A 56,865-nucleotide genomic window follows, 5' to 3' on the forward strand; every position below is an offset into this window, starting at 1 on the left:
GGGCTAGGGCTTGAGGGTGCCAGCCGGAGCTTGAGTTTTCAGCGTCGGCCAGCACCACCCAGCCCGTCCGGCGTTTGAGGACGAGCGCGTTCAGCGCGAGCTTTCCCACCCACGCACCACTCACCCAGCCTGTCCGGCGATTGAGGACGAGGCCGTTCAGGCCGACAAGCGGGGGTCTGGGGGCGCAGCCCCCAGGGATGGGTACGGGTAGGGGCGGCGGGGGCGAAAAAACGCCCCTACTCAGCCGCTGTCGTAGCCGAATACCAGTTCACCCCGTCAGCCGACCGCCGACACCTCGCCCGCCCCCTCGCCACCAGCACATCCAAATGCGCCGCCGTCTCGTTCACCGCGAGCATCTGGTTGAAGGGGTTCAGCTCGGTGAACGGGAGTTTTCTGCGGGTCCAGCCCAGTTCGCTCGCCACCTCGTATGCGTTGCGCGTCCTCTCCCCCAGCACCGACAGCGTTTCCCCCAGCCTCTCGTCGTGGTGGGACAGGAGTTCCTCCGTGCGTGCGTGCACGCTTGCGCCCACCGGGCCGTGCGCCGGGAGGAGTTGGGCGTCCGACAGTGTCGTCATTCGGTGCAGGGAGTTCAGGTAGTCGCCCAACGGGAGTGCCGTGCCGCCCAGTTCGAAGCCGATCGACGGGGTGATGTGCGGCAGGACATGGTCCCCGGAGAACAGCAGGCCCCGGGCCCGGTCCAGGTAGACCACGTGGCCCCTGGTATGCCCGGGTGTCGGGACCACCGTCAACGTCGCGTCGCCGAAGTGGAGTTCCTCCTCCTCCAACCAGCGGTCCGGCGCCTCCCACAGGCTCGGGTCGAAGCCGCCGTGGTCCAACGCCTCGATGCGCTCGGCGAGTTCGTGGGCCCCGGCCAGCCGCAGGGTCCGGAGCGAACCGGCCGGCTGGTCCGAGCGCAGTTCGCCCAGGAGTTCCAGGCCGCGCCGTTCGCCCGCGCCCAGGTAGACCCTGGAGCCGAGCAGTCTGCGCAGTTCGACCGCCTGGGTGTAGTGGTCGCGGTGGATGTGGGTGACCAGGATGTGGCTGATCTCGCCCAGGTCGTGGCCCAGGCCGCTCAGGGCGTCCTCCAACGCCTTGCGGGACTCCGGGATCGACCAGCCTCCGTCGATCAGGACCAGACCCTCCGTCAGCCCCTCCAGGGCGTATACGTTGACCGCCCGCAGCCCGTCGTCCGGGAGCGGGAGCGGGATGCGGTGGACCCCGGGGAGTACCGTCTCGGGTCCGCCTTCCGCCCAGCGTCCACGGTCGAAGCGGGGGGTGGGGGTCGTGGGGGTGGTCATGCGTCTCCTTGTCGGGGACTGCCGCGCCGGTCGTCGGGTTCGGGTCCAGCCTCGGTTTCGGGCTCGGGGAGGCGGGCGTGCAGTTCGCGGGCCAGGCCCCTGGCTCCCGAGCGGTCGAGCTTGCCCACCGTGGTCTGGGGCAACTCGCTCACGGTGAAGGCGAATTCGGGCCACTTGGCCTTGGACAGGCCGGTGCGGGCCAGGTGTTCGCGGAGTTCGTCGAGGTTCAGTGGCTCGCTGCCGTCCTCCGGTACCAGGAGGACCGCGGCGCGTTCGCCGAGGAGTGGGTCCGGTACCGGGGTCACGCAGACTCGGGCCACCGCCGGGTGGGTCGCCACGGCGCGCTCGATCTCCGTGATGTCGAGGTTGCGTCCGCCCCGGATGATGACGTCCTTCTCCCGGCCCATCACCGTGACCGTACCGTCCTCGCCGGTCGTCAGGAGATCGCCGGTCGGGAAGAAGCCGTCCGGGGTGAGGCCGGGCGGTTCGGTCTTGCCGTCGCGGGCGTAGCCGAGGAAGAGGGACGGGCCTCGGACCTGGGCTCGGCCGGTCGCGCCCGGTGCGAGGACGGTGCCGTCGGGCGCGACCGCGCGCAGCTCCGTACCGGGGAAGGGTCTGCCGTCCCGGCCGAGGCGGATCTCCTCGGGGTCGTCGGGGCGGGGCGAGGTGTGTCCCAGGCACTCGGACATGCCGAAGACGCGCAGGATCTTCGTCCCGAGGGAGAGTTCGGCCCGGGCGAGCGCGCCTCGGTCCATGGGACCGCCGCCAACAGTGATCGAGCGGACCCCGCCGAGGACCTTCGAGCCGGCCGCCGCGGAGCCCATCTGCAGCGCCATGGTCGGTACGCACATGGTCCACCGGACGTCATGCTCGGCCATGCGTACAAGCGCCTCCTCGCGGTCCCAACGGCCGGTCAGGACCAGAGGGCCGCCCAGCATGAGGGCCAGACAGACGCCGAAGCAGTAGGCGGCGGTCGAGGAGAGCGGGACCACGGCGGCCACCGCGTCCCCGTCGCGCAGTCCGTTGACGTCGATCGTGCAGGAGCAGGCGTACCGCAGGGCGTCCTCGGACTGGACGACGCCCTTGGGCCGGCCCGTGGAGCCGGACGTGAGCCCGATGACAGTGCCACCGGACCAACGGGAGACGTCCCTCGGGCCACGGGAGGACCGTACCGTCCAGCCGTCGAGGGCCTCGGCCGTCCGCGCGTCCGGCAGGGCACCGGCGGCGCCCCACTCCGTCATCGCGGACGGTTCGGCGATCACGACGTCCGGCCGGATGTCCTCCATGGCGGCGGCGAACTCCGCAGGCGTCGTATGCCGGTTGACCAGCGCGAGGACGCCGTTGGTGAGGCCGACGGCGAGGGTCGCGGCGACCGTGCGCCAGGAGTTGTCGGCCTGGAGGAGCACCGTCCCGCCCGGCGCCCACTCCGGGCTCATCGCCTCGGCCAGGTCGGCCGCACGCTGGAGCAGGTCGCGGGCGCCGTGTGGGCCATGGTCGTCGACGACCGCTGTGAAGTCGGCCCGCTGGGACCGGTCGTAGAACTCCCGAACTGTCTGTCGCATCCGCTTCCTCGCCTTGTCGCGAAGGGTTGTCCGGGGCGCCCCGGGGTGGTTGGGCCCTCAGTGGGAGGGGCGGGCCGAGGAGGCCAGGGGAGCTGTCGGGCGGTTCGGGCCCGAGAGGCGGGGGCCGGAGCGCCCGTACCGTCCCTGACTCCCTCGTCCCCTGACTCTCTCGCCCCGGGCTCTCTCGTCCCGGGCTCTCTCGTCCCGGGCTCTCTCGTCCCGGGCTCTCTCGTCCCGGGCTCTCCCCTTCCGGCTCCTCACGCTCAGCCCGCGTGCATCTCCAACTCGCCGCCCATGACCGCGATCCGGCGTCCGCGCATGTCGCCGACCTGGGCGACGGCCTCCGCCCACTCCGGGCTCCGTAGCGCCTTGCGCAGATCGTCGGCGGTGTCGAAGCTCAGGACGGAGAGGCCGTCCCAGCACTCCGAGCGCGGTTCGAAGGCCGCGTCGATGTCCGTGTGCCGCCAGGCCCGCAGGCCGGGCAGCCGACGGGTGAGTTCGGCGTGGTCGCCGCGCCACCAGTCGATGAACCGCTCATGCGTCCACTCGGGCGGCCGGGCCGCCAGCAGTACGAGGTTGTACATCCGCCCTCCTCGGTCGATCGGGCAAACAGGGGATCAGGTGAACAGGACCGCGGGCGAGCGCCCGATCAGCAGCCGCCGCACCCTGCCCTCGTCGTCGAGCCGGGCCGAGGCCACGAAGGTCGCCTCCGGTACGCCGGACCGCCGCACCTCACCGAGGAACAGCTCGTCCTGGCCGACCGTGCTCGCGGTGAGCCGGTGATGGGTGCGGACACCCACCGAACGCTGGGCGAGGTAGCCCTCCAGCTCGGGTCGGCCGCCGTGGAAGTCGGTCGCGCCGTCGTCACCGGTGGAGAACAGGATGGAGAAGGAGAAGTCGTCGCTGATCAGATCGAGGATCCGGTCGGCGTCGTCGCTGTCGAGGATCGCGAACCAGTTGCCGAGGAAGGAGGCCGTGTGTGTGGTCATGTCCGGTCCACCAGGTCGAAGTCGGTGGTGAAGTACGACTGGTAGCGGGCCATCAGCCCGGCGGACGAGACCTGGGCGGCCGACAGGAACGCGCCGGTGGGCACGCCCCCCTCGATCACGAAGCCGTACGCCGTCTCGACATCGCCGTCGACGGCGTACCGCACTATCTCGTGCGTGCGCTCCACCGCGTTGCGCCCGGCGATGTACGCGGCGAAGTCCTCGCGGGACCGGCCGGATCGCTGACCGCCGGGGAGGGCGATATGGAATCGGAAGGCGGATTCCAGAAGCTCCAGAGCCTTGTCCGGGTCCTGGCCGTCCATTCTGGCCATGTATTCGCGAAGCACCATTGCCGATCGCTCTCCCCTCAGCGCCATGTAACAACCGTCATGAAGCACCCTCACGAAACAACTGCCATCAAACAACCTGAGTTCAGTTCAGTTTGACTGTAAGCCAGCGGCCCCGCCCCCGACAAGGGGCGGGCCGGGCGGCTATTCCGCGATCATCCGCACCACACACCCTTCGATCATCTCGCTGATCTCGGGCAGCGCGATCGCGCCGGTCGGCCGGTACCAGCGCCAGACGCTCACGATCATGCCGAGGACACCGAGGCCGAGGGTGTGCGCGTCCCGGACCGGGAAGGCGCCCTTCGCCATGCCGCGCATGAGCAGGCTCGTCCAGTCCCGCTCGACCATCTGGACCAGCTGGCGGGCCGCGACGCGCTCGGTCTCCTCGCGCTTGGACTTCCGCGGGTTGGCCAGCAGGGACATGTTGGCCTGGAGGATGCGCATCTGGCGGATCTCCTGGTCGCTCACCGCGAAGGCCGCCCGGACCGCCACTCGCAGCTCCTCCACGGGTTCCGTCTCGCCGGCCGTGGCCTCGACGAACATGTCGTGGGAGCGCTGCAGCTCCAGGCGCATGATGGTGAGCAGGCAGTGGGCCTTCGACTCGAAGTAGTGGTAGAGGGCCGTCTGCCCGATGCCGACCCGGTCGGCCACCTCCGACCACTTCGTGTTCTCGTAGCCGTCCTCCCCGAACCGCTCCACGGCGGCCACGAGGATCGCGCCGCGCTTCGACCTGGGCCCCTCCTCCGGATCCACGATCCGCGCCCTTGCCATCGTCTCTCCCTCTGCTTCACGGGCGGCGTCGAGTCACCGTCCGGTCGTCCGAGAGTAGACCCAAGTTCAACTCGGTTTCGAGTCGAAGATCGACCGGGTCCGCTGCGGGTCCTCCTGCGGTACGGGGTCACGCCGGGCGAAATCGGGCGGGCGCCCGGCGAGGAACGCCGCCACGCCTTCCCTGCCCTCCGTGGACACCGCGGCGGCGGCCAGCTGGCGGGCCTCCGCGTCGAGGTGTTCGTCGAGCCCGGCCGACAGCGCGCCGTCGACCAGCCGCCGGGTGGCGCCGTACGCCCCCGCGGCCCCGCGCGCCAGCGTTCCCGCCGCCTCGACGGCCTCCTCGTACAGCCGCTCGGGCGCGACGACCCGGCTCACCAGTCCCATGGCCAGCGCCTCCGGGGCCGGGACCCGCCGGTTGGTGAGCAGCAGGTCCAGGGCCCGGCGGGGTCCGACGAGCCGGGGCAGTGACCAGCTGGTGCCGGCGTCCGGCGTGTAGCCGATCGCGGTGTAAGCGGCCGTGAAGCGGGCGTCGCTCGCCGCGAGGCACACGTCGGCCGCCGTCGCGAGCCCCAGTCCCGCGCCCGCGACGGCACCCTGGACGGCGACCACCAGCGGGGCGTCCAGCGCGGCCAGGACGCGCAGGGCCTCGTGGAGTGCGTCGGTGACGTCGGTGAGATGCCCGGCCAGGCGCTCCCCGGGCAGCGCGGCGAACTCCTTGAGATCGCCGCCGACGCAGAAGGATCGCCCCCGTCCGGTGAGCAGCACCGCCCGTGCCCGCGCCTTCTCGCACTCCCGGGCCGCCTCCAGCAGTCCGCGCGCCATCGCCAGGTCGATCGCGTTGCCCGCGTCCCGGCACAGCTCGACCCGGGCCAGCCCGTCGCCGTCGACCTCGACCGTGACCCTCATCGCGCCGTCCACCCGCCGTCCACGGTGAGTACCTGGCCGGTGCAGTACGAGGACGCGTCCGAGGCCAGGAAGAGCAACGCCCCGTCCAGTTCCCCCTGTTCACCGCCGCGCCCCAGCATCGTGCCGCGTTCGACCCACCGCCGGGAGCGTGCGTCGGCGAACAGTTCCTCGGTCATCTCCGAGTGGAACCAGCCGGGGGCAAGGGAGTTGACCCGTACTCCCGACTCGCCCCACTGCCCGGCCAGTTCACGGGTCAGCCCGATGAGCCCGGCCTTGGAGGCGGCGTACGCGGCACCTCCCAGCGGGGCGCCGGACACCAGCCCGAGCACGGAGGAGACGTTCACGACCGATCTCGTACGCACAGACACCTGCGCCGGTGTCTCGGCCAGCAGCCGGGCCAGGTGAAAGGGCGCGACCAGGTTCACCGCCAGTACGTCGGCGAAGTCGCCGGCGCTCTCGTCCTCGGCGCGTACGGCTCCGGGGGCGCCGGCGTTGTTGACGAGGACGTCGGCGCGGCCGGTCTCGTCGAGTGCCGTCGTGATCAGGCGTACCCGGTCCTCCTCGCGCGAGACGTCGCAGACGACGGGGTGGATACGGGGGTCGGTGTCGGCGAGTTCCTTCAGTTTCTCCAGCCGCCGTGCCGCCGCGAACACGGTGGCACCGGCCGACGCGAGGACGACGGCGAAGCGGGCGCCCAGGCCTGAGGACGCCCCCGTGACCACGGCCGTCCGGCCCCGCAGTGAGAACAGTTCCGTGAGCGGCTCGGCGACGGCGGTCATCCCTCCACCCCGATCGGCAGCACGGTCGCGCCGCCGTCCAGGACCAGCGTCTGGCCCGTCATCCAGGAGGAGGCGTCGGAGGCCAGGAAGAGGGCCGCCTGTGCCACGTCCTCCACGGTGCCGAGTCTGCGCAGGGGCAGCTTGGCGGTCAGGATCGGTTCCCGTGGCTCCCAGACGGCGCGGGCCAATTCGGTCTTGATCAGGCCGGGGGCGATCGCGTTGACGCGGGCCATCGGGCCCAGTTCGTAGGCGAGTTGGCGGGTCAGATGGAGCATGGCCGCCTTGGTGGCGTTGTACCAGCCGATGTGCGGGTCGACGATCAGCCCGCCGACGGAGGCGATGTTGACGACCGCTCCCCCGTGCTCGGCCATCCAGGCCCGCCAGGCGCTCCGCGTCCAGGCGAGCATGCCGTACTGGTTGACCCGTACCGTCTTCTCCGCGCGGGGCAGGTCGAGGTCGATGAGGTCACCCATGTACGGGTTGGTGGCCGCGTTGTTGACCATGATGTCGAGGCGTCCGAGGCGGGCCATGGTCTCCTCGACGCACCGTTCGGCATCGTCCGGCTCACCCGCGTTGGCGACGACCTCGTGGACCTCGCCGTCACCCTTGACGTGCAGCAACTCCGCGCGGGCGGCGGCGAGTCCGTCGGGTTTGCGGGCGGCGATCACCACATGGGCGCCCGCTTCCCGGTACGCCTTGGCGATGCCGAGGCCGATACCCCGGGAGCCGCCGGTGATGACGGCGACCCGCCCGCTCAGCACCTGCGCACTCGACACCCGCCCGCTCAATTCCTCCCCGCTCGACTCTTGCCTGCTCAATTCCTGCCCGCTCGGTCCCTGTCCGCTCAGTCCCTGTGTGCTCACGCCGACTCCTCCGGATACTTGGCCAGTTCGCGCCGCGCGACCGTCCGCAGGTGCACCTCGTCGGGCCCGTCGGCGATCCGCAGTGCCCGGGTGATGGCGTACAGCCGGGCCAGTACGGTGTCGTCGCTGACGCCGGCCGCGCCGTGCGCCTGGACGGCTCGATCGACGACCCGGTGGGCGACCTCCAGCGCGGCCACCTTGATGGCGGCGACCTCGGTGCGGGCCGCCGAGTTGCCCTGGGTGTCCATCAGCCAGGCCGACTTGAGGACGAGCAGCCGCAGTTGCTCGATCTCGATGCGGCTGCGCGCGATCCACTCCCGTACGACGCCCTGCTCGGCAAGCGTGCCCCCGAAGGCCGTGCGGGTGAGCGTCCGGCGGCACATCAACTCCAGTGCGCGCTCGGCGAATCCGACGGCTCGCATGGCGTAGTGCATCCGCCCCGGCCCCAACCTGCCCTGCGCCAGGGCGAAGCCGTCGCCCTCGCCGCCCAACATGGCGTCCACCGGCACCCGTACGTCCTCGAAGAGCACGTCTCCGTGGCCGCAGCGGTCGGTGTAGCCGAACATCGGCAGGTCGCGCAGGACGGTGATGCCGGGGGTGTCCCGGGGGATCAGCAGCATGCTCTGCTGCCGGTAGGTGGGCGCGTCCGGGTCGGTGACGCCCATCAGGATGATCAGCCGGCAGTCGGGGTCGATGATGCCGGAGGTGTACCACTTGTGGCCGTTGACGACGTACTCGTCGCCGTCCCTCCTGATCCGGGTGCGGATGTTGCGCGCGTCGGAGCTGGCGACCTCGGGTTCGGTCATGGCGAAGCACGAGCGGATGTCGGCGGCCAGCAACGGGCGTAGCCAGCGGTCCTGTTGCTCGGGGGTGCCGAAGAGCGCGAGCAGTTCCATGTTGCCGGTGTCGGGGGCCGAGCAGTTGAACACCTCGGGTCCCATCACCGAGCGTCCGGCCAGCTCGGCGAGGGGCGCGTAGTCGAGGTTGGTGAGGCCCGCGCCCCAGTCGCCGTGGGCGAGGAAGAGGTTCCAGAGGCCTTCGGCGCGCGCCTTCTCCTTCAACTCCCACATGATTGGCGGCAGTTCGTGCGGGTTGTCCGCCTCAGCCAGCTGCCGGTCGTAGACCGCCTCGGCGGGCAGGACGTACTCCGACATGAACGCGGCCATACGGGCGCGGAGTTCTTCGGCCTTCGGGGAGAGTCCGAAATCCATGGTGGCGCTCCTTCAGGGCCGGGGCGCGAGGAGGTCGCGCGCCGTGCGGATCATGGCCGCGATCGTGGGCGGCAGCCGTTCCTGGTCGGGGTCGTGGTGTTTGCCCTCGCGGTGTCTGCGCAGGTTGTGGCTCATGATCGCGGCCATCTTGGTGCGGGCCAGGGCGCGGAACCAGTCGAGGTCGGGGGGTTCGGGGCGGCCGTCGAGGTAGGCGGCGAGCAGGTCCTCCTCGCCGGGCAGCCCGGGTACCGGGCGGCCGAGCCGGGGGAAGTTGCGGTGGTCCGAGAAGAGGAGGAACCAGGCGAGGTCGATACGGGGATCGCCGACGGCCCAGATCTCCCAGTCGACGACGGCCGCAGGGCGCTCGCCCCGGCACAGGACGTTCCCGAGCCGGAAGTCGCCGTGAGTCAGCACGGGCGGGATGTCCGCCGGCACCCGGGAGGCCAGTGAGTCGAGCAACTCCTCTGCTCCGGGCCGGAGCTCGAGGGGTACGGCCCGCATGGTGCGGGTCCAGCGCTCCAGTTCGCCGCGCGGATCGAGTGGTGGTTCGGGTCCTGTCTCCACCTTCGTGGCGTGCAGATCGCGCAGTACGTCGGCCAGTGCGAGCATCCTGGTCCGGCACAGCTCGGGGTCGAGCCGGTGTTCGTCGAGGACGGGCTCGACTGCCTCGCCGTCCACGAACTCCATGGCGAACCAGGCGGGTTCGCTCTCGTCGGCGGCGGCGACCAGGGGCACGGGCACCAGTGATCCGGCGAGCTGGCGCAGCACCCGGGCCTGCCGGAGCACGTCGTTGCGGCCGATCGGGCGCTGCCCGGGTGGAACCGCCTTCACCACGTACGAGGTTGCCCCCGCCGTGATGGCGTACGTGAGTCCGGAGTGGCCGCCGGGCAGGGTGCGGAGGTCTCCGAAGGTGGCGCCCGGATGCCGGTCGGCCAGCTGGGCGCGGACTCGTGCGGCGAGTGCCGTCACCTCGGTCGCGGTGCTCAACTCCCGGCTCCCTTCGGTTCCTTGGGCAGGCCCAGCACACGCTCGGCCAGGATGGTGCGCTGGATCTCGTCGCTGCCGCCGGCGATGCGGTAGCCGGGGGCGCCGAGGAGGTGTTCCGTCCAGGCGAAGGTGCCCCACTCCCCCGTGTCGGCGGCGAGGCGCGGCCCGAGGAGTTGCTGGACGAGGTCGGTGGTTGCGCGCATGGTCGCCGTGGCGTGCAGTTTGCCGACGGAGGCCTCGGCGCCCGGTTCGCGTCCGGCGACGAGGGCGGCCGTGACACGCAGGCCGATGAGCCGCTGGACCAGGGTGCGGACGAACAGGTCGGCCGCCTGCTGCCGTTCGCCGCCGGTGAGCGGCCGGGGCAGGTGCCGGGCGAGTTCGAGGGCGCGGTCGGCGTTGTCGAGGCCGAGGCCGCCGGAGTCGAGGCGTTCGGCGGCGAGCACGGTGAGGGTGACCTTCCAGCCCTCGCCGACGGGGCCGAGCCGGTCGGTGTCGGGGACGAACACGTCGTCCAGATAGACCTCGTTGAAGCTGGCGCCGCCGGTCATCTGCCGGATGGGCCGTACGGTCACGCCGGGCGCGTCCATCCGGACCAGGAAGACGGTGATGCCCGCGTGCTTGGGGACGTCCGGGTCGGTGCGGCACACGGCGACGCCCCAGGTGGCGACTTGGGCGCCGGACGTCCAGACCTTGTGGCCGCGCAGCACCCAGCCCTCGCCGTCCGGTACGGCCCGGGTGCGGACGGCGGCCAGGTCGGAGCCGGCCTCGGTCTCGGAGAAGAGCTGGCAGGCGAGTTCGTCGGTGCGCAGCATGGGCCGCAGCCAGCGCTGCTTCTGCTCTTCCGTTCCCCAGATCCGGATGGCGGGGGCGACGAGCTGCTGGGTGACGGGGAAGATCTCGGTGCGCCGGGGCACGTCGAAGGCGGCTTCCTCGGCTCGGTACAACTGCTCGTAGTGGGCGGGGAGTTCGCGTCCGCCGTACTCCTTCGGCCAGTCGAGCGCGCCCCAGCCCTGGTCGTAGCGGGTGCGTTCCCACTCCCGGTTCCGGTCGGTGTGCTCGCGTTCCTCGGCCTCGGTCCGGTTCTCGAAGACGGCCACCGAGTCGTCGCCGCGGCCCCACTCCTGGCGGGCGGCGCGGGCCTTCGCCGTGCCGGTCAGCCAGCGCCGGACCTCGGCTCGGAACTCCTCGGGGCCGGGAATGCCGCTCATCGTGCTCCCTTCCATCGGTTCCCTCCCCGGAGCCGATTCAGCGGGTCAGTACGGTGCAGGCACTGACGCCAGGGGCGCCGTACACATGGGTGAAGCCGCTCGACGGGCCGTCGGGCACCTGGCGTTCGCCCGCTCTGCCGCGCAACTGCTGGACGATCTCGTGGACTTGGCGCAGTCCGGAGGCCCCGATGGGCTCGCCGTTGGCGATGCAGCCGCCGTCGGTGTTCACCGGCAGCGTGCCGTCGATCGCGGTCGCGCCGGAGGCGATGAGCCGCTCCTGCTCGCCGTGTTCGCAGAACCCGCACTCCGCGAGATGCATCACCTCGGCGCCGCTCTCGGTGTCCTGGAGCTGGCAGACGTCGATGTCGTCCGGGCCAAGACCCGCCTGCTCGAAGGCCAGTCGCGCGGCATCCGTGCTGACGCTGATCGGGGTGCCGGTCGGCGCCCAGGGGCTGAACACCTCGAAGGAGCCGAACCTCCGGGTCCGTACGACGGCCGCCCGCAACGCGACCGGGTCGGCGTCCAGTTGTCGGGCGACCGCCCGGCTGCACAGGATCAGCGCGACCGCGCCCTGGCCCGGTGAGCAGAACATGTACCGGGTCAGCGGGTCGTTGACCATGCCGGACGCCAGGATCTCGGCCGCGTCGAGCGGCTCGCGGCGCCAGGCGTGCGGGTTGCGGACCCCGTTGGCGTACGCCTTCTCCGCGACCAGTGCGAGGGTCTGTGCGCTGATGCCATGGTCGTGCATGTAGCGCTGGATCTTCATCGCGAAGAACTGGGTGGTGACCATCAACCCCTCGTGGCCGTAGGCCTCGTCGAGCCCCCAGTCCGCCGGCCGGGGGTCGAAGGCACCGCGCGGATGCTTGTCGAAGCCGACGGCGAGGGCGACGTCCGCCGCCCCGGAGCGGATGGCGTTGACGGCGGAGACGAGCGCGCTGCCGCCGGTCGCGCAGCCGTTGCGTACGTTGACGAACGGCACGCCCGTCAGGCCGAGTTCGGCCACCAGGGTGTCGGCGTTCCCGGCCGCGTCGCTGCCGCCGTACGCGGCCCGGACCCGCGACCACGGCAGTCCGGCGTCGGCGAGGGCCGCCCGTACGGCCCGCACGGCGAGCTGCCGGCCGGTGGCCTCCGTACGGGCGAAGGACGTGATGCCCGCGCCACAGATCATGACGTCCTCGGCGCTCATACGGCGGCTCCGACGGTGGCAGCCCTGGGGACGCCGTCCCCCGCGCCGATCCGTAGCGGCATGCCGATCACGACCTCCTCGGGCGGTATGTCGAGGACCGCCAGCACCCGGACACCGTCCGGGAGTTCGACGTAGCCGACGGCGAACGGATCGAACCCGGCGGCGGGGACCACGTACGGCGGGGACTTGGGCGCGTACCGCTGTACGGTCCAGGTCCACAGCGTGCCCGTGCCTGAGAGGACGGCCGGGGCGGCCGGGCCCCCGCAGCGCGGGCACGCGGGGTCCGCCGGGTAGACGGCCACCGCGCACCCGGCGCACCGGGAGCCGTGGAGCCGGTCGTTCAGCGGCCCTTCCACTGCGGCTCCCGCTTCTCCAGGAAGGCCGAGACGCCCTCCGCCGCGTCCTCGGAGTTGAGCATCACGCCGACCGCGAGGTGCTCCATGACCATCAGGGACTGGATGTCCGCGTCGAGGCTCCGGTCGATGGTCATCTTGGTGATCCACATGGTGAACGGGCTCTTGTCGATGAGCTGGTCGGCGAACTCCTCGACGGTCGCGTCGAGTTTGTCGGCCGGCGCCGAGCTGTTGATGAGGTCGAACTGGGCGGCCTCGACCCCGGTGAGCAGCTTGCCGGTGAGCATCAGCTCCTTGGTCTTGCGGACGCCGATCATGCGCGGCACGCGGTAGATGGGGCCCGCGCCGCCGAACAGGGCCCGGCGGATGTGGAAGTCGCCGATCAGGGCGTCGTCCGCGGCGATCGCGAAGTCGCAGGAGATCATCAACTCGAAGCCGCCCGCGGTGACATGGCCTTCGAGGACGGCGATCGACGGGGTCTTCATCGAGTAGAGCCGGTCGCAGACCTTCGCCGACAGCACGGCGACCTCGATGGCGGTGGAGCTGCCGATGAAGTCGGCCTTGAGGCTGTCCAGGTCGAACCCGGAACAGAAGGTGTTGCCGCGTCCGCGCAGGATCAGCACGCGGAGTTCGGGGTCCGCGTCGACCTCGGTGATGATCTCGTCGAGCCTGTTGAGGATCGGCACCGTCACACAGTTCTTCTTGTGCGGGCGGTTCAGCCAGACCCGGGCGACGGCTCCGTCGCGCTCGAACTGGATCTCGTCTTCGACTGCCATGAGCTCCTCCAACCTGAACTGAATTCAGTACGATTCTGGGTGCGGTACGTGGCCCTGTCAATGGACAGGGACCGACGATCAGTCGCCGTGCGGCGATCCGTCGCCGTCCACCGGTCCGCCATCGCGCCCGGTGAGGCCGAGCAACCCGGCCAGCCGCAGCCGGTGGTCGTCGGCGGTGCCGAACAGGGCCTCGTCGGCCCGCGCGCGGCGGACGTACAGATGTGCGGGGTGTTCCCAGGTGAAGCCGATTCCGCCGTGGAGCTGCACGTATTCGGTGGTCGCCAGACGGTACGCACCAGTGCAGGACACGGCCGCCGCGCTCGCCGCCACCGGCAGTTCGGCGGCCTTCCCGGCCAGGCACGCGCTCGCGTACGCCGACGCCGAGCGCGCACCCTCGACCTCGACGAGCAGATCGGCCAGCCGGTGCTTGACCGCCTGGAAGGAGCCGATGGCCCGGCCGAACTGGGTTCGGTCGGACACGTAGGTGAGGACGGCGTCCAGGGCGTGCGCGCTGCCGCCGACATGCTCGGCGGCGAGCGCGACCCGTCCTGCGTCGAGGACGGAGTCGACGATCCCCGGCGCCTGCCCGGGCTCGCCGACCGGTTCGGCGGGTGCTCCCCGGAAGCGGATCAGCGCCTGTCGGCGCGTGGGGTCGAGGACGCTGCGGGCGACCCGGTCGCAGGTCGCGGGGTCCGGCTCACAGGCGAACAGCCGCTCCCCGTCCGGCACTTGGGCCACCACCAGCAGCAGGTCGGCGCCCTCGCCGTCGGGCACGAAGTCGGCCTCGCCGCGCAGCACCCAGCCGCCGGGCCCGCGTTCGGCGGTCACGTCGGCCCGGTGCAGGAATCCGGCGACCGTGGCCGTGAGCGCGCCGGAGGCGATGCCCGGCAGCCAGCGCGCGCAGGCCGCCCGGTCGCCGGCGGCCGACAGGGCGTGCGCGGCGAGGACGACGGTGGTCAGCAGGGGCGCGGGGCACAGCACGCGCCCGGTCTCCTCCAGGGCCACGGCGAGTTCGGCGAAGGTGCAGCCCGCGCCGCCGTACTCCTCGGGCACCGCGAGCCCGTGCACACCGATCTCGTCGGCGAGCCGCTCCCACAGCGCCCGGTCGTGCCCCCGTGGGCTGCCCGCCTGTGCGCGCACCTCCTCGGGTCCACAGCTCTCGGTCAGCAACCGGCGCAGGATCTCGCGCAGTTGACGTCGTTCGTCGCTCTCCAGCAGCAGTGCCGGATCGGGGTCGAGCCGGAACATCCAGGTCTCCTTCGGATCTCGTACATCGCCAGGTCGACACGGCTCAGGACCGTCAGACCGTGAAGCGTCCGCCGTTGGCGAGGAGGACCGCGCCGACGAGGTTCGCGGCCTCGTCGCTCGCCAGGAACAGGGCGATGTCGGCTATCTCCTCCGGTGTGGCGTACGGGCGTACGCGCGGATCGGCGAAGCCCTGGCGCAGTGCGGCGGGGGTCCGCTCGGCCATGCCGGTCTCGGTCGGTCCGGGCGCCACGGTGTTGACGCGGACGCCGAAGGCGATCGCCTCCTTGGCGACGGACTGGCTCAGCGCGTGCGCGCCGGCCTTCGAGGCGGCGTAGTGCGGGTAGCCGGGCTGGGTGTCGAAGGCCGAGGAGGAGCCGACGGTGACGACGGCCCCGGCGCGCCGGGGTGCCATGACCCGCAGCGCGGCGCGCAGGACGTGGAAGGTGCCGTCCAGGTTGACGCGCATGACGCGCCGCCAGGCGTCGCCGCCGAGCCGTCCGGTCACCTCCGGGGGCCGGTTCCCGACCAGGGCCTCGGCGATCCACTCCTTGGCCGTGGGGTCGTCGACCCCGGCCGCGTGCACCAGCGCATCGAGCCGCCCGTGCCGTCGTACGACCTCGTCGAAGGCCCGGTCGACGTCGGCGGGCTCGGCCACGTCGACCGTCAGCGGGCGCGCCCGTGGCAGTTCTTTCGTCACGGCCTCGGCCGCGAGGCCGTCGATGTCCGCGGCGAAGACCTCGGCGCCCTGTGCGGCGAGCCGCCGTGCGACCGCCGCGCCGATACCGGAACCGGCGCCCGTGACGAGCGCGACGCGCCCCTCGAAGCGTCCGGCGTGCTCACCGCCCATGGGCGATCACCTCTCCGTCCTGCTCGATTCCTCGGCCGCACCCGTTCCTGAACTGACTTCATTTTTGCTACCGTCTCACGCATGTCAACAGGCGGGACAAGAGCGGTCAGGCTGACCAGGTGGGGCGGCCCACCGGTCATCACCGAGGTGCCACGGCCCGTCCCGACGGGCGAAGAGGTCCTGATCCGGGTGGAGGCGGCCGGCCTGTGCCGTTCCGACCTCCATGTCATCGACGCACGGCCGGGCAGCCTCCCCTACCGGACCCCGTTCACCCTCGGCCACGAGGTCGCCGGACGGGTGGTGGAGCAAGGCCCCCTCGCCACCGGCCCGGCGGTCGGCGAGCGGGTGGTGGTGTACGGCCCCTGGGGCTGCGGGAGCTGTGCCCGCTGCGCGGCCGGGGCGGAGAACTACTGCGACCGGCGCCCGGCACTGGACGCGGACCTCACCGGCACCGGGGCGGGACTCGGACGCGACGGCGGCATGGCCGACCTGCTGCTCGTGCCGTCCGGGCGGCTGCTGGTCCCGGTGGGCGAGCTGGCCGCCGTACAGGCCGCGCCACTGTCGGACGCCGGGCTGACCGCCTATCACGCCGTTGCCACGGTCCGGCACGCGACCGGCGACGGTACGAGTGTGGTCGTCCTCGGCGTCGGCGGGCTGGGGCATCTGGCCGTGCAGATCCTGCGGGCCACGACGACGGCCCAGGTGCTGGCAGTGGACGTACGGGAAGAGGCGCTCGCGCTGGCCGAGCGGTGCGGGGCGCACTTCGGGACGCTGCCGCGGCCCGACAGCGCGGCCGTCCTGCGGGACCGGACCGGTGGGGTCGGGGCGGTCGCCGTGCTGGACTTCGTCGGCAGCCGCTCCACGCTGGAGCTGGCGACCGGAGTGCTGCGGGCGGGCGGGGAGCTGGCCGTGGTGGGCAGCGGCGGCGGGGAGCTGTCGGTGCGCAAGCCCGGCGTGCTGCCTCCCGGGACGCGGATCTCGCTGCCCTTCTGGGGGACGCTGCCCGAACTGGAGCGAGTCGTCGCGCTGGCGCGCGAGGGGACCCTGAAAGTGGAGGTCGAGCGGTTCGCGCTGTCGCGCGCGCCGGAGGCGATCGAGGGGTTGCGCTCCGGCGGGGTGCGGGGGCGCGCGGTGCTCGTACCGGACTGATTCCCTCGGCCGGGCGGGTCCGACGGGCCCGGCGATCCGGCCGGAACCCGCGCCGTCCCAGCACACTCCTGTCGACCTCTCGACTCCAGAAGTGAGTTCAATTAGCGTCTTGTCCCACCTCGGGGACACGACAGCGGACAAAGGCGGTGGGCCCGCTATGGGTGCGGAATCAGTGGATCTTCTGGTCATCGGCGGCGGGATGGCGGGCCTCTCGGCCGCCGCCCGGGTGGCGGCCGAGGGCGGCTCGGTGATGCTGGTGGAGAAGGCGGAGCGGACCGGCGGCTCGGCCCGGTTCGCGGGTTTCGTCTGGACCGCGCCGACCCTGGAGGAACTGCGCCGGGTCAATCCGGACGGCGATCCGGAGCTGGCCGAGGCCCTGATCGACGGGTTCGCGGACGGGGTCGAGTGGATCCGGTCGCTCGGTGTGGAATGCCGGCCGCCGGTGCCCGTGCTGGGCTTCGGGCGCGGCCATCAGGTCGACACCAACCACTACCTCGACACCTGCGAGCGGTTGATCCGCGACCGGGGCCAGGAGGTGCTGACCGCCACGACGACACGCGCCCTCCTGACGGAGAACGGGTTGGTCAAGGGCGCGGAGTGCGTGCTGCCCGACGGCACCGCACGCCGGATCGAGGCGACCTGGACCCTGCTCGCCACCGGCGGTTTCCAGGGCGATCCGGCCCTGCGCGCCGAGCACATCCACCCGCAGGCGGCGGACATCGGCCTGCGGGCGAACCCGCGCAGCGAGGGCGACGGCCTCACCCTCGGCCGTACCGCCGGTGCGGCCTTCGGCAAGAAGGACGCGGGGTTCTACGGGCACCTCATGCCGGCCGGGGTGCCCCTGGCCGACACCTCACGCTTCGTCGACCTGGCCCTCTACTACAGCGAGCACGCGCTGCTCTTCGACACCACGGGTGAGCGCTTCGTCGACGAGACGGTCGGCGACCATCTGACCACCATGGCCCTGCTGGACCGGCCGGGCGCCCGTGGCCTGCTGGTCGCCGACGCGCGGGTGCACCGCGAGTGGATCAGCGCCTCGTACGTGGCGGGCATCCCCGGCGTGGACAAGTTCCAGCTCTGCCATCGCGCCGGTGCCCGCTGCGCGGTGGCGGAGAGCCTGGACGACTTCGCGGACATGCCCGAGGAGTGGGGCTATCCGGGAGCGGTGATCCGGGACCGCGTCAGGGAGTTCAACGCCACCGCGAGCGGCGACGGCACACCGGTACCCGGGCGGCTGCTCGACAACCGGCCGCTCGACGAGCCGCCCTTCTACGTCGTCGAGGCGGCCCCGGCGATCACCTTCACCTTCGGCGGCCTGCTCATCGACACCGAGGCGCGGGTGCTGGCCGCGGCCGACCCGGACGGGCACCGCCGGATACCCGGCCTGCTCGCGGCCGGGGCGGACGCGGGCGGGCTGTACCGGCGTGCCTACGCCGGCGGGCTCGCTCCCGCCCTGGTGTTCGGCCTGGCGGCGGCACACACCGCGCTCGGCGGGGCACCGAGCGCCGCCGGAAGCTGATTCCGGCCGGTCGCTCGAACAAATCCCGTGCACGAGGCTTGCCCGCCCGGCACCGGAGTGCCTAGCTTACTGAATTGAGTTCACTTTAACTCTGCGGCTCGTGAGGTGATCATGCTTCCTGTATGGGTGGCGCGAATGTGCCCTTCCCCGAGGGAGGGGCTGTGAGTCAGTTCCTGCTCGTCCTGGTCAGCGGTGTGGCCAGCGGAGCCGTGTACGGCCTCATGGGCCTGGGGCTCGTCATCATCTACCGGGCGACGGACGTCGTGAACTTCGCGATGGCCTCCCTGGCGACCCTGGGCCTGTACGTGGCGGTCTCGCTGCACGACCGGGGCGTGGCGACGGTGCTCGGCATCCTCGCCGCCGTCGCGATCACCGTGGCCGCCGGTCTCCTGGTCCGCGAGACGGTGATCAGGCCGCTCGGACAGGGCCAGCTGTTCTCCGCGCTCGTCGTCACGATGGGCGTGTCCCTCGTGCTGGAGAGCCTGGCCGGTTCGATCTGGGGCGACCAGCCGAAGGCCTTCCCCAACCTGGTCGACGGGACGGTGCGCTGGTCGGGTGCCGCCGTACCGGTGCAGAGCCTGGTGACGATCGCCGTCGCCGCCGTGGCGATGGGCCTGGTCGGCTATCTGTTCGCCCGCACCACGCTCGGCTCGGCCATGCGGGCGGTCGCGGAGTCGGCGGACACCGCCCGGATCGTCGGCCTCGGCGCCCAGCGCATCGCCCGGCTCTCCTGGGCCCTCGGCCTGGGTCTGGCCGCGCTCGCCGCCTGTCTGTACGCGCCCCGCTCCGGGCTGGTCCCGACCGCGCTCGTCGCCCCGCTGTTCAGGGCCTTCGCCGGGATCTTCCTCGGCGGCCTGACCAGCATGTACGGCGCTGTCATCGGCGGACTGACCATCGGCGTCCTGGACAACCTGGCGGCGAACTACGTCTCCGCCAGCTTCCGGGACACCTTCGTGTTCTCGTTCACCGTGCTGGTCCTGCTGATCCGCCCGCAGGGCATGTTCGGCACCCGCACCTTCCAGAGGGTCTGAGGGGTCGCATCCATGGTCTTCAACCGTTCCCTCCTGGCGAAGGCCGCCCTGGGCCCGGCCGCAGGCGCGGTACTCATGGCCTTCATGGCGTCCGGCGCCATCCCGGCCTACCAGATGTACTCGGTGGGACTGGCGGCCGTGTACACGATCGTCGTCCTGTCGGTCGGCCTGCTGGCCGGCTGGTCGGGCATCTGGTCGGTGGGCCACCCCGCGTTCTTCGCCATCGGCGCCTACTTCGCCGCGTACGGCAGCGGCCACGACTGGACCCTGGAGACGGTGGTCCTCGGCGCGGTCGCCACCGGCGCCCTGCTGGGCGGCTTCATCGGGTACGCCGGTGCCAGGTTCTCGGTGCTCTACATCGCCCTGCTGACCCTCGCCTTCACCACGGTCACCCTGGAGCTGATCAACCGCTGGAGCAGCGTGACCGGCGGCGACCAGGGCGTCCCGGTGCTGCAACTGCGCAGCGTCCTGGGCCTGGGCACCGTCCTGGGCGGCGGCACCGACGCGCAGTACCTCGCGGTGGGCGCGGCGGCCGTGGTGCTCGGCCTCGCGGTACCGGCCTCCGCCTCGGGACTGCGGATGCGGCTCGTGGCCGCCAAATCGCATCCGCTGGCCGCCCGTACGATCGGCATCGCGCCCGAGGCGCAGTCGGCGCTGTCCTTCGCGGTGAGCGGCGCGTGCACCTGCTTCGCGGGGGTGCTGCTCGGGCTGCTCACCGGGTTCGTCAGCCCGGACCCGTTCTCGCTGACCTTCGGCATCTCACTGATCGCGGCCTGTGTGCTCGGCGGGGTGGGCACCGTCGTCGGCGCGGTCGCGGGCGGCATCTATCTGACCTGGAATCCTTCGCTGTCCTCGGCGGTCGGTCTGCCGCAGCCGGTGGTGCAGGGCATCGTCCTGATCGCGGTGCTGCTCTTCCTGCCGGGCGGAGTGGTCCCGTTCCTCGCCAGACCCGCGCGCGCTCTCGTACGGCGGCTGCTGCGCCGGCCCGACGCCCGGCCCGCGCCCGCTCCCGAGCCGTCGGCGGACCCCGTGCCGCTGCGGCCCGCGTCCGACGGCGCCGTACTCCTCGAACTGGAGCACCTGTCGGTGTCGTACGGCGGGCTCAAGGCCCTGGAGGACGCCTCGCTGACCCTCCGTCAGGACGAGATCCTCGCCGTCATCGGGCCCAACGGGGCCGGAAAGACCACCCTGTTGAACGCCCTGTCGGGACTGACCGGCAACGGCCGGGTGAGCGGGACCGCCCAGTTCGCCGGACGTCCGCTGCTGGGCGCGCGGGCGACCGCGCGGCGGCGGCTGGGCATCGGGCGTACCTTCCAGCACGCGGAGGTGTTCTCCGAACTCACCGTCGCCGAGAACGTGTTGTGCACCCGGCGCCGGGTCACCGCCCGCGACCGCGCCGAAGTCATGCGGTTGCTGCACTCGGTCGGCCTCGCCGATGTCGCGGACCGGCGGCCGACGGAGCTGCCGTTCGGGCTCCAGAAGCGCCTCGACCTCGCCCGCGCGATGGCCGAGGAACCCAAACTCCTGGTCCTTGACGAGCCGTTCGGCGGCCTCGACTCGGCCGAACGGGCGCTGCTCGCCGGGCACATCAGACGGCTGCACGCGGCCGGCACCGCCGTGATCGTCATCGACCACGTCCTCGACGACCTGTTCTCCGTCGCCCACCGGGTGATCGCGTTCGACTTCGGCCGCACGATCGGCGGCGGCACCCCGGACACCGTCCTCCAGGACCCCAAGGTGCGCTCCTCGTATCTCGGCACGGTCGGCAACCGGGCCCAACTCCCGGAGCACGTAGGCGAACAGAGCATGCTGCGGCTGCGCGGTGTCGGCCATGTCTACGGCGGTGTGACCGCCCTGCGCGGTGTCGACCTCGACGTCCGCAAGGGGGTCGTGCTGGGGATCGCGGGCGCCAACGGCGCGGGCAAGAGCACCCTGGCCGGCATTCTGCACGGCTCTCTGAAGCCCGCGCACGGCGACCGGGAGACGGGCGGCGGCGTCCGCACCAGCCTGGCGCCCGAGGGGCGGGCCCTGTTCAAGACGCTGACCCTGCGCGAGAACCTCGAAGTCGCGGCGTACGCGGCCGGGATCACCGGCGCTCCGCTGCGCGAGCGGCTGACGGAGACAGTCGAGTGGCTGCCGCCCCGGCTGCGGGACCGGCTGAACGCCTCGGCCGCCGGGCTGTCCGGCGGGGAGCAGCAGATGCTCGCCATCGCCCGGGCGCTCATCGTCCGCCCGGACGTCCTGATCGTCGACGAACCCGCGCTCGGGCTGGCCCCGGCGCTGGTCGACGAGGTCTACGACCGGCTGGTGCGGCTGGCCCACGACGGACTGACCGTCGTGCTGCTCGAACAGCTCCTCAGCCGCGCCCTGTCCGTCTGCCACGAGGTCGCCGTGCTGCACGAGGGCGTCGTCGCGGCCCACGGCCGGCCGGGCGACCCGGACTTCGCGGCCCTCGCCGAGGCCGCCTACTTCAGCGGCGGCCTGGAGGCCGCCGCGACGGCCACGACCGCGGCGACCGCCGCCCGAGCCCCACAAGTGAATTGAAATCACGTCATGAACGAGCATGAACGAGGTGGATCGTGTTCCGGACAACCAAGAGATTTCGTCGCACCCTAGGGACCCTCGCGGTCGTGGCCGCCGTGTCACTGACCGCCAACGCGTGCGCCGACCAGGACTCCTCAGGCAGCGCGGGCAGCGCGACGGAGATCCACATCGGCGCGTGGCTCCCCCTCACCGGTGCCACCGCCTCGTACGGCGTGCCCGAGAAGGCGGGCGCCGACGCCTACTTCAAGATGATCAACGAGTCCGGAGGCATCAACGGCCGCAAGGTCAAGTGGACGGTCAAGGACAACGCGGCCGACCCGCAGCAGACCGTGCAGATCGCGCGTGAACTCGTGGGCCAGGACAAGGTGGTGGCCATCGTGAACGCGAACGGCACCTCCCAGGCGGAGGCCGCCTTCCCCTTCGTCCTCACCCAGTCCAAGGTCCCGGTGCTCAACGAGGTGGGCGGCAGCGAGTCCTGGTACGACCCGCCGCGCGCGGGCCTGTTCGGCACGCAGACCCTGTACGAGGACCAGGCCGCCGCCGTCGCCGCGTGGGCGGTGCAGGACGGCGCGAAGAAGATCCTCGTCGTGCACAGCGACCCGGCCGCCTTCGTGAACGTGGCCGAGCAGGTCGGGCCGGTCGCGAAGAAGGTGGACCCCTCGGTGGAGGTGGACCGGCTGCCGGTCAAGTACCAGACCACCGACTACACCCCGGTGATCAGCAAGGTGAAGGCCGCCAAGACCCAGGCGGTGATCCTGATCCTGACCTCCCCCGAGGCCGCCGCCTTCCTCAAGGAGGCCAAGCTCCAGGGCCTTGACCTGCCCACCTACGCCTACGCGCCGGTGGCCGCCGAGTCGACGGTCTCGCTGGCCAAGGACGCCGCCGAGGGCCTGAAGGCCGTGCAGCTGGTCAAGGCGCCCTCGGACCCGGACCCGGCGGTGGCGGAGTTCCGTACCGCGATGGCCAAGTACGAGCCCGGTCAGGACGCCGGCTTCCTCGCGCTGTGGGGCTGGAGCAACGCGAAGGTGTTCGCCCAGATCGCCAAGACCATCAAGGGCGATGTCACGTCCCAGGCCATCAGCGCGGCGTACGCGAAGGCGTCCTCCGTCGATCCGGGGGTGTCGCCGGTGATGAAGTTCAGCGCGAGCGACCATCTCGGGACGCGCAGTGTGCAGCGGGTGGAGGTGAAGAACGGCGTCTGGACGTCCGTCGGCGACTTCTACACGCCCCCGGCTCGCGGCTGAGCAACTCCTCCCCGGTGAGCGGCCGTTGAGCGCTCCCGGCCCCGGCGTCGATCCGCCGGGGCCGGGAGCGAGGGGGTGGGAGCACGGGGTCGGGCAAGCGGTTGGGCAGGGTGTCAGCAGCAGCGGCTCTGGGGGTGGGTCTCCCGGTGCCGGGTGCGCAGGACCTCGTACTCGCGCCGGGTCGGCACCGGGTCGTGCGGGTGGTGGTCGCGGCGGCGCTCGCAGTAGCGGTCGTACTCCGCCTCGCCGGTCAGCTCGCGCAGATACCAGCGCAGGTACCGGTACACGGCCCCGGCCCGCTGCCGAACCGTCATGAGCGGGTCCCCACCAGCGGCTCGGCGGATGCCTGCTCCGGCAGCTGGATGCGGGACTCGACGTACGGCGCCTCGGTCGTCGGGAGCGGGTCGGGCGAGCGTACGGCCCGGACGCAGACCACGGCCGCGTTGGCGATGACCACCGTGACCAGCAGCAGGAACAGGGCGATCAGGACGCCGTCGACCGTGGAGTTGGTGACCACGGTGTGCATGTCGTCGAGGGACTTGGCGGGCGCGATGACCTGGCCGGCGTCGATACCGTCGGCGTACTTGGCGCGCTGGGCGAAGAAGCCGACCCTGGGGTCGTCGGAGAAGATCTTCTGCCAGCCCGCGGTGAAGGTGATCGCGACCACCCAGGCGAGCGGAACGCCGGTGACCCAGGCCCAGCGCAGTCGTCCTGACTTGATCAGTACGGTCGTGCAGACGGTGAGGGCGACGGCGGCGAGCAGCTGGTTGGCGATGCCGAAGAGGGGGAAGAGCTGGTTGATTCCGCCGAGGGGGTCGGTGGCGCCGGTGTAGAGGAAGTAGCCCCAGGCAGCCACGACGATTCCGCTGCACAGCCAGATTCCGGGCTTCCAGTTGACCCGGCCGATGGGCTTCCAGACGTTGCCGAGCATGTCCTGGAGCATGAAGCGGCCGACCCGGGTGCCCGCGTCGACCGTCGTCAGGATGAACAGGGCCTCGAACATGATCGCGAAGTGGTACCAGAAGGCCTTGAGGGCGGTCCCGCCGAAGACCCCGGAGAAGATCTCCGACATACCGACGGCGAGGGTCGGTGCGCCGCCGGAGCGGGCGATCAGGGTCTGTTCCTCAACTGCCTTGGCAGCCTGGGTCAGTTGGTCGGGGGTGATGGTGAAGCCGAGGCCCGCGACCGCCTGGGAGGCGGACTCGGCGGTGGTGCCGAGGAGTCCGGCGGGGGCGTTCATCGCGTAGTACAGGCCGGGTTCGAGGGTGGCGGCGGCGATCAGGGCCATGATCGCGACGAACGACTCCATCAGCATGGCGCCGTAGCCGATCATCCTGACCTGCGACTCCTTCTGGATCAGCTTCGGCGTGGTCCCGGAGGCGACCAACGCGTGGAAACCGGACAGGGCGCCGCAGGCGATGGTGATGAAGAGGAACGGGAAGAGCGACCCGGCGAAGACCGGCCCCGCGCCCGAGGAGGCGAAGTCGCTCACCGCCTCCGCGCGCATGACGGGCGCGGCGACGATGACGCCGACCGCGAGGAGCGCGATGGTGCCGATCTTCATGAAGGTGGAGAGGTAGTCGCGGGGCGCGAGCAGCATCCACACGGGGAGCACGGAGGCGACGAAGCCGTAGCCGACCAGACAGAAGACCAGGGTGGTCGGGCTGAGGGTGAAGGTGTCGGCGAGCGAGGAGTTCTGGATCCAGCTGCCGCCGACGATCGCGAGCAGCAGCAGGGCGACACCGATCAGGCTGGTCTCGACGACGCGTCCGGGGCGTACGACGTGCATCCAGAAGCCCATGAACAGGGCGATCGGGATGGTCATCGCGACCGAGAAGGTGCCCCACGGTGAGTGGGCGAGAGCGTTGACCACGACCAGGGCGAGCACCCCGAGCAGGATGATCATGATGGCGAACACAGCGATCAGCGCCGCCGCGCCACCGGCCTTGCCGATCTCGTCCCGGGCCATCTGCCCGAGCGACTTGCCGTCCCGCCGCATGGACAGGAACAGCACCACCATGTCCTGCACCGCCCCGGCGAAGATCACACCGGCGACGATCCACAGGGTCCCGGGCAGATACCCCATCTGGGCGGCGAGCACCGGTCCCACCAGGGGCCCCGCGCCCGCGATGGCCGCGAAGTGGTGGCCGAGGAGGACCCGGCGGTCGGTGGGCTGGAAGTCGACACCGTCCTCCAGGCGTTCGGCAGGGGTGGCCCGGCGGTCGTCGGGCTTCAGTACGCGCCGGACGACGAAGCGGGAGTAGAAGCGGTAGGCGATGGCGTACGAGCCGAGGGCGGCCACCACCAGCCAGACCGCGGAGATCTCCTCGCCCCGGGACAGCGCGAGGACGCCCCAGCCGACGGCCCCGACCAGGGCGACGGTCGTCCAGAGCAGGATCGAGCGCGGGCTCATCCGGGAGGACCCCGACGGCGGTTCCGGCGGGCCTTCCGGTGCCGGGAGAGCGGATTCGGGCATGGCTGAAGCGGACATGGCGGCTCCTCACCTGACGGTGACGGGTGAACGGCGATGAGTGAAGCTGGGGTTGGGCTGGGGAGCGAAGGTTGCGCGGCTCGGCGAAGGGGACGTCGGCGGTGGGCCGACCCGGTCAGGGGTCGCGCCCTTCCTCCCTGGTCAGCGCGTAGGCGGCGAGCAGGCAGAGCCCGCAGCCCGGCACCCAGGCGAGCTGGTACCAGTAGAAGAAGGGCATCCCGGCGAGCTGCGGGCGCGCACCGGCGTACCAGGGGACCCACAGCAGCCCGGCCGCGGGCGCCAGGAGCAGCAGGGCGACGACGACGCGCCGTAGCCGTCGGTGTCCGGTCCGTGCCATGACCTGTGCTCCCTTCCCGCTCGCTGTGGGTCTGTGCAAGAGTTGCCCACTCGCCGGATGTGGTTGACAGCGAATTTCGTGAAGATTTCCCGTCGGTTCCCTGTCCTCCGAAACGGCCACCCGCGCAACTCTCCGGCGAGGGCTACAGGCACACCAAGGACGGTGACCCATGGCGGACAGCGCCATGACCGCGACGTTCCTCGCCGTGATCGGCGGGGCGTCGCTGCTCGCCGTGACCGCGCGCCGCCTGCGCCCCAGCGACCGGCTGCCCTCGCTGGAGGGCTGGGCACTGGCCGACCGCAGCCTCGGCCCGGTGTGGACCTGGCTGCTGCTCGGCGGCACGATCTTCACCGCGTACACCTTCACCGCCGTCCCCGGACTGGCGTACGGCAATGGCGGGTCTGCGTTCTTCGCGGTCCCGTACACGGTGATCGTCTGCCCGCTGGCCTTCGTCCTCCTCACCCGCCTGTGGGCGGTGGCCCGGCGGCACGGCTACATCACGACCGCCGACTTCGTGCGCGGCCGGTACGGTTCGCCGCCACTGGCCCTGGTGGTCGCGCTGACCGGCATCCTCGCGACGATGCCGTATCTGGCGCTGCAACTGCTGGGCATACGGGCGGTGCTGACGGCCGGGGGCCTCTACCCTCGGGGCGCCGCCGGGGACCTGGTGATGGTGGCGCTGTTCGCGGGGCTCGCGGTGGCGACGTACCGGCACGGGCTGCGCGCGCCGGCCGTCATCTCGGCGCTCAAGGCGGTGGCCGTCTTCGTGTCGCTGACCGCCGTCTGCTGGCTGGTGCTCGACCGGTTCGACGGCCCCGGCGCGGTCTTCGACGGAGCGGCCCGCCGACTGGGCGGCACGGACGCCGCCCACTCGCCCCTCCTCCTCTCCCCCGAGCAACAGCCCGCCTACGCCACGCTCGCCCTGGGCTCGGCCCTGGCCCTGCTGATGTACCCGCACGTCCTCACCGCCGGTTTCGCCGCCGACAGCACGCGCACCATCCGCAAGGTCGCCGTGTCACTGCCCGCGTGGACGGGGCTGCTGGCGCTCTTCGGCTTCCTCGGCATCGCGGCCCTGGCTGCGGGGGTCCAGGCCCCGGAGGGCGGTGCCGAGGCGGCCGTCCCGATGCTGGTCGACGAGTTGATGCCGGGGCCGCTGGCGGGTCTGGTGTTCGGCGCGATCACCGTGGGGGCGCTGGTCCCGGCGGCCGTGATGTCGATCGCCGCCGCCACCAGCTTCGTACGCAATGTGTACGTCGAGTACGTGCACCCAACTGCCACGCCCAAGCGGCAGGTGCGCATCGCCAAGGCGGTGTCGCTCACGGCGAAGGTGGGGGCTGTCGCCTTCGTGTTCGGGCTGCGCGACCAGGACGCCGTGAACCTCCAACTCCTCGGCGGCGTCTGGATCCTGCAGATCTTCCCGGCCGTCGCCGTCGGGCTCTACACCGGCCGACTGCATCCGCGCGCGCTGCTCGCCGGGTGGGCCACCGGTATGGCGGTCGGCACGTTCATGGTGGTGCGCGAGGGCTTCTCGTCCATCGTGCCGTTCGGCGCCGGCGACCAGCCGCTCCAGATCTACGCCGGTCTGGCCGCCCTTCTGCTCAATCTGGCCGTCGCCGTCCTCGGCACGGCGGCCCTCGAACGCCTCGGTGTCCCACGCGGCGCCGACGCGACCGACCTGCCGTCCCGCCTGATCGTCAGGCGGCGCCCCGAGACGGGAGTGAACAACCCGTGAGACGCAGACAGCCAACCAGCCTGCCGGTGCGGCCACCGGGGCCCGCCGCCCTGACCGAACCGGCCGTCTCCTCGGCAGCCGTTCCCCGGCCCGCCGCCTCGAACGAGGTCCTGGCGCCCGTGGTGGGCGATCCGGCCGACCTCGAACGCGAGGCGGCCCTCGCCAGCCTGTTCGAGCTGCACTACTCCTCGATGCTGCGACTGGCCGTCCTGCTCGGCGCCGACGACCCGGAGAACGTGGTCGCCGAGGCCTACTACCAGCTCTACCGGAAGTGGCGCCGACTGCGGGAGACCGGAGCGGCGGAGGCGTATCTGCGCTCCACGGTGTGCAATCTGACCCGGATGCGCATACGTCACCTCCAGGTCGCCCGGCGGCATGTGGAGAACCCGCCCCCGCCGGACGACTCGGTCGCGTCCGCCGAGAGCACCGCTCTCCTCCATGACGACCAGCGCGTACTGATCGGCGCCCTCCAGCAGTTGCCCGCCCGGCAGCGGGAGGCGCTGGTCCTGCGGCACTGGCTGGGCCTCAAGGAGAGCGAGATCGCCGCCGCGATGGGGATCTCCTGCGGCTCGGTCAAGACGCACACCGCACGCGGCATCGCCGCTCTCACCCAGGCGATGGAGACACGGCGATGAACAACGATCACTTCACTGAACAGGACCGCATGGAACGGGAGTTGCGGGCCGCCCTGGAATCCCTGGCCGGCGGAGTGAGTGCCGCTCCCACCCCCGACACCTACCGCACGGCACGCGGCGACTGGCTGCGCCGGGAGCGACGCCGCCGGCTCGTCCTCGCCGTACTGATCGCCGTCGTCTTCACCTTCGCCACCCTGATCGGCCTGTGGGTCCTCAACCACGCCCCGTCCGAACCGGGGGTCATCTTCTCGGGCACCGAGGGCCCGGTCGTGCCGGGTGGGGTGTCGGGGGTCGCGCCCTGATTCGCGCCCCAAAGGGGCGCAGGCAACCGCGCGACCAGCCACGACGGCGCAGCAGCCGACCGACAGCCCTACCGCCGTTCCCTACCGTCGGCCGAGACGCTCCCTTGCCCTCCCTCGTCGCACCCACCTAGCCTGACTTTGTGCCGCTGATATACAAATACCGGACGGACGACAGCACCACCCCCGACAGCACGCTCACCCGCCTCCGTATCGCCATCACCGTCTTCTTCGCCCTCGACGGCTTCGTCTTCGCCGGGTGGGTCGTCCGCATCCCGGCCATCAAGGAGCAGACGGACGCCTCCGCCAGCGCCCTCGGCCTCGCCCTTCTCGGGGTCTCCGGCGGAGCGGTCGTCACGATGATCCTCACCGGCCGCCTCTGCCGTCGCTACGGGAACCACCGGGTCACCGTCGCCTGTGCCGTCCTTCTCTGCCTCAGCGTCGCCCTGCCGCCGCTCACCCACTCCGCCCTGGCACTCGGCGCCGTCCTGCTGATCTTCGGCATGGCCTTCGGCGGTATCAACGTCGCCTTCAACAGCGCCGCCGTGGACCTGGTCACCGCGCTGCGCCGCCCGATCATGCCGAGCTTCCACGCCGCCTTCAGTCTCGGCGGCATGATCGGCGCCGGTCTCGGCGGGCTGGTGGCCGGGGTGCTGTCCCCGACGCGACACCTGCTCGGCCTCACCGTGATCGGCCTGCTCGTCACCGCCGTGGCGGGCCGCACCCTGCTGCGCATCCCGCCCCCGACTCCGGCACCAGCACCAGCGGAGAGCGCGTCGCCGCAAGAGCCGAAGCCCCGCCGCCTGGACAGGCACACGCGAGCCCTCGTCATCGTTTTCGGGCTGATCGCCCTGTGCACGGCCTACGGCGAAGGAGCCCTGGCCGACTGGAGCTCCCTGCACCTCGAACAGGATCTGCACGCCTCCCCCGGCGTCGCGGCGGTCGGCTACTCCTGCTTCGCGCTCGCCATGACCATCGGCAGGCTCACCGGCACGAGGCTGCTCGAACGGCTGGGCCAGACCCGCACCCTGATCTCCGGCGGCACGATCGCCGCCGTCGGCATGCTCCTCGGCGCCCTCTCGCCGACTCTGTGGGCAGCCCTCCTCGGCTTCGTCGTCACCGGGCTCGGTCTCGCCAACCTCTTCCCGGTCGCCGTCGCACGCGCGGGCGCGCTGGCCGGCCCCGACGGGGTCGCGATCGTGTCCACCCTCGGCTACGGCGGCATGCTGCTGGGCCCGCCCGCCATCGGGTTCATGGCGGACTGGTTCTCCCTGCCCGTCGCCCTCACCAGCGTCGCGGCGCTGGCCGCCACGGCAGCCGTCATCGGATTCGCCACCCGAAGTGCGGCGGAGCGCTGACGCCCCGCGCACGTCGGCCCGTATTGTCCGGGCGCAGGAGCGCCCTCAGGTCCGCCCCCGGCACGCTCAGCTCTCGGACGGCGTCAGCACCACGAAGTCCGCGCCGGACGGATCGAGGCAGACGGCCAGCCGCCCCACCCCCTCCGCGTCATCGGGCCCCATCTGCACACTGCCGCCGTTCTCCGTGACCTTGGCGACCGCCGCGTCGCAGTCGACGACGTTGAAGACCGGATGCCAGTACGGCCGCCCGCCGGCCAGCGCGAGGTGTTCCGCGGGGAGTTCCATGAGGCCGCCCTGCATACGCTCCTCCGGCAGCCCGGCCGGGGTGATCAAGGTGTACGTGCCGCCACCGCCCGGCATCGGCATGTCGCCGAACCGCCAGTCGAAGACACCACCGTAGAACTCCTGGGCGGCTGCCGCGTCGAGCGTGTACAGCTCGGTCCAGGAGAGCGAGCCGGGCTCGTCGGCCAGCTCGAAGCCCGCGTTCTTGCCCGGCTGCCAGATCGCGAACTGGCCGCCCAGCGGGTCGTCGAACTGGGCCATCCGACCCCAGTCGTCGAGGTCTCTCGGTGCCACCCGCACCGTGCCGCCCGCTCGCTCGACGGCCTGGGTCGTGGCGTCCGCGTCGGCGACGGTGAAGTAGATCATCCAGGCCGAGCGCGCACCCTCCTCGGTGAGTCTGCCGAGCCCGCCGACGATCTTGCCGTCCTTGCGGAACATCCCGCCGTCCAAATCCTCGCCGCCGCCCATGGACTCGTACTCCCAGCCGAGCACCGCGCCGTAGAAGGCCGCGGTCGCCCGGACATCGGGGGTGCCGAGGTCGAGCCAGCAGGGGGAACCGGGAGCAGCGTCAGTGGTGATCACGGTGATTCCCTTCGCAGGTCCTTGTGCCACCACCAGCCTGACACCCGGCACTGACAATCGCCCGTCGGCTGCCGTGAGCTGGGAAAAGAGGCGCCGCACGCTCCGGGTGCAGGGTCCCGGCGGATCAGCCGGCCGCCCGGTACATGGTCTCGTCGAAGTCGGCGTGCAGGCCCGCACCGCTCAGGTCCCAGGCCCACAGCCCGACGAACGCCCCCGTGAACCCCAGGGACCGGATCCGCCCGTCCACGATCTCCTCGGCGTGCTCGTCGGACAGGACGGTGGCGTCGAGGGACGGGCCGACGGGACGCCAACCGGGGCCGGTGTCGTACCGGAAGCGGAGCGTGCCGCCGTCCAGGTCGACGCCGAGCCGGAGCCGCGTGGTGTCGCCGAGGCGCACCTCGCCCGCCTCGTCGACGCTGACGGCACCCCGGTCGCAGCTCGCCACGCGCAGCACCGTGTCGCCCTGGTCGTCGGCGGTGAGGTGCAGGTAGTACCAGGCGCGGGAGTTGTAGTACGCGGTGATCCCGGCCAGTTGCTGGACGCCGTACGGCCGGTACTCCACCGTCGCCTCGAACGCACAGCGTGCCGCCGTCACCCGGCGGGCGACCAGGCTGGCGCCGGTGAGGCTCTGCGGGGAGCGTCCGCCGCGCAGCCGTAGATGCGAGGGGCGCTCGGTGAGCGAGAGCCAGTCGGGGGTGGCCGGGCGGCGCAGGGTGGACCAGTCGGGGCCGAGGGCCGGCCGGTCGAAGCCGTCGTACTCGCGCGGGCGCACCTCGGTGCTCCCCGGCGGAGCGTCGTCCGCGAGCGGCAGGACGGGGGCGGGGACCTCGACGGCGGGCAGGCCGGTCGGGGTGCGGGGCCAGTCGTCGGAGGTCCAGGTGACGGGGGTGAGCGCGGTCTCGCGGCCGAGTACGCAGGGCCCGTGGCGGCCGTGCGGCCGGGCGACGAGATACGCCATGTACCACTCGCCGCCGGACGTCTCCACCAGGCTGCCGTGCCCGGCCTTCTGCAGGGGCAGGTCCGGGTGGTCGCGGGCGGTGATCAGCGGGCCGAAGGGGTCGCGCTCGTAGGGGCCGGTCAGGGTGCGCGAGCGGGCCACGGTGACCTGGTGGTCGTAGCCGGTGCCGCCGTCGGCGGTCAGCAGGTAGTACCAGGGGCCGCGCCGGTAGATGTTGGGGCCCTCGATCCAGCCCGCCTGCGGCGGCAGCACGATCCTCGTCGGATCGCCGGTCGGGCGGCGCGTGGCACGATCGTACGGCGTCGCCTCCAGGCCCGCCGAACCGCCGTGCCCCGGACGCCAGTCGTGAACCATGTTCACAAGCCAACTCCCTTCCCCGTCATGAAACAGCGACGCGTCGAAGCCACGCGCGTGCAGGGGTACGGGGTCGGACCACGGGCCCTCGATCGACGGGGCGGTCGTCAGGTGGTTGGGGCTGTCCGTGAAGCCGCCCGCGTAGGTCGACACGTTGCTGTAGACGAGGTGGAACAGTCCGTCGACGTGGGTCAGGTTCGGCGCCCACACGCCACCGGAGTCCGGCCGCCCGGTCAGCTCAAGGAGCCGGGTGCTGTCGAGCGCCCCGCCCAGCGACCGCCAGCGCACCAGGTCGCGGGAGTGGTGCAGCCGTACGCCCGGATACCACTCGAACGTCGAGGTGGCCACGTAGAAGTCCCGCCCCACCCGGACGATCGACGGATCGGGGTGCGAGCCGGCCAGGACGGGATTACGGACGACCCGCGCGGTCGGCTGCCCCATGAACGCTCACTCCCCTTGCCGAAGATCGGATGATCAAGGGGGACCGTAGTGTCGAACACGTTCGCAAGCAACGATCTGCCCTGCCCTGTCCTGTGGCGGCTACCCGCCCTCGCGCCGCGAAACCCGGTTGCCGGGCCGGAACACCACTGCGAGAGTCACGACCATGTCTGCCCTCACCCCGTCCTTCTCCGCATACGACGGAACCGAGCTGGCCTGTCGCGTACTCGGCGAGGATCGGACCGGGCCGCCGCTGGTCTGTCTGCCCGGCGGCCCGATGCAGACTTCCGTCTATCTCGGGGACCTCGGAGGTCTGTCCGCGCACCGGCGCCTGATCATGCTCGACCTCCGGGGCACCGGCCGCTCGGCGGTACCGGCGGACCCCGCGTCGTACCGCTGCGACCGTCTCGTCGACGATGTGGAGGCGCTGCGCGAGCACTTGGGCCTCGACCGGCTGGACCTGCTCGCCCACTCCGCCGGTACGAACCTGGCCCTGCTCTACGCGGCCCGGCATCCCGAACGCGTCGGCAGGCTCGTGCTGATCACCCCGAGCGTGGCGGCCCTCGGCATCACCGTCACCGGGGACGTCCGCATCGCGACGGCACGGCTGCGCCAGGACGAGCCGTGGTTCCCGGAGGCGCTCGCGGCCCCGGAGGCGCTCGCGGCCCTGGAGGCGCTCGTCGCCGGACGGCCGGACGCCGACACCTTCCAGGCCATCGCCCCCTTCTGGTACGGCCGTTGGGACGACACCGCCCGCGCCCACCGGGCCGCGGAGGACCACCAGCGCAACGACGAGGCGGCAGCCGTCTTCGCCGCCGAGGACGCCTTCGACCCGCCCGCCACCCGGGCAGCCCTCGCCCGGCTCACCGCACCGGTCCTGGTACTGGCCGGCGAGGCCGACCTCAACTCCCCGCCGCCCGCGGTGACCGAGGTCTCCGCACTGTTCCCGCAGGCCCGACTGGCCGTCCAGCAGGGCGCCGGACACTTCCCGTGGCTCGACGACGCGCAACGGTTCACGGCGACCACCGAAGCTTTCCTGAGCTAGCGAACCACCACATCCCCGAATGGAGACCGCATTGACCAGACCGACCAGCTCGACCAACTCGACCGCATCGATCGAGACCGCGCGATTCGTCGAACTCCTGGACGCGGAGGGCCAGTTGCTCGCCGATGCCGCCGAACGGGCGGGTACCGGCGCCGAGGTGCCGACCTGCCCTGGCTGGCAGGTGCGCGACCTGGTGCTGCACACGGGCGTGGTGCACCGCTGGGCCACCGGGTTCGTCGCCGAACGGCACACGTCACCCTCCCCCTTCGGCGACCTGCCCGACCTCGACGACGGCGCGCTGCTCACCTGGTTCCGGGAGGGCCATCGCACCCTCGTCGAGACCCTCGCCGCGGCCCCGCCCGACGTCGAGTGCTGGAGCTTCCTGCCCGCCGCCTCGCCCCTCGCGTTCTGGGCCCGTCGGCAGGCCCATGAGACGGCCGTCCACCGGGTGGACGCCGAGTCCGCCCTCGGCCTCGCACCCACCCCGTTCGACCCGGAGTTCGCCGTGGACGGTATCGACGAGCTGCTGCGCGGTTTCCACGCCCGCCCGAAGAGCCGGGTCCGCACGGACGAGCCCCGGACACTGCGGGTCCGGGTGACCGACAGGGACGACGCCATGTGGACCGTACGACTGTCGTCGGAACCGCCGGCGGCCGAACGCACCACCGGTCCGGAAGCGGATTGCGAGCTGTCCGGCCCCGCCGCCGCCCTCTACCTGGCCCTGTGGAACCGGCGGCCGTTCCCCACCGTGACCGGCGACCCCGCGCTCGCCGCGCTCTGGAAGGAGAAGTCCGCCGTCATCTGACCGCGACCGACACCGAGCCGAGATTTGTTGCATCAACATTAAATGCACTTACATTCGATGCATGTGCATGTACTGTCGCCGTCATGACCTCTCCGCTCACCACCCCGGCGTCCGACGGACGCTGGACTCCCCGCCTTTGGGGCACCCTGCTGGTGCTCTGCGCAGCGATGTTCCTGGACGCGCTGGACGTGTCGATGGTCGGCGTCGCGCTCCCCTCCATCGGCTCCGAACTCGGCCTCTCCACCTCGACGTTGCAGTGGATCGTCAGCGGCTACATCCTGGGATACGGCGGCCTCCTGCTCCTCGGCGGCCGGACCGCCGACCTGCTCGGCCGCCGCCAGGTGTTCCTGGTGGCACTCGGCGTCTTCGCGCTCGCCTCGCTGCTCGGCGGGCTCGTCGACTCGGGCCCGCTGCTGATCGCCAGCCGTTTCATCAAGGGCCTGAGCGCCGCCTTCACCGCCCCGGCGGGCCTGTCCATCATCACGACGACCTTCGCGGAGGGCCCGCTGCGCAACCGGGCCCTGTCGATCTACACCACCTGCGCGGCCACCGGCTTCTCGATGGGCCTGGTGCTCTCCGGCCTGCTCACGGAGGCGAGTTGGCGCCTGACCATGCTGCTCCCCGCGCCGGTCGCCGTGCTCGCGCTGATCGCGGGCCTCAAGCTGCTGCCGCGCAGCGAACGCGAGAAGGACCACGACGGCTACGACATCCCCGGCGCGATCCTCGGCACCGCCTCGATGCTGCTGCTGGTCTTCACGGTCGTCCAGGCTCCCGAGGCCGGCTGGGCCTCGGCCCGCACGCTCCTCTCCTTCCTGGCAGTCGCCGTACTGCTGACCGTCTTCGTCCGCGTCGAACAGCGCTCCGCGGGCCCGCTGATCCGGCTCGGCGTGCTGCGCTCAGGGCCTCAGATCCGCGCGCAGTTGGGTGCGATGGCGCTGTTCGGCTCGTATGTCGGATTCCAGTTCCTGGTCACCCTGTTTCTCCAGTCGCTGCTCGGCTGGTCGGCCCTGCACACGGCGCTCGCCTTCCTGCCCGCCGGGGCGGTCGTCGCGCTGTCGGCGACGAAGATGGGCGCGATCGTCGACCGGTTCGGCACCCAGCGGCTGATCGTGGCGGGCTTCGCGCTGATGATCACCGGGTACGCCCTGTTCCTGCGCGTGAGCCTCGACCCGAGCTACGCCACCCTGATCCTGCCGTCGATGCTGCTGATCGGCGGGGCCTTCGCGCTGGTCTTCCCCTCGCTGAACATCCAGGCCACCAACGGCGTCGACGACCATGAACAGGGCATGGTCTCCGGCCTGTTGAACACCTCGGTCCAGGTCGGCGGCGCGATCTTCCTGGCCGTCGTGACGGCGGTGGTCACCGCGGGCACCCCGGACAACCCCTCGCCGCAGGCGGTCCTCGACGCCTACCGCCCCGGTCTGATCGTGGTGACGGGCATCGCCCTCGCCGGCCTGCTGGTCACCCTCCCCGGACTGCGTACCCGGCGCCCCGGGCAGTCCGTGGTCGTCGCCAAGTCCCCTCAGCGGCAGGAGGACACGACGACGACCGAGCGCGTGGCCGCCCGCGACTAGGAAGAGACCTGTCCAACTTCCGTGCCCGGCCGGTGGCTTGCCCGGCCGGGCTCCCGCCTGTTTGACTCACCGGATGGACAGTCACGGGGGACATCACGGGGAGCATGTGGGGCAGGGCCGTACGCGAAGCCCCCAGGCCCGGCGGGACGCGGTCACGATCGAGATCGGATACGCCCTGTGCAGTGCCGTGTTGCTGGCGGCCCTCGTCTTCGGGGTGGTGGCCGGACCGGCCTTGGTCTTCGGACTGTCGGACACCGTGCGGGACGTGCTCGTCGCCGCCGGGGCGACGCTGGGTGCCGTCCTGTTCATGGCGCGCGTGGTGAGCGTACTGATCCGCTTCACCCGTGAGATCGACAGCGGTGTCGCGACTCAGCCCAGCCAGCCCGGCCGTACCAACCCCGACTCGTAGGCCAGCACGACCAGTTGGGCCCGGTCGCGGGCGCCCAGTTTCACCATCGTGCGGCTCACATGGGTCTTGGCGGTGAGCGGGCTGACGACCAGGCGGCGGGCGATCTCGTCGTTGGAGAGGCCGATGCCGACCAAGGCCATCACCTCCCGTTCCCGCTCGGTGAGCCCGGACAGGGAGTCGGCGGCTGCCGGTTCCTTCGAGCGGGCGGCGAACTCGCCGATCAGGCGCCGGGTGACCCCGGGCGAGAGCAGCGCGTCGCCCGCGACCACCGCCCTTACCGCGCGCAGGAGTTCGTCCGGTTCTGTGTCCTTCACCAGAAAGCCGGAGGCACCGCTGCGGATCGCCTCGAAGACGTACTCGTCGAGTTCGAAGGTGGTCAGCATGACCACCCTGACGTCGTTCAGCGCCGTGTCCTCGGTGATGCGGCGGGTCGCGGCCAGGCCGTCCAGCACGGGCATCCGGATGTCCATCAGGACTACATCGGGGCGCAGTTGGCGTACGCCGCGCAGCGCCTCCTCCCCGTCGGCGGCCTCCCCGGTCACCTCGATGTCTGGCTGTGCGTCGAGCAGCGCCCGGAACCCCGCGCGGACCAACGACTGGTCGTCGGCGAGCAGTACACGGATCACCGGTCCTCCTTCGCCCTGAGCGGCGGCACTTTGTGGGGCGGCATCTTGAGGGGTGGCAACTTCAGCGGCAGCACCGCCAGGACCCGGAAACCGCCGTCCACGCGCGGCCCCGCCTCGATCGTGCCACCGAGGGCGGCGGCCCGCTCCCGCATCCCGGCCAGCCCGTTCCCGCTGCCGCCCGCGTCGGCGCCGGTCGCGGGCCCGTCGTCGTCGACCCGCAGCCGCAGCGCGCCGTCCGCCTCGTCGACCTCGACCAGCACGCGCGCGTGCCGCGAACCCGAGTGCCGTACGACGTTGGTGAGGGCCTCCTGCACGATCCGGAAGGCGGCCAGATCGGCACCCGGCGGCAGCTTCGGCACCTCGCCCCGCACCTCGACGGTGAGCCCGGTCCCCGCCGCCTGTTCCACCAGCTCGGGCAGCCGGTCGAGCCCCGGCGCCGGAGTGCGTGGCGCGTCCCCCGGCGTACGCAGCTTGTCTAGCACCTGCCGTACCTCCCCGAGCGCCTCCTTGCTGGCCGCCTTGATGGTGGTGAGCGCGCTGCGGGCCTGCTCGGGGTCGGAGTCGAGCAGCGCGAGCCCGACCCCGGCCTGCACGTTGATCACCGAAATGCTGTGCGCGAGTACGTCGTGCAGCTCCCGCGCGATCCGCAGCCGCTCCTCGTCCGCGCGCCGCCGGGCGGCCTGGGCGCGCTCGGCCCGCTCCCGCTCCCACTGCTCCCGCCGCACCCGGACCAGCTCGGCGACCGCCACGATGGCCGCCACCCAGGCGGCGACCACGATCTCCTGCCCCCACCCTGCGGGCTCGTCCCCGGCCGGCGGCAGCCAGCGGTACAACCAGTGCGCGATCAGCACATGCCCGGCCCAGAGCATCCCGACGGCCACCCACGCGGCCCGGCGGTGCCCGGCGACGACAGCGCTGAAGCAGCCCACCGCGACGGTCAGGAAGACCGGCCCGTACGGGTATCCGGCGCCGAGATAGACCATCGCGGCGGTGGCGGTGCCGAAGACGACGAGCACCGGGTGCCGTTGCCGCCACAGCAGCAGTCCCGAGCCGAGGACCAGCAGGACGCGCGCGAAGAGGTCCAGGTCGGCACGCTCGCCCACCTGCTGCTCGGCGGCGTACGTCGAACCGGCGAGCACGAAGACGGTCAGCAGGACGGTCGAACGCCAGGGCCAGCGCCCGAGGCCCGCATCCGCCCCCGGGCCGTCCTCCCCGTACCGGCGGCCCCACCGGGGCGGCCCGTGTCCCGGCCCCCACCAGCGGGGCGGCCCTCCCCCGGGTCCCCGTACGCGCTGCTCGTCCATGCCGGCCACGCTAGACGGCCCGCCCCGCCGACGGCGTCCACCGGGCGAGGTGAGCGGGCGTACTCCCCCGGAAGTACGGCCACCGGTGCCGTGCGCTCCCTACGGATTCCCCGGGAACACCAGCCCCACCCCATGGCCGATCCGGCTCACGGAGTACCGGAAGAACGTCTCCCGGTCCTCCACCACGCGGTTGAACTGGCCGAACAGCTCGAACCCGATCAGCCCGAACACCTGCGCCCAGGCCGCGACGAGCGCCACCGACACCTCCGCCGGCAGATCCGGGGCTAGGTCGGCGGCCAGCCGATCGGCCTCGGGGCGCAGTTCGGCGGGGATCGGCGTACGCGCCACACCGACGCTGCGGTGGGCGTCGCGCACGATGCCCATCAGCAGCAGCCCGACGCGCGAGGCGGCCGGCACCGTCGTGTCGGGCGCCTGGTAGCCGGGTACCGGCGAGCCGTAGATCAGCGCGTACTCGTGCGGACGCCGGAGCGCCCAGCCGCGCGCCGCCTCGCACACCGCGACCCAGCGGCGCAGCGGGCCGACGTCCGCGACGGCGGCGTGGGCGGTCTCGGCGGCCTCGCCGAGGGAGTCGTAGGCGTCGATGATGAGAGCGGTCAGGAGGTCGTCACGGCTGGGGAAGTAGCGGTACAGCGCGGAGGAGACCATGCCGAGTTCACGGGCGACGGCCCGTAGCGAGAGTTTGGCGGCGCCGTCCGCCGCGAGCTGTCTGCGCGCCTCGTCCTTGATCGCCGAGGTGACCTCGATCCTGGCGCGGGCGCGGGCTCCTTGTGCGGTGCTCATGGGGGTGAGTGTTCCATGTTTTCGGAGCAGTGCACACAAACGAGAGCACCGAACTAAAAAGAGAGCAGTGCTCTTGCATTGGATCGCCGATCTCCGGCACACTGCTCTCAAGCGAGAGCAGTGCTCTCGCTTGAGAGCGCCGCTCTCCCACACTCTCTGACTCCAGGAGCACACCATGACGTCGCCGTCGGCCCACTACATCAAGCCCAACCCCTTCGACCGCGCCCTCAACAACCTCATCGGCTGGCTCGCCCGCCGCGGCGTGAGCCTCATGGGCAGCGCCGAGCTGTCGGTGCTCGGCCGCAAGAGCGGCGAGTGGCGCAAGGTGCCCGTCAACCCGCTGCCGTACGAGGGCGGCCCCTACCTCGTCTCGGCGCGCGGCCACTCCGAGTGGGTGCGGAACATGCGCGCGGCGGGCGGCGGACGACTCAAGGTCGGGCGCCGGGTCCAGGAGTTCACGGCGGTCGAGCTGCCGGACGCGGAGAAGACCGTCGTCCTGCGCACCTACCTCAAGAAGTGGGGCTGGGAGGTGGGCCGCTTCTTCGGCGACGTCACCGCAGACTCGACCGACGAGGAACTGCTCGCCGCCGCCCCCAAGCACCCGGTCTTCCGGATCACCGTCAAGCCGTGACCGCCGACGGTATGTGCCGTCACTCCTGCCGTGCGCGTCAGGGCCGGTCGAGCGCGGTGAGGGCGCGGCCGGCCATCGGGTGGGTGCGTACCAGTTCGCCCAGTGAGGTGGAGCCCCGGGTGATGTCCCGGAAGGCGTTCCACGCGGGCCGGAAGCCGGTCAGGGCGGCGTGGAAGACACCGGGACGCCGCTCGAACGCCTTCAGCATGCTGCGCCCGACGGCCATCTCGACACCGAGCCCCGCCTTGATGGCGAACGCGTAGTTCAGGGCCTGACGGCGGGTGTCCACGGCGTCGTGCGCCTCCGCGATCCGGACCGCCCACTCCCCCGCGAGCCGCCCCGAGCGCAGCGCGAACGAGATGCCCTCCCGGGTCCACGGCTCCAGCAGCCCCGCCGCGTCACCGCACACCAGGACCCGACCGCGCGAGAGCGGCGAGTCGTCGGCACGGCAGCGCGTCAAGTGGCCGGAGGAGATGCTCGGTTCGAAGCCGGCCAGCCCCAGCCGGGCGACGAAGTCCTCCAAGTACCGCTTGGTGGCCGCGCCTTCACCGCGCGCGGAGATCACGCCGACGGTCAGTGTGTCCCCCTTGGGGAACACCCACCCGTAACTGCCGGGCATCGGGCCCCAGTCGATGAGCACCCGCCCCTGCCAGTCCTCGGCGACGGTCTCAGGCACCGGGATCTCCGCCTCAAGGCCCAGATCCACCTGGTCGAGTTTCACCCCGACGTGTGCTCCTATGCGGCTGGCACTGCCGTCCGCGCCCACGACCGCGCGGGCGAGGACGGTCTCGCCGCCCTGCAGCACCACGGCGACCGTCCGCCGGTCCGGCACCGCCGAGCCGTGCTGCTCGACCCGCGACACCGTGACGCCCGTACGCAGTTCGGCGCCCGCCTTCTGGGCGTGCTCGACGAGCTGCTGGTCGAACTCCGGCCGGTTGATCAGGCCGAACAGCATCTGCTTGGAGCGCCGGGTGCGGGTGAAACGGCCGTTGTTGGAGAACGTGACCGCGTGCACCCGGTCCTGGAAGGGCAGTTCGAAGCCCGGCGGGAGCGAGTCGCGCGAAGGACCGATGATGCCGCCGCCGCACGTCTTGTAGCGGGGCAGTTCCGCTTTCTCCAGCAACAGCACACTGCGGCCCGCGACCGCCACCGCGTACGCGGCCGAGGCCCCAGCCGGTCCCGCGCCCACCACGACGACGTCCCACACCTGCTGCGCCACGTCGTCCGCCGAAGAGTTCTCGCTGCTCACGATGGTCTGCTGCTCCTGATCCATCCGCCTGCCGCACCTGTTCCTCCGCATCCTACGGCGGGCGTCGCCACAGTCCGCTGTGGGAGGATCACAGCACTACATTCGTACAACGTCGCACCCACAAGGAGCGTGCCCATGTCCTCGAATCCGGTCGCCGAGACCGTCGCCTCCCTCATGCCGAGGGCCCGGGCGGAACTCACCGAACTGGTGGCGTTCAAGTCGGTGGCGGACTTCGAGCAGTTCCCGAAGAGCGAGAGCGAGGCCGCCGCGAACTGGGTCGCCGACGCCCTGCGCGCCGACGGCTTCCAGGACGTGGCCCTGCTCGACACCCCGGACGGCACACAGTCGGTGTACGGCTACCTGCCCGGCCCCGAAGGCGCGAAGACCGTCCTCCTGTACGCCCACTACGACGTGCAGCCGCCGCTCGACGAGGCCGGCTGGGAGACCCCGCCGTTCGAGCTGACCGAGCGCGACGGCCGCTGGTACGGACGCGGGGCCGCCGACTGCAAGGGCGGCCTCATCATGCACCTGCTCGCGCTGCGCGCCCTCCAGGCGAACGGCGGCGTGCCGGTCAACGTCAAGGTGATCGCCGAGGGTTCGGAGGAAATGGGTACGGGCGGTCTGGAGCGGTACGCCGAGGAACACCCGGAGCTGCTCGCCGCCGACACGATCGTCATCGGCGACGCCGGCAACTTCCGGGTAGGTCTGCCGACGGTCACGTCAACGCTGCGCGGCATGACCATGCTGCGGGTCCGGATCGACACCCTCGAAGGCAACCTGCACTCGGGCCAGTTCGGCGGGGCCGCGCCGGACGCGCTGAGCGCGCTGATCCGCGTACTCGACTCCCTGCGGGCCGAGGACGGCACGACGACGGTCGACGGACTCACAGACGAGGCGTCGTGGGACGGACTGGTCTACGACGAGGAGCAGTTCCGCACGGACGCAAAGGTGCTCGACGGCGTCGACCTGATCGGCACCGGCCCGGTCGCCGACCGCATCTGGGCACGCCCCGCGGTCACCGTCCTCGGCATCGACTGCCCACCGGTGGTCGGCGCCACCCCGTCCGTACAGGCGAGCGCCCGCGCACTGGTCAGCCTCCGCGTACCGCCGGGCGTGGACGCGGCGGCGGCCACCAAGCTCCTGGAGGCCCACGTCACGGCACACACGCCGTGGGGCGCGCGCGTGAGCATGGAACAGATCGGCCAGGGCCAGCCGTTCCGCGCGGACACGACCAGCCCGGCATACACGGCGATGGCGGAAGCGATGTCGGTCGCGTACCCCGGCCAGGAGATGCAGTACGCGGGCCAGGGCGGCTCGATCCCCCTCTGCAACACCCTCGCGTCGCTCTACCCCCAGGCCGAGATCCTCCTGATCGGCCTGAGCGAGCCGGAGGCCCAGATCCACGCGGTGAACGAAAGCGTGTCCCCGGAGGAACTGGAACACCTGTCGGTGACGGAGGCCCTGTTCCTCCGCAACTACGCGGCATCCTGACCCACCCGAAAGCCCCGAAGGCCGGACAGCCAGGGCGGCAGCCCGGCCAGGGTTGCGCCCCTAACCGGGGGCGCGGCCTTGGCCATCGGCCGACGTTCGGCGCCGCAGCGGAAGTCGTCGTGATCCGGGCGCGGCAGGCAGGACCGGGACCTGCCCAGCGGCCCGTCGCAGGCGCCCGCGGCGGCGGGATCGGCGTGCCGGAAGCCGCTCACCCGCGTCGGCCGGCTCCCGGTCGCACCCCGCACTCCACGTTCCGCAGCCCCGCCCCCCCTACTCCACCCCGACCTCCCCCACCGCCACCCCCGCCTCCAGATACAGCGCAGCCCCCCGCTCACGCGCCCGCAGGGCCCCGCGCAGGCGTTCGTAGCGAATCGGTGGGAGCAGGTCCGCGGCCTCCTCCTCGCTCACGAAGCGGCAGTCGCGGAGTTCGGGGCCCGGCAGCAGCAGGCGGCCGGCCTCGGTGCTGTCGAGGCGTCCGCCGTCGAAGAGGAGGCGCAGGCCGCCGTAGCCGGGCGGTGCGGGTGGCTCCCAGTCGATGACGAGGAGACGGGGTACGTCGGTGAGGTGGATGCCGGTCTCCTCGGCGACCTCGCGGATGCCCGCGCGCGCGGGTGCCTCGCCCCGTTCCACGACACCGCCGGGGAACTCCCAACCGGGCTTGTACGTCGGGTCGACGAGCAGCACCCGGTCCTGCTCGTCGAAGAGCAGGACCCCGGAGGCCACCGTCTCGCCGGTGGGTTCCGGGGTCTGCACGATGTCGCACACGGGCGCGGTCCCGGCGCTGACGGCCTCCGCGATCCGTACCGCCGTCTCGTACGGCGTGAGCGCGCTGGTGTCGACCGGGTGGGCGTCGACGGTGAGCCAGGAGGCGAGCGCCGTCCGGTACGGCTCGATCTGGTCGTACGACCACTGCCGTATCCGTATCTCGCCGTCGGGGAGGTCGGGCGGGACCTCCCGGGCGGCTATTCGCTCGCGCAGGATCGTTTCCGCCGGGGCGAGGAGCACATGGCGGACCGTGATGCGGCGGGCGGCGAGGCCGCCGAAGATCTCGTCGCGGTACTCCTGCCGCAGGAGCGTCATGGGCACCACGAGGGTGCCGCCCAGCTCGGCGAGCATGGCGGCGGCGGTGTCCACGACGAGCCGGCGCCAGATCGGCAGGTCCTGGAAGTCGCCGACCTCGGCGAGGCGCTTGGGCGGCAGCAGTTGTGCGAGTGCCCCGCCGATGACCTCGGGGTCGAAGAGCGTGCTGTTCGGGATCAGTTCGATCAGTTCCCGTGCGGTGGTGGTCTTTCCCGCACCGAACGCGCCGTTGACCCAGACGATCACTTTTCCCCCTCTTCTGTTGGACCCCTGAGGCTTGCCCGCTCCACCCTGCCACGGAAACCAGATCACGTTGAGGCCGCAGACACAGTGGCGCCGGTGCCCCGTCACACGGAACACCGGCGCCACTGCGAACACTTCCGGCACGTCAGCCGGTCGTGCTGCCGCCTCCCACCGCGTCGTCGTCCACGGCCAGGCTGTCGCTGGCGACGGTGTGGTCGAGGGCGCTGAGGGTGTCGTCCACGTTCAGATCACCGAGGGCGTCGGCCCCCAGGCCGTGGGACGGGGTGATCGCCGCGACGACGAACCCGGTGGCGAGTGAGGCGATGGCGAGCATGCTGCGCTTCTTCATGCCCGGTTCAACTGCCGAACCCGGGCGGGGGTCACGCCCAGATCCACTCCCGCTCCACTCCCACCCCTCCTCCACCCATCCCCCACCCTTCACTCGCCCTTCCCCCACTCCACGCCGACTCCGGCCAAGCCGCCCGGACATCGGAGGTATGGCCGCCCGCCGGTATACGGCCTACCGTGAACACACACCGATGACGCGGACATGACGTCATCCCATATCTCGCGAGTACGGAGGAACGTAATGATGCGTCACCTTCACACCCGCACAACCCCTCACAGAGTGATCGGAGCATTAGCCGCGACGGCACTCCTGTTCACCACCGGACTCACCGCCCCGGCTCTGGCCGCTCCCCCGCAAGCAGCACCCGCCCTCCCCACTCGATCCGCCGGCCCGGCACTCACCCCTCCGATGGGCTTCAACAACTGGAACTCCACCCACTGCCGCGCGGAGTTCAACGAGGCCATGGTCAAAGGGATCGCGGACATCTTCGTGACGAAGGGCCTCAAGGACGTCGGCTACGAGTACGTCAACCTCGACGACTGCTGGGCACTCCCACAGCGCGACGCCGACGGGAAACTCGTGCCCGACCCCGTCCGATTCCCCAACGGAATCAAGGCAGTTGCCGACTACGTGCACGCCAAGGGCCTCAAGCTCGGCATCTACACCAGCGCGGGCACGAAGACGTGCAACAGCGCGGGGTTCCCGGGAGCGCTCGGCCATGAGTACAGCGACGCCCGGCAGTTCGCGGACTGGGGCGTCGACTACCTCAAGTACGACAACTGCAACAACCAGGGCGTGGACGCCAAGTCGCGCTACACGACCATGCGCGACGCGCTCCTCGCGACCGGTAGGCCCATCGTCTACAGCATCTGCGAGTGGGGCCAGAACAAGCCCTGGGAGTGGGCGGCGGACGTCGGCCAACTGTGGCGTACGACCGGGGACATCAGCGACACCTGGGGTTCGATGCTGTCGATCCTCAAGCGGAACCTGCCCCTCGCCCAGTACGCCGGTCCAGGCCACTGGAACGACCCCGACATGCTGGAGGTCGGCAACGGCGGCATGACGGCGACCGAGTACCGCTCGCACTTCTCGATGTGGGCGATCATGGCCGCGCCGCTCCTCATCGGCTCCGACCTCAGGTCCGCCTCCGACGAGACCTTCTCCATCCTCGGCAACCGCGAGGTCGTCGCGGTCGACCAGGACCCGCTGGGCCGCCAGGGCACGGTCGTCTCGTCCGAGGACGGCGGCTGGGTCGTCGCCAAGGAGATGGCGGACGGCAGCCGTACGGTGGCCCTCTTCAACGAGACCGGCAGCGCCCGCCGCATCACGACGACCGCGACGGCGATCGGCCTGCCCGTGGCGGACGCGTACACCCTGCGCGACCTGTGGCAGCACCGCACGTACAACACCGCGGGCACCGTCTCGGCGACGGTCCCGGCCCACGGCACGGTCCTGGTACGGGTGACAGCCGACCCGCGCTGGTCCCACTACCCGCCGGCCGTCGAACTCGCCGTGGACAACGCGCTGTTGGTGGAAGCGGGCACGCCGACCACCCTCACGACGACGCTCACGGACCTGGGCCGCACACCCGCCAACCGCGTCTCGGTCGCGCTGACAGCCCCCGAGGGATGGGCAGTTCGCGCGAAGTCACCGACCACCGCCCCCGTCGTACGGCCAGGCACGTCCCTGCGCACCCGCTGGACGCTCACGCCGCCACAGGGGACGCCACCGGGCTCGTACGACCTTGCTCTCAGGGCGAGTTACCGCTCGCCGACGGGTGTGCGCGTCGCCACAGCCCTGCCCCTGACCGCGTCCGTCGTGGTGGCACCGCCCGTCGGCACCTCCTCGCTCGGCGACCTCCCGTGGCTGTCGGCCACCAATGGATACGGTCCCGTCGAGCGGAACACCAGCAACGGGGAGAGCGCGGCGGGCGACGGACATCCGATCACTGTCGGCGGGGTGGAGTACGCCAAGGGGCTCGGCGTCCACGCGTCGAGCGCCGTCGAGTTCTACACCGGGGCGGCCTGCGAGACGGTCGGCGCGGACGTGGGCGTCGACGACGAGAAGGGCACCAGAGGCACCGTCGCCTTCGAGATCTGGGCGGACGGCACGAAGGTCGCCTCGACCGGCGTCCTCACCAACGCCATGCCCGCCGAACACCTCACGGCCGAGGTGACCGGCGCCCGCACGATCCGCCTGGTCGTGACCGACGGAGGCGACGGCATCGACTCGGACCACGCGGACTGGGCGGACGCGACCGTGAGCTGCTGAGCCGACCGGTCAGCAGTAGGCACGAGGAGGGGGTGCGGGCGTCGGCCACTGAAGGATCGTTCCGGCCGACACCGACACCGACGCCGACATCAACACCGCGGCCGACGCTGGCGCCGACACCCAGCGCCGACACCCGCACCCAGCCCCGCCCTCGCACACCCGCACCCACCCGCGCCCTCGCACACCCACCCCCGCGCCCACACGTGCATCCGCCCCCGCCCCCGCCCTCACACCGTCACTAACTCACCCACCCGCCCTCAACCCCGCCCCCACCCCCTCAGGCACTCCCCTCAGACACCCGCCTCCGCCGCATCGCCCACCCGCCGCGTCAACGCCGCCGCTGCCGCGCCGACCAGCCCCGCGTCCGTACCCATCTGCGCCGGTACGATCTCCAGCCGCTGGACGAACGACAGCGTCGCATACGTCTTCAGGGCCGCGCGCAGGGGTGTGAACAGGACGTCGCCCGCCTTGCCCACCCCGCCGCCGATCACCGCGACGTCGATCTCCACCAGGGTCGCCGTGGCCGCGATGCCCGCCGCCAGCGCTTGGGCCGCACGGGCGAACGAGGCGACCGCGACCGGGTCGCCGGCCCGGGCCGCCTCGGCCACGGCGGCGGCCGAGGTGTCGCCGTCGGGGCCCGGTTGCCAGCCGTTCGCCAGGGCGCGGCGGGCGATGTTGGGGCCGCTGGCGATGCGCTCCACACAGCCACGGGAGCCGCAGGCGCAGGGTTCGCCGTCGAGTTCGACGCTGATGTGGCCGATGTGGCCCGCGTTGCCGGTGGGGCCGGGGTGCAGCCGACCGTTGAGGACCAGGCCGCCGCCGACGCCGGTCGAGACGACCATGCACAGCGCGTTGTCGTGGCCGCGGGCGGCGCCCTGCCAGTGCTCGGCCGCCGTGATCGCCACGCCGTCACCGATCAGCTCGACGGGCAGTCCGCCGGTCGCGGCGCGGACGCGGTCGACGAGCGGGTAGTCGCGCCAGCCGGGTACGTTCACCGGGCTCACCGTGCCGGTGGAGGCGTCCACCGGCCCCGCGCTGCCGATGCCGACGGCGCTCGCGCTTCCCCACAGCGGCGATCCGGTCAGCTCGGCGACGACCTCCTCGACGGCCCGCATCACGGTCTCGCCGTCCTCCCGCGCGGGCGTCGGGCGCTGCGCGCGCAGCAGGATCCGGCCGTGGCCGTCCACCAGCGCTCCGGCGATCTTGGTGCCGCCGATGTCGAGCGCGGCCACGAGGTCGGTGTGCATCAGTGTCAGATCTCCCTGTAGACCAAGGTAAAAAGGGCAGACCGGTCTGACGGTGGGGCGCAGGCCGGAGATAGCGGTGGACAGTGTCCCCTGGATCTGACAACGTTGTCCAGGCTCTATGCTCGACGCCACATCCTCATACATACACAGGGACGACGCATCCCCCCGGCCGGAAGATGGTCCGGAGCACGGTCGTGGACAGCCCATGGGCACCCATGGACAGCCACAGACGGTCGTGAACCACCATGGATCAGCACGGACGACCGGCCGGGGATCGCCGTGGTCCCGTGGACGACAGGACAGGACAGCGCATCGTGGCCGACACCGCCCGCCGCCCGGAGAACCGTTACGGCAACCGTCCGACGATGAAGGACGTGGCCGCACGGGCCGGGGTCGGACTCAAGACGGTCTCGCGTGTCGTGAACGGCGAGCCGGGGGTCACCCCGGAGACCGAGCGCCGGGTGCAGGAGGCGATCGACGCGCTGGGTTTCCGCCGCAACGACAGCGCGCGGGTGCTGCGCAAGGGCAGTACGGCGAGCATCGGCCTGGTCCTGGAGGATCTCGCCGACCCGTTCTACGGCCCGCTGAGCCGCGCGGTCGAGGAGATCGCGCGGGCGCACGGCGCGCTGCTGATCAACGGGTCGAGCGCCGAGGACCCGGACCGTGAGCAGGAGTTGGTGCTGGCGCTGTGCGCGCGGCGTGTGGACGGGCTGGTGATCATCCCGGCCGGTGACGACCACCGCTATCTGGAGCCCGAGCTGAAGGCGGGCGTCGCCACGGTGTTCGTGGACCGACCGGCCGGGCAGATCGACGCCGACGTCGTCCTGTCGGACAGCTTCGGCGGCGCGCGCGACGGCGTGGCCCATCTGATCGCGCACGGGCACCGCAGGATCGGCTTCATCGGCGACATGCCCCGTATCCACACCTCCGCCGAGCGGCTGCGCGGCTATCGCGCGGCGATGGAGGACGCGGGGATACCGATCGAGGACGCGTGGATGTCCCTCGGCGTCACCGACCCGGAGCGGGTGCGCCGCGCGGCCGAGGAGATGCTCACCGGGCCGTCCCCGGTCACGGCGGTCTTCGCGGGCAACAACCGCGTGACGGTCACGGTCGTCCGGGTCCTGGCCGAACACCGCCGTCCCGTCGCCCTGGTGGGCTTCGACGACTTCGAACTCGCCGACCTGCTGCAGCCGGGTGTCACGGTCGTCGCCCAGGACGCGGCCCAGCTCGGCCGCACGGCCGCCGAACGCCTCTTCCGCCAGCTGGACGGCACCCTGATCACCCCGGAGCGCATCGAACTCCCGACCAGGCTGATCACCCGGGGCTCGGGCGAACTGCCCCCGGCGGGCTGAGCCGGCCGATGCCCACCCTGGAGTCCCTGGGCCTGGCGCGGGCCCCGCGCGACCACCCGCTCACCTATCCGGGCGTCTGGCCGGCCGAGTCCGGAGTCCTGGACGGCGACACCTTCCTCCCGCTCACCCTCACCCGCCCCTTCCGCCTCCCGGACCGCGTGCCCGTCCTCGCCGTCGGCTCCAACGCGTCCCCCGGTCAACTCCGGCACAAAATGGCGGAGTACGACCTCCACGCACCGCTCCCGATGACCCGGGCCAGGGTCACCGGCATCGACGTCAGCGTCTCGGCCCATGTCAGCCTGCTCGGGTATGTCTCGGCGTCGCCCGTCAACGCCCCGGGAAACGTCCGGGAGTTGTTCGTGACCTGGCTCGACCAGGACCAGCTCGCCGTCATCGACGCCAGCGAGGGGGTGCCGGTGCCGACAGGCCCGTACGACCGTGTCTGGCTCCCCTCCCCCGACGTGACCGTCGAGTTGGAGTCCGGCGAGCGCCTTCCCGGCGTGTACGCCTACGTCAACCGGCACGGAGTGCTGCGCGACGGGTCCGGAAGTCCGCGCCCGCATCCGGGAGAACGCCAACTGCTCGCCGAACTCCTCGGCGGTTCACCGGGGTTGAGGGAGCTGTTCGGCGAAACTCCCGAGGAGTTCTGCGCCCGGGCCCGCTTCGACCGGGACCGGTGCGACCGGGGTACGCGGCTGTTCGCGGCGGAGGGGCTGGTGGTCGCGTCCGGTCTGGAGCCGTACGTACGGGCTCAGCAGACCGGGAGTCCGGGGACCGCGAGGTCGTTGTCGCCGCCCTGGATGTAGACGACGCTGACGTGGACGTCGGTGTTTCCGCTGTCGTCGTCGGTCCGCGCCCACCAGGTGTTCGTCCACTCGCCGGCCGTCTCGCGGCGGTCCAGGTGCTCCTGGCAGAAGAAATAGTTGGTGCCCGCCTTGAGGACGCCCACCTCGGTGCCCGCGGCGTCGTAGGACTTGGCGGTGCGCCAGACCGTGCAGTTGTACTTGCCCGCGCCGATGGACTCGCAGGCGGGGGTGTCGTCGGCGCTGGGGGTCGCTCCGGTGCCGCCGCCGCCCGTCGTCCCGCTGTCCGTGCTCCGGCTCGGGGACGGGGTCGCGCTGTCCCCGGGGTCGGTGGTCTCCGCTCCGTCGTCCGGGGTCGGGTTCGGGTTCGGGGAACTCGGGGTGTCCTTGCCGGTGGGGGTGTCCTCGGCGGAGGGTTCCGGTTCGGAGTCGCCGGTGCCCGTGGCGGGTGGGACGACTCGGCTGTCGGTCGTCGCCTTGGCGCCGGCGCGCGCCTTGGTGTCGTCGTCGCTGCCGACCAGCGCGACGGTGGTTCCGGCGGCGCCGAGGACGACGGTGACGGCCGCCGCGGCGAGCAGCACGCGTGCCTTGCGATGGGGCCGGACGGGGGCCTGGGTGGAGACGCTGGTCGGGTCCGAGGGACCGGCGGGGGCGGGGAGGGGGTCGGCGGGGCCGAAACCAGGCGTCCCGGAGGCGAGGGGCTCGGGCGGGCCGAATCCCGGGGTCGGTGTGTGCCGCTCGGCCCCGGCGGCGGGCGGGACCTGCTCGGCGGGCCCGAATCCCGGCGGCACCGCCGGGCCGCTCGGCTCCGCCAAGTCACCGTCACCGACACCGGCATACGCATCTGACGCCACGGCTCCTGCGGCCCCGTACCGCCGCAGTTCGGTCGTCAGCCGTTCCGTCGTGCCGGGCTCGGACGTCGCCACCGTCTCCAGCAGACCGCGAGCGGTCGCCGCGTCCGGGCGTTCCTCGGGCTGCTTGTCCATCAGCAGGCGCAGGACCGGGCCCAGGGCGCCGGCCTGGCGGCAGTCGGGAAGGGGCTCGGCCACGATCGCGGTGAGGGTGGACCAGGTCGACGTACGGCGGAAGGGCGAGGCGCCCTCGACGGCCGCGTAGAGAGTGGCGCCCAGGGCCCAGATGTCGGAGGCGGGGACCGGGTTGTTGCCCTGGGCGCGCTCGGGGGCCAAGTAGTCCAGGGAGCCGACGAGTTCGCCGCTGCGGGTGAGGTTGGTGTCCGAGCCGTCGCCCGGGTCCTCCATCCTGGCGATGCCGAAGTCGGTCAGGACGACCCGGCCCGAGGCCTCCAGCAGGATGTTGCCGGGCTTCACGTCGCGGTGCAGGACGCCGACGCGGTGGGCGGCGGCCAGTGCGTCCATGACCTGGGCGCCGATCCGGGCGGCCTCGCGCGGGTCGAGGGTGCCGCGCTCGGCCAGGACGGCGTCCAGGGAGCGGCCCTCCACCAGTTCCATGACGATCAGCGGGCGGCCGTCGACCTCCGCGACGTCATGGACGGCGACGACCCCGGTGTGCCGGATCCGGGCCGCCGCGCGGGCCTCGCGCTTCATCCGCAGGCGCAGGGCGGCGAGTTCGGGCGCGGCGGCGTCCGTGAACGTCCGCAGTTCCTTGACGGCGACCTCACGGCCGAGGACCTCGTCGACCGCGCGCCAGACAATTCCCATGCCGCCGCGCCCGAGCTGGCCCACGACCCGGTAGCGGCCTGCGAGCAGGCGGCCGGTGCCGTCCTTGCGCTCCCCCAGCCGTTCCCCCGGCTGTCCGGCCGTCTGTCCCTGCTCCGCCGAAGACACCGTTGCCCCGTTCCTATGACCCGCCCGTGTGTTCGTACAGATTACGGGGCTCGTGTGACAGTACGAGAACGCGGCCACGGTTGTGACAAGGACGCGACCCGGCGGGTCGGGGCCGGTGTGAGAACCTGGGCGGCCTCCGGGCCTGCGACGAGAGGGACAGCCGACGTGGACCGCATCAGAACCGTCTCGCTCCGGGAGGCCGACGAGGCCTTCGGCGTCCGCTCGTTGTTCCACCTGGACCGGCCCGCCGACGACACGGAGGTGCTCGTCCTGCCGGGCGATTCGGCCCTGGAGAACCTGCCGCTGGACTTCTCCCACCTCGACGCCTGGTCCGGGCTGACGAAGGCCCACCCCGACATGTTCCTCGGCCTGGTCGTCGACGGGAGCCTCACCGTCGCCGACTGGATCACCAACTGGGAGTGGGACTTCGGCCCCTTCCTCCTGGTGCGCGGCGACGTACGGGCGAGGAACTTCGCCACCGCGGGCAGCGAGGTCGTCGTCGAGGGCGACCTGGAGGTGACGCAGACCGTCGCCGGCGTCTACAACCACGGTCGTACCGTCGTCCGGGGCCGCACCCGCGCGGAGGTCGTGCTCACCGCCGAGCATCTGACCGAGTTCCACGGCGGTCTCGACGCCGAACTGGGCATCGCCGGGAACTTCATGCGGGTCGGGGACCCGGCGGGGGTCCGGGTCGCTGCCTGGTCGGGCTACGTCTGCGACCTGCGGGGCAACATCCTGCCGGACCTCGGTACGCGGTCCACCCGGGCGCTTCGGGCGCTCGACCCCGACTTCCGGGAACTCGACAGCAGGACGATCCTGAAGGCGATGGAGGCGGGCCGCTCCCTGCTCGCCGGGCCGCCCACGGACACGGACGCGGACACGGACACGGACACGACCGACGATCCGGCCGACGCGATCCGGCACGTCCTGCTGCAGGCGGGCCGCAGGCGGCACGACCGGTGGGACGACGGTTTCGTCGTGGGCCGCAACACCGCACCGGTCGAGGCACCGTCCGAGGCAACGTTCGAGGTGTACTTCTGCGAGGCCGACGAACCGGACGAGCCCGGCACCCCAGGCGCCCCGGAACCCCTGGACCCCGAGGCGGAACTGAGCCGCTACGCGGAGGCCCTGAGCGCCGCAGGCTACGCGGTGGCCGTCGATCCCCACGACGAGGACGTTCTGCAGGTCGGCAGCCGCCCCACCCCGCCGGAGACAGGACCATGATCCGGTAGAGCGATATTCACACAGGCGGACGATTCCCAGGACCTACGCTCCCGGGCATGACCAAGTTCTTCGCCACTGTCTGCCTGCCGCCGACCCCGCCCCGCAAGGTGCCCCAGGCGGTGGCCGCGATCATGGCGCCGTACAACTCCGAACTCACCGAGGAGTGGCGTCCGGACGGCCACTGGGACTGGTGGGCCATCCACTCCGGCACGGGCAGCGCCTACCTCGTGCTGCCGCAGCACGACGGCGACCGCAGGCTCGTCACGGCGAAGTCCGTTCCGCGCAGGAAGGCCAAGCTCGACGCCCTCGGGCCGCTGGAGTGCCACGGCGGGCCTCGGGGGCTGCTCGACTTCGACGGGATGCGGAACCGGGCGGTGCGCGCAGAGGACGACCTGCTCGCCGCCTGGACCGAGCTGACCGCGACACACCCGCCGGCCCGCCCGTTCACCGACTTCCTCGCCCGCCACGAGGCCGATCCGGAGAAATACTCCCGGTCGGACGCCAAGGCGGATCATCTGGCCCAGCCGCTCGTGCAGGAGGTGGCCCAGCGAGCCGTCAGGGGCGACCCGCACTTCGGTACGTCGTTCTTGCTGAACGACCCGGTCGCGTACTTCGCGCACGACCACGAGGAGGTCCGGCGGTGGGCGGTCCGGGTTGCCGTGCCCGGCTTCGCCCTGGTCGCCCTGGACGGCTCATGGACAGACGCGGGAATGGACCCGGAGACAGACACCGACGACCACTGGGACCGGGCCAACCGCTACCTCGACGACCTGGACGGCGAGGCCGTCGTCGTGAACGTCCTCTGCCACTGCTGAGCCCACGACTGAGCCCACGACCACGGCCGATCAGGCCTGGCTGGGCCCCGGCCGGGCGAAGCCCTCCAGGTCGGCGCGGGTCAGCCCCTCCGTCACCCGGGTCACCTCGGCCGCGTCGAGGGCGCCGCAGTCCAGGCCGCGCAGCAGATAGCCGCTGAGGGCCTTGGCGGTGGCGGGCTCGTCCATGACGTCGCCGCCGGCGCGGTTGGCGTAGCGGGAGAGCCGGGCGGCGGCCTGTGCGTAGCCCTCGCGGTAGAAGGCGAAGACGGCCGCGTACCGGGTCGGGATGTGCCGGGGGTGCATGTCCCAGCCCTGGTAGTAGGCGCGGGCGAGGGCGCGGCGGGTGAGGCCGTAGTGCAGCCGCCAGGCCGCGTGGACCTGTTCGGTCGGGCCGACCGGCAGGACGTTGGTGGAGCCGTCCGAGACGCGTACGCCGGTGCCGGCCGCCGCGACCTGCATGATCGCCTTGGCGTGGTCGGCGGCCGGGTGGTCGCTGGCCTGGTGGGCGGCGGAGACGCCGAGGCAGGCGCTGTAGTCGAAGGTGCCGTAGTGCAGGCCGGTGGCGCGGCCCTCGGCGGCCTGGATCATCCGGGCGACGGTGGCGGTGCCGTCGGTGGCGAGGATGGCCTGGCTGGTCTCGATCTGGATCTCGAACCCGATCCGGCCGGGTTCCAGGCCCCGCGCCTTCTCGAACTCCTCCAGCAGCCGGACCATCGCGGTGACCTGCTCGGCGTACGTCACCTTGGGCAGGGTGAGCACCAGCCCGTCGGGCAGACCGCCGCCGGCCTCCATCAGCCCCGTGAGGACGATGTCGAGGGTGCGGATGCCCCGGTCGCGCACGGGTGCCTCCATGCACTTCATGCGGATGCCCATGTACGGGGCTGCCGTGCCCTTCTCGTACGCCTCGGTGATCAGCCGGGCCGCGCGGGCCGCCGCCTCGTCCTCCTCGGCGTCCGGGCGCGGGCCGTAGCCGTCCTCGAAGTCGACCCGCAGGTCCTCGATCGGCTCGTGCTCCAGCTTTGCGCGGACCCGGTCGTGGACGGCTTCGGCGAGGTCGCCGGAGAGCCCGAGGACGGCGGCGAAGGAAGCGGCGTCCGGGGCGTGTTCGTCGAGGGCGGCGAGGGCCTGGTCGCCCCAGGAGCGGACGGTGTCGGCGGCGAAGACGTCCCCGGGGACGTACACGGTGTGGACGGGCTGGCGGGTGCCGGGGTCACCGGGGTAGCGGCGTGCCAGCTCCGCGTCGACGGGTGCGAGGGAGGCGCTGATCGCCTCGCCGACGGCACCCGCGAGACTCGTCACGACCTTCTCCTGCCGGCCCTGCCCCATTCCACGCCTCCATTTTCCGCACTTCGGAATCCACAATCCGTAGAGCGAAGCTAACTTCCGATCTTCACCCCGGTCAACACCGTCTCGAAAAGGGATTTCCCAAGCTCGTCCCCCTGATCACTGCTGACCCGGCATCTTCTTCCGTATTCACTGTGCAAGGTTCATCCTGATCCGAAGGGGAGGAGATCGCGTGCCGAAAGAGGTCGGAGTGACGCGTCGTCAAGGACTCAAGTCCGCGGCGGCCGTCGCCATCGCCGTGCCGCTGCTGACCACGGCGGGCTCGTCCAAGCCGGCGGTCGCCGGTGAGCACCCGGGCGCTCTGAACGTCATGACGTTCAACGTGCGCTTCGCGACCGTCGTCGACGAGACACCACGCTGGACCGTGCGCAGGCCCGTGATGCGGGAGCTGCTGCGCCGCGAGCGCCCCCACGTCATCGGCACCCAGGAGGGGCTCTACCAGCAGGTGCGCATGATCGAGAAGGACCTCGGCGGGCACTACGACTGGATCGGCACCGGGCGCGGGGGCGGCAGCAAGGACGAGTTCATGGCGGTCTTCTACGACACCCGCAGACTCGAACCGATCGAGTTCGACCACTTCTGGCTGTCGGACACCCCGTACACGATCGCCTCCAACACCTGGGGCGCGGACTGGCTGCGCATGGTGACGTGGGTGAAGTTCGCCGATCTCGCCGACGGGGGGCGGGAGTTCTACGTACTCAACACCCATCTGGACAGCGTCAGCCAGTACGCCCGGGAGCGCTCGGCCGGGCTCATCGGCGAGACGATCTCCGGGTGGGACCCCGCGCTGCCGGTGGTCGTCACCGGCGACTTCAACTCGGCCGCCCACGACAACCGGGTGTACGACCTGATGCTGGAGATCGGGCTCGTCGACACCTGGGACACGGCGGACTCCCGCAGTCCGCTGTACGGGACGTTCCCCGCGTACCGGACGCCCAAGCCCGGCGGTCGGCGCATCGACTGGATCCTGACCTCGCCCGGGGTGCGGACCCACTGGGCGTCGATCAACAACTTCTCCGTCGACGGGATGTATCCGAGCGACCATCTGCCGGTGCAGGCCTCGCTGACGCTGGGGTGAGCCGGTCAGGCCCCGGGACGGGACGAGGCCCCCGCGACCGGTCGTACGGTCGCGGGGGCCTCGAACGCTCTGACAGCTTCCGACTGCTCAGGAGGCTCAGCCCTTACGGGCGTTGATCTCCTCGGTGAGCTGCGGGACGACGTCGAAGAGGTCGCCGACGACGCCGTAGTCGACGAGGTCGAAGATCGGGGCCTCGGCGTCCTTGTTGACGGCCACGATGGTCTTCGAGGTCTGCATACCGGCGCGGTGCTGGATGGCGCCGGAGATGCCGTTGGCGATGTAGAGCTGCGGGGAGACCGACTTGCCGGTCTGGCCGACCTGGTTGGTGTGCGGGTACCAGCCCGCGTCCACGGCGGCGCGCGAGGCGCCGACGGCCGCGCCGAGGGAGTCGGCGAGCGCCTCGATGATCGGGAAGTTCTCGGCGCCGTTGACGCCACGGCCGCCGGAGACGACGATCGCGGCCTCGGTCAGCTCCGGACGCCCGGTCGACTCGCGCGGGGTGCGCGCGGTGACCTTGGTGCCGGTGGCCTGGGCGGAGAAGGTGACGGCGAGCGCCTCGACCGCGCCGGCGGCCGGGGCGGCCTCCACGGCGGCCGAGTTCGGCTTGACCGTGATGACCGGGGTGCCCTTGGCGATGCGGGACTTGGTGGTGAAGGACGCGGCGAACGCGGACTGCGTGGCCACCGGACCCTCGTCACCGGCCTCCAGGTCGATGGCGTCGGTGATGATGCCGGAGCCGATGCGCAGCGCGAGGCGGGCGGCGATCTCCTTGCCCTCGGCGGAGGACGGCACCAGGACGGCGGCCGGGGAGACCGAGTCGTACGCGGCCTGGAGGGCGTCGACCTTCGGGACGACCAGGTAGTCGGCGTACTCGGCGGCCTCGTGGGTGAGGACCTTGACGGCGCCGTGCTCGGCGAGCGCGGCGGCGGTGTCGGCGGCGCCGTTGCCCAGCGCGACGGCGACGGGCTCGCCGATGCGGCGGGCGAGGGTCAGCAGCTCCAGGGTGGGCTTGCGGACGGCGCCGTCCACGTGATCGAC

Annotated in this window: 53 protein-coding genes (1 of these 53 only partly in view); 21 read left to right on the forward strand and 32 right to left on the reverse strand. The window is 71.7% G+C overall.

Annotated elements, in window-relative coordinates; translation table 11 throughout:
• Positions 1–236: 236 nt before the first annotated feature.
• The 17 genes from CW359_RS08960 to CW359_RS09045 form a co-directional block, all read right to left on the reverse strand.
• On the reverse strand, positions 237–1,298 hold the full coding sequence (locus CW359_RS08960) for an MBL fold metallo-hydrolase (RefSeq protein WP_105969281.1): 1,062 nt from the start codon (positions 1,296–1,298) through the stop codon (positions 237–239).
• A complete protein-coding gene (locus CW359_RS08965) occupies positions 1,295–2,860 on the reverse strand; it encodes a class I adenylate-forming enzyme family protein (RefSeq protein WP_105969282.1) in 1,566 nt (521 codons plus the stop codon). Before CW359_RS08965 ends, CW359_RS08960 begins: the two co-directional genes overlap by 4 nt.
• Positions 2,861–3,123: 263 nt before the next feature.
• Positions 3,124–3,444, reverse strand: a complete 321-nt coding sequence (locus tag CW359_RS08975; protein WP_105969284.1) for an EthD family reductase — start codon at positions 3,442–3,444, stop codon at positions 3,124–3,126.
• A gap of 33 nt (positions 3,445–3,477) precedes the next feature.
• On the reverse strand, positions 3,478–3,849 hold the full coding sequence (locus CW359_RS08980; protein ID WP_105969285.1) for a nuclear transport factor 2 family protein: 372 nt from the start codon (positions 3,847–3,849) through the stop codon (positions 3,478–3,480).
• Positions 3,846–4,196, reverse strand: a complete 351-nt coding sequence (locus tag CW359_RS08985; protein ID WP_105969286.1) for a nuclear transport factor 2 family protein — start codon at positions 4,194–4,196, stop codon at positions 3,846–3,848. Before CW359_RS08985 ends, CW359_RS08980 begins: the two co-directional genes overlap by 4 nt.
• A gap of 141 nt (positions 4,197–4,337) precedes the next feature.
• Complete coding sequence (locus CW359_RS08990; protein WP_105969287.1) at positions 4,338–4,964, reverse strand: TetR/AcrR family transcriptional regulator; 627 nt, start codon at positions 4,962–4,964, stop codon at positions 4,338–4,340.
• A 66-nt stretch (positions 4,965–5,030) separates the two neighbouring features.
• Positions 5,031–5,870: an enoyl-CoA hydratase/isomerase family protein gene (locus CW359_RS08995; protein WP_105969579.1), complete on the reverse strand. Its 840-nt coding sequence runs from the start codon at positions 5,868–5,870 to the stop codon at positions 5,031–5,033.
• The gene (locus CW359_RS09000) at positions 5,867–6,649 is read right to left on the reverse strand and encodes an SDR family NAD(P)-dependent oxidoreductase (protein WP_105969288.1); all 783 of its coding nucleotides are present in this window, start codon (positions 6,647–6,649) and stop codon (positions 5,867–5,869) included. The genes CW359_RS08995 and CW359_RS09000 overlap by 4 nt, the downstream gene beginning before the upstream one ends.
• On the reverse strand, positions 6,646–7,425 hold the full coding sequence (locus tag CW359_RS09005; RefSeq protein WP_105969289.1) for an SDR family oxidoreductase: 780 nt from the start codon (positions 7,423–7,425) through the stop codon (positions 6,646–6,648). Before CW359_RS09005 ends, CW359_RS09000 begins: the two co-directional genes overlap by 4 nt.
• 83 nt (positions 7,426–7,508) lie before the next feature.
• On the reverse strand, positions 7,509–8,723 hold the full coding sequence (locus tag CW359_RS09010; protein WP_105969290.1) for an acyl-CoA dehydrogenase family protein: 1,215 nt from the start codon (positions 8,721–8,723) through the stop codon (positions 7,509–7,511).
• A gap of 12 nt (positions 8,724–8,735) precedes the next feature.
• Positions 8,736–9,710, reverse strand: coding sequence for a phosphotransferase family protein (locus tag CW359_RS09015; RefSeq protein ID WP_105969291.1), 975 nt, complete (start codon positions 9,708–9,710; stop codon positions 8,736–8,738).
• Complete coding sequence (locus CW359_RS09020; protein WP_105969292.1) at positions 9,707–10,918, reverse strand: acyl-CoA dehydrogenase family protein; 1,212 nt, start codon at positions 10,916–10,918, stop codon at positions 9,707–9,709. Before CW359_RS09020 ends, CW359_RS09015 begins: the two co-directional genes overlap by 4 nt.
• Positions 10,919–10,955: 37 nt before the next feature.
• Positions 10,956–12,104 (reverse strand): thiolase family protein, encoded by a 1,149-nt coding sequence (locus tag CW359_RS09025; RefSeq protein ID WP_105969293.1) that lies wholly within the window; start codon positions 12,102–12,104, stop codon positions 10,956–10,958.
• Positions 12,101–12,460 (reverse strand): Zn-ribbon domain-containing OB-fold protein, encoded by a 360-nt coding sequence (locus tag CW359_RS09030; RefSeq protein ID WP_105969294.1) that lies wholly within the window; start codon positions 12,458–12,460, stop codon positions 12,101–12,103. The genes CW359_RS09025 and CW359_RS09030 overlap by 4 nt, the downstream gene beginning before the upstream one ends.
• Positions 12,445–13,233, reverse strand: a complete 789-nt coding sequence (locus CW359_RS09035) for an enoyl-CoA hydratase/isomerase family protein (protein ID WP_105969295.1) — start codon at positions 13,231–13,233, stop codon at positions 12,445–12,447. Before CW359_RS09035 ends, CW359_RS09030 begins: the two co-directional genes overlap by 16 nt.
• A gap of 78 nt (positions 13,234–13,311) precedes the next feature.
• The gene (locus CW359_RS09040) at positions 13,312–14,481 is read right to left on the reverse strand and encodes an acyl-CoA dehydrogenase family protein (RefSeq protein ID WP_105969296.1); all 1,170 of its coding nucleotides are present in this window, start codon (positions 14,479–14,481) and stop codon (positions 13,312–13,314) included.
• Between the two features lie 52 nt (positions 14,482–14,533).
• Positions 14,534–15,328, reverse strand: a complete 795-nt coding sequence (locus CW359_RS09045; protein ID WP_105969297.1) for an SDR family NAD(P)-dependent oxidoreductase — start codon at positions 15,326–15,328, stop codon at positions 14,534–14,536.
• Positions 15,329–15,409: 81 nt separating this feature from the next.
• Between CW359_RS09045 and CW359_RS09050 the strand changes: the two genes are divergently transcribed.
• From CW359_RS09050 to CW359_RS09070, 5 genes are all read left to right on the forward strand, one after another.
• Positions 15,410–16,477 carry an NAD(P)-dependent alcohol dehydrogenase gene (locus CW359_RS09050; RefSeq protein WP_105969298.1) on the forward strand — a complete coding sequence of 356 codons (1,068 nt, stop codon included), beginning with the start codon at positions 15,410–15,412 and terminating at the stop codon, positions 16,475–16,477.
• Between the two features lie 157 nt (positions 16,478–16,634).
• Positions 16,635–17,996, forward strand: a complete 1,362-nt coding sequence (locus CW359_RS09055; protein ID WP_105969299.1) for an FAD-dependent oxidoreductase — start codon at positions 16,635–16,637, stop codon at positions 17,994–17,996.
• A gap of 161 nt (positions 17,997–18,157) precedes the next feature.
• Positions 18,158–19,027: a branched-chain amino acid ABC transporter permease gene (locus CW359_RS09060; RefSeq protein WP_105969300.1), complete on the forward strand. Its 870-nt coding sequence runs from the start codon at positions 18,158–18,160 to the stop codon at positions 19,025–19,027.
• A gap of 12 nt (positions 19,028–19,039) precedes the next feature.
• Positions 19,040–21,571: a branched-chain amino acid ABC transporter ATP-binding protein/permease gene (locus CW359_RS09065; RefSeq protein WP_105969301.1), complete on the forward strand. Its 2,532-nt coding sequence runs from the start codon at positions 19,040–19,042 to the stop codon at positions 21,569–21,571.
• Positions 21,572–21,657: 86 nt separating this feature from the next.
• Positions 21,658–22,815, forward strand: a complete 1,158-nt coding sequence (locus tag CW359_RS09070; protein ID WP_232838314.1) for an ABC transporter substrate-binding protein — start codon at positions 21,658–21,660, stop codon at positions 22,813–22,815.
• Positions 22,816–22,928: 113 nt separating this feature from the next.
• Here CW359_RS09070 and CW359_RS09075 read toward each other — a convergent pair whose 3' ends face one another.
• The 3 genes from CW359_RS09075 to CW359_RS09085 form a co-directional block, all read right to left on the reverse strand.
• Positions 22,929–23,129 (reverse strand): YbdD/YjiX family protein, encoded by a 201-nt coding sequence (locus CW359_RS09075; protein ID WP_105969303.1) that lies wholly within the window; start codon positions 23,127–23,129, stop codon positions 22,929–22,931.
• On the reverse strand, positions 23,126–25,306 hold the full coding sequence (locus CW359_RS09080) for a carbon starvation CstA family protein (RefSeq protein WP_105969304.1): 2,181 nt from the start codon (positions 25,304–25,306) through the stop codon (positions 23,126–23,128). The genes CW359_RS09075 and CW359_RS09080 overlap by 4 nt, the downstream gene beginning before the upstream one ends.
• 115 nt (positions 25,307–25,421) lie before the next feature.
• Positions 25,422–25,643 carry a DUF3311 domain-containing protein gene (locus tag CW359_RS09085; protein WP_105969305.1) on the reverse strand — a complete coding sequence of 74 codons (222 nt, stop codon included), beginning with the start codon at positions 25,641–25,643 and terminating at the stop codon, positions 25,422–25,424.
• 169 nt (positions 25,644–25,812) lie between these two features.
• Here CW359_RS09085 and CW359_RS09090 point away from each other — a divergent pair, with 169 nt between their 5' ends.
• The 4 genes from CW359_RS09090 to CW359_RS09105 all read left to right on the forward strand — a co-directional run bounded on the left by CW359_RS09090 (position 25,813) and on the right by CW359_RS09105 (position 29,667).
• Positions 25,813–27,375: a sodium:solute symporter family protein gene (locus CW359_RS09090; protein ID WP_105969306.1), complete on the forward strand. Its 1,563-nt coding sequence runs from the start codon at positions 25,813–25,815 to the stop codon at positions 27,373–27,375.
• Positions 27,372–28,010: a SigE family RNA polymerase sigma factor gene (locus tag CW359_RS09095; protein WP_198655154.1), complete on the forward strand. Its 639-nt coding sequence runs from the start codon at positions 27,372–27,374 to the stop codon at positions 28,008–28,010. The genes CW359_RS09090 and CW359_RS09095 overlap by 4 nt, the downstream gene beginning before the upstream one ends.
• A complete protein-coding gene (locus tag CW359_RS09100; RefSeq protein ID WP_105969307.1) occupies positions 28,007–28,312 on the forward strand; it encodes a hypothetical protein in 306 nt (101 codons plus the stop codon). The genes CW359_RS09095 and CW359_RS09100 overlap by 4 nt, the downstream gene beginning before the upstream one ends.
• A 140-nt stretch (positions 28,313–28,452) precedes the next feature.
• The gene (locus CW359_RS09105; RefSeq protein ID WP_232838315.1) at positions 28,453–29,667 is read left to right on the forward strand and encodes an MFS transporter; all 1,215 of its coding nucleotides are present in this window, start codon (positions 28,453–28,455) and stop codon (positions 29,665–29,667) included.
• A gap of 66 nt (positions 29,668–29,733) precedes the next feature.
• Here the strand turns inward: CW359_RS09105 and CW359_RS09110 are convergent, their stop codons facing one another.
• Both CW359_RS09110 and CW359_RS09115 read right to left on the reverse strand, forming a co-directional pair.
• Positions 29,734–30,531, reverse strand: a complete 798-nt coding sequence (locus CW359_RS09110; RefSeq protein ID WP_105969308.1) for a VOC family protein — start codon at positions 30,529–30,531, stop codon at positions 29,734–29,736.
• Between the two features lie 124 nt (positions 30,532–30,655).
• Positions 30,656–32,284 carry a glycoside hydrolase family 43 protein gene (locus tag CW359_RS09115; protein WP_105969309.1) on the reverse strand — a complete coding sequence of 543 codons (1,629 nt, stop codon included), beginning with the start codon at positions 32,282–32,284 and terminating at the stop codon, positions 30,656–30,658.
• A gap of 163 nt (positions 32,285–32,447) precedes the next feature.
• Here CW359_RS09115 and CW359_RS09120 point away from each other — a divergent pair, with 163 nt between their 5' ends.
• The 4 genes from CW359_RS09120 to CW359_RS09140 all read left to right on the forward strand — a co-directional run bounded on the left by CW359_RS09120 (position 32,448) and on the right by CW359_RS09140 (position 36,114).
• Positions 32,448–33,326, forward strand: a complete 879-nt coding sequence (locus CW359_RS09120) for an alpha/beta fold hydrolase (RefSeq protein WP_105969310.1) — start codon at positions 32,448–32,450, stop codon at positions 33,324–33,326.
• 70 nt (positions 33,327–33,396) lie between these two features.
• A complete protein-coding gene (locus tag CW359_RS09125; protein ID WP_105969582.1) occupies positions 33,397–34,131 on the forward strand; it encodes a maleylpyruvate isomerase family mycothiol-dependent enzyme in 735 nt (244 codons plus the stop codon).
• An 83-nt stretch (positions 34,132–34,214) separates the two neighbouring features.
• Positions 34,215–35,705, forward strand: coding sequence for an MFS transporter (locus CW359_RS09135; RefSeq protein WP_105969311.1), 1,491 nt, complete (start codon positions 34,215–34,217; stop codon positions 35,703–35,705).
• Positions 35,706–35,778: 73 nt separating this feature from the next.
• Entirely contained in the window at positions 35,779–36,114 is a 336-nt protein-coding gene (locus CW359_RS09140) for a DUF6332 family protein (RefSeq protein ID WP_105969312.1), read from the forward strand.
• On the opposite strand, the gene CW359_RS09145 is transcribed toward CW359_RS09140, so the two are convergent.
• The 3 genes from CW359_RS09145 to CW359_RS09155 all read right to left on the reverse strand — a co-directional run bounded on the left by CW359_RS09145 (position 36,075) and on the right by CW359_RS09155 (position 38,845).
• Positions 36,075–36,740, reverse strand: a complete 666-nt coding sequence (locus tag CW359_RS09145; RefSeq protein ID WP_105969313.1) for a response regulator — start codon at positions 36,738–36,740, stop codon at positions 36,075–36,077. The genes CW359_RS09140 and CW359_RS09145 overlap by 40 nt on opposite strands.
• Positions 36,737–38,044: a sensor histidine kinase gene (locus tag CW359_RS09150; RefSeq protein WP_198655155.1), complete on the reverse strand. Its 1,308-nt coding sequence runs from the start codon at positions 38,042–38,044 to the stop codon at positions 36,737–36,739. Before CW359_RS09150 ends, CW359_RS09145 begins: the two co-directional genes overlap by 4 nt.
• A 99-nt stretch (positions 38,045–38,143) precedes the next feature.
• On the reverse strand, positions 38,144–38,845 hold the full coding sequence (locus tag CW359_RS09155) for a TetR/AcrR family transcriptional regulator (protein WP_105969315.1): 702 nt from the start codon (positions 38,843–38,845) through the stop codon (positions 38,144–38,146).
• 175 nt (positions 38,846–39,020) lie between these two features.
• Here CW359_RS09155 and CW359_RS09160 point away from each other — a divergent pair, with 175 nt between their 5' ends.
• Complete coding sequence (locus tag CW359_RS09160; protein WP_105969316.1) at positions 39,021–39,476, forward strand: nitroreductase family deazaflavin-dependent oxidoreductase; 456 nt, start codon at positions 39,021–39,023, stop codon at positions 39,474–39,476.
• A 37-nt stretch (positions 39,477–39,513) separates the two neighbouring features.
• On the opposite strand, the gene CW359_RS09165 is transcribed toward CW359_RS09160, so the two are convergent.
• Positions 39,514–40,725, reverse strand: a complete 1,212-nt coding sequence (locus tag CW359_RS09165) for a geranylgeranyl reductase family protein (RefSeq protein ID WP_105969583.1) — start codon at positions 40,723–40,725, stop codon at positions 39,514–39,516.
• A 135-nt stretch (positions 40,726–40,860) separates the two neighbouring features.
• On the opposite strand from CW359_RS09165, the gene CW359_RS09170 reads away from it, so the two are divergent.
• Positions 40,861–42,216 (forward strand): dipeptidase, encoded by a 1,356-nt coding sequence (locus CW359_RS09170; RefSeq protein ID WP_105969317.1) that lies wholly within the window; start codon positions 40,861–40,863, stop codon positions 42,214–42,216.
• Between the two features lie 270 nt (positions 42,217–42,486).
• Here CW359_RS09170 and CW359_RS09175 read toward each other — a convergent pair whose 3' ends face one another.
• Together CW359_RS09175 and CW359_RS09180 are read right to left on the reverse strand one after the other, a co-directional pair.
• Positions 42,487–43,542 carry an NUDIX hydrolase gene (locus tag CW359_RS09175; RefSeq protein WP_105969318.1) on the reverse strand — a complete coding sequence of 352 codons (1,056 nt, stop codon included), beginning with the start codon at positions 43,540–43,542 and terminating at the stop codon, positions 42,487–42,489.
• Positions 43,543–43,684: 142 nt separating this feature from the next.
• Positions 43,685–43,888, reverse strand: coding sequence for a hypothetical protein (locus CW359_RS09180; protein WP_105969319.1), 204 nt, complete (start codon positions 43,886–43,888; stop codon positions 43,685–43,687).
• 243 nt (positions 43,889–44,131) lie between these two features.
• On the opposite strand from CW359_RS09180, the gene CW359_RS09185 reads away from it, so the two are divergent.
• Positions 44,132–46,159 (forward strand): NPCBM/NEW2 domain-containing protein, encoded by a 2,028-nt coding sequence (locus tag CW359_RS09185; protein WP_198655168.1) that lies wholly within the window; start codon positions 44,132–44,134, stop codon positions 46,157–46,159.
• 290 nt (positions 46,160–46,449) lie between these two features.
• On the opposite strand, the gene CW359_RS09190 is transcribed toward CW359_RS09185, so the two are convergent.
• Positions 46,450–47,406, reverse strand: coding sequence for an ROK family protein (locus CW359_RS09190; RefSeq protein WP_105969321.1), 957 nt, complete (start codon positions 47,404–47,406; stop codon positions 46,450–46,452).
• Positions 47,407–47,693: 287 nt separating this feature from the next.
• On the opposite strand from CW359_RS09190, the gene CW359_RS09195 reads away from it, so the two are divergent.
• Positions 47,694–48,758, forward strand: a complete 1,065-nt coding sequence (locus CW359_RS09195; RefSeq protein WP_105969322.1) for a LacI family DNA-binding transcriptional regulator — start codon at positions 47,694–47,696, stop codon at positions 48,756–48,758.
• Between the two features lie 8 nt (positions 48,759–48,766).
• The gene (locus CW359_RS09200; protein WP_105969323.1) at positions 48,767–49,564 is read left to right on the forward strand and encodes a hypothetical protein; all 798 of its coding nucleotides are present in this window, start codon (positions 48,767–48,769) and stop codon (positions 49,562–49,564) included.
• Here the strand turns inward: CW359_RS09200 and CW359_RS09205 are convergent.
• On the reverse strand, positions 49,510–51,366 hold the full coding sequence (locus CW359_RS09205; protein ID WP_105969324.1) for a serine/threonine-protein kinase: 1,857 nt from the start codon (positions 51,364–51,366) through the stop codon (positions 49,510–49,512). The two genes, CW359_RS09200 and CW359_RS09205, sit on opposite strands and share 55 nt — an antisense overlap.
• Positions 51,367–51,531: 165 nt before the next feature.
• Between CW359_RS09205 and CW359_RS09210 the strand changes: the two genes are divergently transcribed.
• Entirely contained in the window at positions 51,532–52,590 is a 1,059-nt protein-coding gene (locus tag CW359_RS09210) for a hypothetical protein (protein WP_105969325.1), read from the forward strand.
• A gap of 56 nt (positions 52,591–52,646) precedes the next feature.
• A complete protein-coding gene (locus tag CW359_RS09215) occupies positions 52,647–53,405 on the forward strand; it encodes a hypothetical protein (RefSeq protein ID WP_105969326.1) in 759 nt (252 codons plus the stop codon).
• Positions 53,406–53,435: 30 nt separating this feature from the next.
• Here CW359_RS09215 and CW359_RS09220 read toward each other — a convergent pair whose 3' ends face one another.
• The gene (locus CW359_RS09220; RefSeq protein WP_105969327.1) at positions 53,436–54,731 is read right to left on the reverse strand and encodes a DUF6986 family protein; all 1,296 of its coding nucleotides are present in this window, start codon (positions 54,729–54,731) and stop codon (positions 53,436–53,438) included.
• 190 nt (positions 54,732–54,921) lie between these two features.
• On the opposite strand from CW359_RS09220, the gene CW359_RS09225 reads away from it, so the two are divergent.
• The gene (locus CW359_RS09225) at positions 54,922–55,827 is read left to right on the forward strand and encodes an endonuclease/exonuclease/phosphatase family protein (RefSeq protein ID WP_105969328.1); all 906 of its coding nucleotides are present in this window, start codon (positions 54,922–54,924) and stop codon (positions 55,825–55,827) included.
• A 96-nt stretch (positions 55,828–55,923) separates the two neighbouring features.
• Here the strand turns inward: CW359_RS09225 and CW359_RS09230 are convergent, their stop codons facing one another.
• A protein-coding gene (locus CW359_RS09230; RefSeq protein WP_105969329.1) for an electron transfer flavoprotein subunit alpha/FixB family protein crosses the window boundary here: on the reverse strand, positions 55,924–56,865 show its 3' portion. 21 nt of this gene lie beyond the right edge of the window; only the last 942 of its 963 coding nucleotides appear in the window; its start codon lies off the right edge, out of view; it ends in the stop codon at positions 55,924–55,926.

Source organism: Streptomyces geranii (assembly GCF_002954775.1).
Lineage (GTDB): Bacteria > Actinomycetota > Actinomycetes > Streptomycetales > Streptomycetaceae > Streptomyces > Streptomyces geranii.

Coding starts and splice junctions, on each gene's coding strand:
- CW359_RS08960 (WP_105969281.1), bottom strand. CDS start 1,298: ATGACCACCCCCACGACCCCCACCCCCCGCTTCGACCGTGGACGCTGG.
- CW359_RS08965 (WP_105969282.1), bottom strand. CDS start 2,860: ATGCGACAGACAGTTCGGGAGTTCTACGACCGGTCCCAGCGGGCCGAC.
- CW359_RS08975 (WP_105969284.1), bottom strand. CDS start 3,444: ATGTACAACCTCGTACTGCTGGCGGCCCGGCCGCCCGAGTGGACGCAT.
- CW359_RS08980 (WP_105969285.1), bottom strand. CDS start 3,849: ATGACCACACACACGGCCTCCTTCCTCGGCAACTGGTTCGCGATCCTC.
- CW359_RS08985 (WP_105969286.1), bottom strand. CDS start 4,196: ATGGTGCTTCGCGAATACATGGCCAGAATGGACGGCCAGGACCCGGAC.
- CW359_RS08990 (WP_105969287.1), bottom strand. CDS start 4,964: ATGGCAAGGGCGCGGATCGTGGATCCGGAGGAGGGGCCCAGGTCGAAG.
- CW359_RS08995 (WP_105969579.1), bottom strand. CDS start 5,870: ATGAGGGTCACGGTCGAGGTCGACGGCGACGGGCTGGCCCGGGTCGAG.
- CW359_RS09000 (WP_105969288.1), bottom strand. CDS start 6,649: ATGACCGCCGTCGCCGAGCCGCTCACGGAACTGTTCTCACTGCGGGGC.
- CW359_RS09010 (WP_105969290.1), bottom strand. CDS start 8,723: ATGGATTTCGGACTCTCCCCGAAGGCCGAAGAACTCCGCGCCCGTATG.
- CW359_RS09020 (WP_105969292.1), bottom strand. CDS start 10,918: ATGAGCGGCATTCCCGGCCCCGAGGAGTTCCGAGCCGAGGTCCGGCGC.
- CW359_RS09025 (WP_105969293.1), bottom strand. CDS start 12,104: ATGAGCGCCGAGGACGTCATGATCTGTGGCGCGGGCATCACGTCCTTC.
- CW359_RS09035 (WP_105969295.1), bottom strand. CDS start 13,233: ATGGCAGTCGAAGACGAGATCCAGTTCGAGCGCGACGGAGCCGTCGCC.
- CW359_RS09040 (WP_105969296.1), bottom strand. CDS start 14,481: ATGTTCCGGCTCGACCCCGATCCGGCACTGCTGCTGGAGAGCGACGAA.
- CW359_RS09045 (WP_105969297.1), bottom strand. CDS start 15,328: ATGGGCGGTGAGCACGCCGGACGCTTCGAGGGGCGCGTCGCGCTCGTC.
- CW359_RS09050 (WP_105969298.1), top strand. CDS start 15,410: ATGTCAACAGGCGGGACAAGAGCGGTCAGGCTGACCAGGTGGGGCGGC.
- CW359_RS09055 (WP_105969299.1), top strand. CDS start 16,635: ATGGGTGCGGAATCAGTGGATCTTCTGGTCATCGGCGGCGGGATGGCG.
- CW359_RS09065 (WP_105969301.1), top strand. CDS start 19,040: ATGGTCTTCAACCGTTCCCTCCTGGCGAAGGCCGCCCTGGGCCCGGCC.
- CW359_RS09075 (WP_105969303.1), bottom strand. CDS start 23,129: ATGACGGTTCGGCAGCGGGCCGGGGCCGTGTACCGGTACCTGCGCTGG.
- CW359_RS09080 (WP_105969304.1), bottom strand. CDS start 25,306: ATGTCCGCTTCAGCCATGCCCGAATCCGCTCTCCCGGCACCGGAAGGC.
- CW359_RS09085 (WP_105969305.1), bottom strand. CDS start 25,643: ATGGCACGGACCGGACACCGACGGCTACGGCGCGTCGTCGTCGCCCTG.
- CW359_RS09090 (WP_105969306.1), top strand. CDS start 25,813: ATGGCGGACAGCGCCATGACCGCGACGTTCCTCGCCGTGATCGGCGGG.
- CW359_RS09100 (WP_105969307.1), top strand. CDS start 28,007: ATGAACAACGATCACTTCACTGAACAGGACCGCATGGAACGGGAGTTG.
- CW359_RS09115 (WP_105969309.1), bottom strand. CDS start 32,284: ATGGGGCAGCCGACCGCGCGGGTCGTCCGTAATCCCGTCCTGGCCGGC.
- CW359_RS09120 (WP_105969310.1), top strand. CDS start 32,448: ATGTCTGCCCTCACCCCGTCCTTCTCCGCATACGACGGAACCGAGCTG.
- CW359_RS09135 (WP_105969311.1), top strand. CDS start 34,215: ATGACCTCTCCGCTCACCACCCCGGCGTCCGACGGACGCTGGACTCCC.
- CW359_RS09140 (WP_105969312.1), top strand. CDS start 35,779: ATGGACAGTCACGGGGGACATCACGGGGAGCATGTGGGGCAGGGCCGT.
- CW359_RS09150 (WP_198655155.1), bottom strand. CDS start 38,044: ATGGACGAGCAGCGCGTACGGGGACCCGGGGGAGGGCCGCCCCGCTGG.
- CW359_RS09155 (WP_105969315.1), bottom strand. CDS start 38,845: ATGAGCACCGCACAAGGAGCCCGCGCCCGCGCCAGGATCGAGGTCACC.
- CW359_RS09160 (WP_105969316.1), top strand. CDS start 39,021: ATGACGTCGCCGTCGGCCCACTACATCAAGCCCAACCCCTTCGACCGC.
- CW359_RS09170 (WP_105969317.1), top strand. CDS start 40,861: ATGTCCTCGAATCCGGTCGCCGAGACCGTCGCCTCCCTCATGCCGAGG.
- CW359_RS09180 (WP_105969319.1), bottom strand. CDS start 43,888: ATGAAGAAGCGCAGCATGCTCGCCATCGCCTCACTCGCCACCGGGTTC.
- CW359_RS09185 (WP_198655168.1), top strand. CDS start 44,132: ATGCGTCACCTTCACACCCGCACAACCCCTCACAGAGTGATCGGAGCA.
- CW359_RS09190 (WP_105969321.1), bottom strand. CDS start 47,406: ATGCACACCGACCTCGTGGCCGCGCTCGACATCGGCGGCACCAAGATC.
- CW359_RS09200 (WP_105969323.1), top strand. CDS start 48,767: ATGCCCACCCTGGAGTCCCTGGGCCTGGCGCGGGCCCCGCGCGACCAC.
- CW359_RS09215 (WP_105969326.1), top strand. CDS start 52,647: ATGACCAAGTTCTTCGCCACTGTCTGCCTGCCGCCGACCCCGCCCCGC.
- CW359_RS09220 (WP_105969327.1), bottom strand. CDS start 54,731: ATGGGGCAGGGCCGGCAGGAGAAGGTCGTGACGAGTCTCGCGGGTGCC.